At 74.2% G+C, this 53,600-nt stretch carries 57 protein-coding genes and 2 pseudogenes (2 of these 59 running past the window's edge); 31 read left to right on the top strand and 28 right to left on the bottom strand.

All coding sequences use genetic code 11. The features are described from left to right. Positions 1-1,318, top strand: partial view of a glycerol-3-phosphate dehydrogenase/oxidase gene (locus ACIBCA_RS09335; RefSeq protein ID WP_396282232.1) — the 3' portion only. 251 nt of this gene lie to the left of the window's left edge; only the last 1,318 of its 1,569 coding nucleotides appear in the window; its start codon lies beyond the left edge, outside the window; the stop codon is at positions 1,316-1,318. A gap of 76 nt (positions 1,319-1,394) precedes the next feature. Here ACIBCA_RS09335 and ACIBCA_RS09330 read toward each other — a convergent pair whose 3' ends face one another. The 3 genes from ACIBCA_RS09330 to ACIBCA_RS09320 form a co-directional block, all read right to left on the bottom strand. Next, on the bottom strand, positions 1,395-1,739 hold the full coding sequence (locus tag ACIBCA_RS09330) for a VOC family protein (RefSeq protein ID WP_396282231.1): 345 nt from the start codon (positions 1,737-1,739) through the stop codon (positions 1,395-1,397). A 1-nt stretch (position 1,740) separates the two neighbouring features. Continuing rightward, on the bottom strand, positions 1,741-1,920 hold the full coding sequence (locus ACIBCA_RS09325) for a CopG family transcriptional regulator (protein ID WP_396282230.1): 180 nt from the start codon (positions 1,918-1,920) through the stop codon (positions 1,741-1,743). A gap of 73 nt (positions 1,921-1,993) precedes the next feature. Further along, the gene (locus tag ACIBCA_RS09320) at positions 1,994-2,290 is read right to left on the bottom strand and encodes a hypothetical protein (RefSeq protein ID WP_396282229.1); all 297 of its coding nucleotides are present in this window, start codon (positions 2,288-2,290) and stop codon (positions 1,994-1,996) included. Between the two features lie 212 nt (positions 2,291-2,502). On the opposite strand from ACIBCA_RS09320, the gene ACIBCA_RS09315 reads away from it, so the two are divergent. The 3 genes from ACIBCA_RS09315 to ACIBCA_RS09305 all read left to right on the top strand — a co-directional run bounded on the left by ACIBCA_RS09315 (position 2,503) and on the right by ACIBCA_RS09305 (position 6,137). After that, positions 2,503-3,078, top strand: coding sequence for a TerD family protein (locus tag ACIBCA_RS09315; RefSeq protein ID WP_396282228.1), 576 nt, complete (start codon positions 2,503-2,505; stop codon positions 3,076-3,078). Between the two features lie 149 nt (positions 3,079-3,227). After that, on the top strand, positions 3,228-5,264 hold the full coding sequence (locus ACIBCA_RS09310; protein WP_396282227.1) for an FAD-dependent oxidoreductase: 2,037 nt from the start codon (positions 3,228-3,230) through the stop codon (positions 5,262-5,264). 135 nt (positions 5,265-5,399) lie between these two features. After that, a complete protein-coding gene (locus tag ACIBCA_RS09305; protein ID WP_396282226.1) occupies positions 5,400-6,137 on the top strand; it encodes a hypothetical protein in 738 nt (245 codons plus the stop codon). 74 nt (positions 6,138-6,211) lie between these two features. On the opposite strand, the gene ACIBCA_RS09300 is transcribed toward ACIBCA_RS09305, so the two are convergent. Then, positions 6,212-6,892 (bottom strand): DUF6882 domain-containing protein, encoded by a 681-nt coding sequence (locus tag ACIBCA_RS09300; RefSeq protein WP_396282225.1) that lies wholly within the window; start codon positions 6,890-6,892, stop codon positions 6,212-6,214. 39 nt (positions 6,893-6,931) lie between these two features. Between ACIBCA_RS09300 and ACIBCA_RS09295 the strand changes: the two genes are divergently transcribed. Next, positions 6,932-8,467 (top strand): GNAT family N-acetyltransferase, encoded by a 1,536-nt coding sequence (locus tag ACIBCA_RS09295; protein ID WP_396282406.1) that lies wholly within the window; start codon positions 6,932-6,934, stop codon positions 8,465-8,467. Here the strand turns inward: ACIBCA_RS09295 and ACIBCA_RS09290 are convergent. Next, positions 8,410-8,964, bottom strand: a complete 555-nt coding sequence (locus ACIBCA_RS09290) for a hypothetical protein (RefSeq protein ID WP_396282224.1) — start codon at positions 8,962-8,964, stop codon at positions 8,410-8,412. The two genes, ACIBCA_RS09295 and ACIBCA_RS09290, sit on opposite strands and share 58 nt — an antisense overlap. Positions 8,965-9,182: 218 nt before the next feature. On the opposite strand from ACIBCA_RS09290, the gene ACIBCA_RS09285 reads away from it, so the two are divergent. Together ACIBCA_RS09285 and ACIBCA_RS09280 are read left to right on the top strand one after the other, a co-directional pair. Then, positions 9,183-9,755, top strand: a complete 573-nt coding sequence (locus ACIBCA_RS09285) for a hypothetical protein (RefSeq protein WP_396282223.1) — start codon at positions 9,183-9,185, stop codon at positions 9,753-9,755. 4 nt (positions 9,756-9,759) lie between these two features. Next, complete coding sequence (locus ACIBCA_RS09280) at positions 9,760-10,173, top strand: hypothetical protein (RefSeq protein ID WP_396282222.1); 414 nt, start codon at positions 9,760-9,762, stop codon at positions 10,171-10,173. A gap of 79 nt (positions 10,174-10,252) precedes the next feature. Here ACIBCA_RS09280 and ACIBCA_RS09275 read toward each other — a convergent pair whose 3' ends face one another. After that, the gene (locus ACIBCA_RS09275) at positions 10,253-10,984 is read right to left on the bottom strand and encodes a hypothetical protein (protein ID WP_396282221.1); all 732 of its coding nucleotides are present in this window, start codon (positions 10,982-10,984) and stop codon (positions 10,253-10,255) included. Between the two features lie 47 nt (positions 10,985-11,031). Beyond that, positions 11,032-11,427 carry a YybH family protein gene (locus tag ACIBCA_RS09270; protein ID WP_396282220.1) on the bottom strand — a complete coding sequence of 132 codons (396 nt, stop codon included), beginning with the start codon at positions 11,425-11,427 and terminating at the stop codon, positions 11,032-11,034. A 24-nt stretch (positions 11,428-11,451) separates the two neighbouring features. On the opposite strand from ACIBCA_RS09270, the gene ACIBCA_RS09265 reads away from it, so the two are divergent. Continuing rightward, positions 11,452-11,826: a winged helix-turn-helix transcriptional regulator gene (locus ACIBCA_RS09265; RefSeq protein ID WP_396282219.1), complete on the top strand. Its 375-nt coding sequence runs from the start codon at positions 11,452-11,454 to the stop codon at positions 11,824-11,826. On the opposite strand, the gene ACIBCA_RS09260 is transcribed toward ACIBCA_RS09265, so the two are convergent. Then, the gene (locus ACIBCA_RS09260) at positions 11,819-12,811 is read right to left on the bottom strand and encodes an LD-carboxypeptidase (protein WP_396282218.1); all 993 of its coding nucleotides are present in this window, start codon (positions 12,809-12,811) and stop codon (positions 11,819-11,821) included. The two genes, ACIBCA_RS09265 and ACIBCA_RS09260, sit on opposite strands and share 8 nt — an antisense overlap. A 203-nt stretch (positions 12,812-13,014) precedes the next feature. On the opposite strand from ACIBCA_RS09260, the gene ACIBCA_RS09255 reads away from it, so the two are divergent. After that, on the top strand, positions 13,015-13,731 hold the full coding sequence (locus ACIBCA_RS09255) for a hypothetical protein (RefSeq protein WP_396282217.1): 717 nt from the start codon (positions 13,015-13,017) through the stop codon (positions 13,729-13,731). Between the two features lie 72 nt (positions 13,732-13,803). On the opposite strand, the gene ACIBCA_RS09250 is transcribed toward ACIBCA_RS09255, so the two are convergent. Beyond that, entirely contained in the window at positions 13,804-14,682 is an 879-nt protein-coding gene (locus ACIBCA_RS09250; protein WP_396282405.1) for an NAD(P)-dependent oxidoreductase, read from the bottom strand. A 107-nt stretch (positions 14,683-14,789) separates the two neighbouring features. Here ACIBCA_RS09250 and ACIBCA_RS09245 point away from each other — a divergent pair, with 107 nt between their 5' ends. The 3 genes from ACIBCA_RS09245 to ACIBCA_RS09235 all read left to right on the top strand — a co-directional run bounded on the left by ACIBCA_RS09245 (position 14,790) and on the right by ACIBCA_RS09235 (position 16,174). After that, on the top strand, positions 14,790-15,134 hold the full coding sequence (locus tag ACIBCA_RS09245) for a winged helix-turn-helix transcriptional regulator (protein ID WP_396282216.1): 345 nt from the start codon (positions 14,790-14,792) through the stop codon (positions 15,132-15,134). A gap of 210 nt (positions 15,135-15,344) precedes the next feature. Beyond that, a complete protein-coding gene (locus ACIBCA_RS09240) occupies positions 15,345-15,845 on the top strand; it encodes a DUF6232 family protein (RefSeq protein WP_396282215.1) in 501 nt (166 codons plus the stop codon). After that, entirely contained in the window at positions 15,842-16,174 is a 333-nt protein-coding gene (locus ACIBCA_RS09235) for a hypothetical protein (RefSeq protein ID WP_396282214.1), read from the top strand. The genes ACIBCA_RS09240 and ACIBCA_RS09235 overlap by 4 nt, the downstream gene beginning before the upstream one ends. A gap of 95 nt (positions 16,175-16,269) precedes the next feature. Here ACIBCA_RS09235 and ACIBCA_RS09230 read toward each other — a convergent pair whose 3' ends face one another. After that, positions 16,270-19,401, bottom strand: coding sequence for an EAL domain-containing protein (locus ACIBCA_RS09230; RefSeq protein ID WP_396282213.1), 3,132 nt, complete (start codon positions 19,399-19,401; stop codon positions 16,270-16,272). A 190-nt stretch (positions 19,402-19,591) separates the two neighbouring features. Here ACIBCA_RS09230 and ACIBCA_RS09225 point away from each other — a divergent pair, with 190 nt between their 5' ends. The 5 genes from ACIBCA_RS09225 to ACIBCA_RS09205 all read left to right on the top strand — a co-directional run bounded on the left by ACIBCA_RS09225 (position 19,592) and on the right by ACIBCA_RS09205 (position 26,763). Beyond that, positions 19,592-22,915, top strand: coding sequence for an amino acid adenylation domain-containing protein (locus ACIBCA_RS09225; RefSeq protein ID WP_396282212.1), 3,324 nt, complete (start codon positions 19,592-19,594; stop codon positions 22,913-22,915). Further along, positions 22,912-23,664, top strand: coding sequence for a leucyl/phenylalanyl-tRNA--protein transferase (locus tag ACIBCA_RS09220; RefSeq protein WP_396282211.1), 753 nt, complete (start codon positions 22,912-22,914; stop codon positions 23,662-23,664). Before ACIBCA_RS09225 ends, ACIBCA_RS09220 begins: the two co-directional genes overlap by 4 nt. 121 nt (positions 23,665-23,785) lie before the next feature. Continuing rightward, a complete protein-coding gene (locus tag ACIBCA_RS09215) occupies positions 23,786-25,294 on the top strand; it encodes a hypothetical protein (protein WP_396282210.1) in 1,509 nt (502 codons plus the stop codon). 63 nt (positions 25,295-25,357) lie between these two features. Next, positions 25,358-26,134, top strand: a complete 777-nt coding sequence (locus ACIBCA_RS09210; protein ID WP_396282209.1) for a serine hydrolase — start codon at positions 25,358-25,360, stop codon at positions 26,132-26,134. Beyond that, positions 26,131-26,763 (top strand): NAD(P)H-dependent oxidoreductase, encoded by a 633-nt coding sequence (locus tag ACIBCA_RS09205; protein ID WP_396282208.1) that lies wholly within the window; start codon positions 26,131-26,133, stop codon positions 26,761-26,763. Before ACIBCA_RS09210 ends, ACIBCA_RS09205 begins: the two co-directional genes overlap by 4 nt. Here ACIBCA_RS09205 and ACIBCA_RS09200 read toward each other — a convergent pair. The 7 genes from ACIBCA_RS09200 to ACIBCA_RS09170 all read right to left on the bottom strand — a co-directional run bounded on the left by ACIBCA_RS09200 (position 26,721) and on the right by ACIBCA_RS09170 (position 33,576). After that, positions 26,721-26,921, bottom strand: coding sequence for a hypothetical protein (locus ACIBCA_RS09200; RefSeq protein ID WP_396282207.1), 201 nt, complete (start codon positions 26,919-26,921; stop codon positions 26,721-26,723). The genes ACIBCA_RS09205 and ACIBCA_RS09200 overlap by 43 nt on opposite strands. Positions 26,922-26,971: 50 nt before the next feature. Then, positions 26,972-28,105 carry an FAD-dependent monooxygenase gene (locus ACIBCA_RS09195; protein ID WP_396282206.1) on the bottom strand — a complete coding sequence of 378 codons (1,134 nt, stop codon included), beginning with the start codon at positions 28,103-28,105 and terminating at the stop codon, positions 26,972-26,974. A gap of 41 nt (positions 28,106-28,146) precedes the next feature. After that, entirely contained in the window at positions 28,147-28,725 is a 579-nt protein-coding gene (locus tag ACIBCA_RS09190) for a GTP-binding protein (RefSeq protein ID WP_396282205.1), read from the bottom strand. A gap of 4 nt (positions 28,726-28,729) precedes the next feature. Next, positions 28,730-29,296 carry a DUF742 domain-containing protein gene (locus tag ACIBCA_RS09185; protein ID WP_396282204.1) on the bottom strand — a complete coding sequence of 189 codons (567 nt, stop codon included), beginning with the start codon at positions 29,294-29,296 and terminating at the stop codon, positions 28,730-28,732. A 5-nt stretch (positions 29,297-29,301) separates the two neighbouring features. Beyond that, positions 29,302-29,760, bottom strand: a complete 459-nt coding sequence (locus ACIBCA_RS09180; protein ID WP_396282203.1) for a roadblock/LC7 domain-containing protein — start codon at positions 29,758-29,760, stop codon at positions 29,302-29,304. Next, entirely contained in the window at positions 29,757-32,339 is a 2,583-nt protein-coding gene (locus ACIBCA_RS09175; RefSeq protein WP_396282404.1) for a nitrate- and nitrite sensing domain-containing protein, read from the bottom strand. Before ACIBCA_RS09175 ends, ACIBCA_RS09180 begins: the two co-directional genes overlap by 4 nt. A gap of 541 nt (positions 32,340-32,880) precedes the next feature. Next, the gene (locus ACIBCA_RS09170) at positions 32,881-33,576 is read right to left on the bottom strand and encodes a FadR/GntR family transcriptional regulator (RefSeq protein ID WP_396282202.1); all 696 of its coding nucleotides are present in this window, start codon (positions 33,574-33,576) and stop codon (positions 32,881-32,883) included. A 195-nt stretch (positions 33,577-33,771) separates the two neighbouring features. Here ACIBCA_RS09170 and ACIBCA_RS09165 point away from each other — a divergent pair, with 195 nt between their 5' ends. The 4 genes from ACIBCA_RS09165 to ACIBCA_RS09150 all read left to right on the top strand — a co-directional run bounded on the left by ACIBCA_RS09165 (position 33,772) and on the right by ACIBCA_RS09150 (position 37,049). Beyond that, positions 33,772-35,565, top strand: coding sequence for a 2-isopropylmalate synthase (locus ACIBCA_RS09165; RefSeq protein ID WP_396282201.1), 1,794 nt, complete (start codon positions 33,772-33,774; stop codon positions 35,563-35,565). 7 nt (positions 35,566-35,572) lie between these two features. Then, positions 35,573-36,058: a YbaK/EbsC family protein gene (locus tag ACIBCA_RS09160; protein ID WP_396282200.1), complete on the top strand. Its 486-nt coding sequence runs from the start codon at positions 35,573-35,575 to the stop codon at positions 36,056-36,058. A 63-nt stretch (positions 36,059-36,121) separates the two neighbouring features. Beyond that, entirely contained in the window at positions 36,122-36,508 is a 387-nt protein-coding gene (locus ACIBCA_RS09155) for a VOC family protein (RefSeq protein WP_396282199.1), read from the top strand. 43 nt (positions 36,509-36,551) lie between these two features. After that, positions 36,552-37,049 carry a hypothetical protein gene (locus tag ACIBCA_RS09150; RefSeq protein WP_396282198.1) on the top strand — a complete coding sequence of 166 codons (498 nt, stop codon included), beginning with the start codon at positions 36,552-36,554 and terminating at the stop codon, positions 37,047-37,049. A 203-nt stretch (positions 37,050-37,252) separates the two neighbouring features. On the opposite strand, the gene ACIBCA_RS09145 is transcribed toward ACIBCA_RS09150, so the two are convergent. Both ACIBCA_RS09145 and ACIBCA_RS09140 read right to left on the bottom strand, forming a co-directional pair. Next, a complete protein-coding gene (locus ACIBCA_RS09145; protein ID WP_396282197.1) occupies positions 37,253-38,116 on the bottom strand; it encodes a hypothetical protein in 864 nt (287 codons plus the stop codon). 143 nt (positions 38,117-38,259) lie between these two features. Further along, the gene (locus ACIBCA_RS09140) at positions 38,260-38,931 is read right to left on the bottom strand and encodes an NAD(P)-dependent oxidoreductase (RefSeq protein WP_396282196.1); all 672 of its coding nucleotides are present in this window, start codon (positions 38,929-38,931) and stop codon (positions 38,260-38,262) included. Positions 38,932-39,029: 98 nt separating this feature from the next. Here ACIBCA_RS09140 and ACIBCA_RS09135 point away from each other — a divergent pair, with 98 nt between their 5' ends. Together ACIBCA_RS09135 and ACIBCA_RS09130 are read left to right on the top strand one after the other, a co-directional pair. Beyond that, complete coding sequence (locus ACIBCA_RS09135) at positions 39,030-39,797, top strand: SDR family NAD(P)-dependent oxidoreductase (protein ID WP_396282195.1); 768 nt, start codon at positions 39,030-39,032, stop codon at positions 39,795-39,797. 110 nt (positions 39,798-39,907) lie between these two features. After that, positions 39,908-40,588 carry a TetR/AcrR family transcriptional regulator gene (locus ACIBCA_RS09130; RefSeq protein WP_396282194.1) on the top strand — a complete coding sequence of 227 codons (681 nt, stop codon included), beginning with the start codon at positions 39,908-39,910 and terminating at the stop codon, positions 40,586-40,588. 47 nt (positions 40,589-40,635) lie between these two features. Here ACIBCA_RS09130 and ACIBCA_RS09125 read toward each other — a convergent pair whose 3' ends face one another. Both ACIBCA_RS09125 and ACIBCA_RS09120 read right to left on the bottom strand, forming a co-directional pair. After that, complete coding sequence (locus ACIBCA_RS09125; RefSeq protein ID WP_396282193.1) at positions 40,636-41,073, bottom strand: nucleoside deaminase; 438 nt, start codon at positions 41,071-41,073, stop codon at positions 40,636-40,638. Beyond that, positions 41,070-41,882, bottom strand: a complete 813-nt coding sequence (locus ACIBCA_RS09120) for an LLM class flavin-dependent oxidoreductase (protein WP_396282192.1) — start codon at positions 41,880-41,882, stop codon at positions 41,070-41,072. Before ACIBCA_RS09120 ends, ACIBCA_RS09125 begins: the two co-directional genes overlap by 4 nt. A gap of 94 nt (positions 41,883-41,976) precedes the next feature. On the opposite strand from ACIBCA_RS09120, the gene ACIBCA_RS09115 reads away from it, so the two are divergent. Continuing rightward, positions 41,977-42,468 carry an Lrp/AsnC family transcriptional regulator gene (locus ACIBCA_RS09115; RefSeq protein WP_396282191.1) on the top strand — a complete coding sequence of 164 codons (492 nt, stop codon included), beginning with the start codon at positions 41,977-41,979 and terminating at the stop codon, positions 42,466-42,468. On the opposite strand, the gene ACIBCA_RS09110 is transcribed toward ACIBCA_RS09115, so the two are convergent. Next, on the bottom strand, positions 42,449-43,585 hold the full coding sequence (locus ACIBCA_RS09110) for a serine hydrolase domain-containing protein (RefSeq protein WP_396282190.1): 1,137 nt from the start codon (positions 43,583-43,585) through the stop codon (positions 42,449-42,451). The two genes, ACIBCA_RS09115 and ACIBCA_RS09110, sit on opposite strands and share 20 nt — an antisense overlap. A gap of 194 nt (positions 43,586-43,779) precedes the next feature. Continuing rightward, positions 43,780-44,622, bottom strand: coding sequence for a hypothetical protein (locus ACIBCA_RS09105; RefSeq protein WP_396282189.1), 843 nt, complete (start codon positions 44,620-44,622; stop codon positions 43,780-43,782). A 274-nt stretch (positions 44,623-44,896) separates the two neighbouring features. Here ACIBCA_RS09105 and ACIBCA_RS09100 point away from each other — a divergent pair, with 274 nt between their 5' ends. Continuing rightward, positions 44,897-45,538: a flavin reductase family protein gene (locus ACIBCA_RS09100; RefSeq protein ID WP_396282188.1), complete on the top strand. Its 642-nt coding sequence runs from the start codon at positions 44,897-44,899 to the stop codon at positions 45,536-45,538. Between the two features lie 93 nt (positions 45,539-45,631). On the opposite strand, the pseudogene ACIBCA_RS09095 reads toward ACIBCA_RS09100, so the two are convergent. Continuing rightward, a pseudogene (locus ACIBCA_RS09095) lies at positions 45,632-45,832 on the bottom strand (hypothetical protein); the annotation flags it as partial. Then, positions 45,808-46,710, bottom strand: a complete 903-nt coding sequence (locus ACIBCA_RS09090; protein ID WP_396282187.1) for a LysR family transcriptional regulator — start codon at positions 46,708-46,710, stop codon at positions 45,808-45,810. The gene ACIBCA_RS09090 and the pseudogene ACIBCA_RS09095, both read right to left, overlap by 25 nt. A 93-nt stretch (positions 46,711-46,803) precedes the next feature. On the opposite strand from ACIBCA_RS09090, the gene ACIBCA_RS09085 reads away from it, so the two are divergent. The 5 genes and pseudogenes from ACIBCA_RS09085 to ACIBCA_RS09065 all read left to right on the top strand — a co-directional run bounded on the left by ACIBCA_RS09085 (position 46,804) and on the right by ACIBCA_RS09065 (position 50,802). Further along, the gene (locus ACIBCA_RS09085; RefSeq protein ID WP_396282186.1) at positions 46,804-47,634 is read left to right on the top strand and encodes an oxidoreductase; all 831 of its coding nucleotides are present in this window, start codon (positions 46,804-46,806) and stop codon (positions 47,632-47,634) included. An 85-nt stretch (positions 47,635-47,719) separates the two neighbouring features. Next, positions 47,720-48,514, top strand: coding sequence for an alpha/beta fold hydrolase (locus tag ACIBCA_RS09080; RefSeq protein WP_396282185.1), 795 nt, complete (start codon positions 47,720-47,722; stop codon positions 48,512-48,514). 112 nt (positions 48,515-48,626) lie between these two features. After that, positions 48,627-49,031: pseudogene (locus ACIBCA_RS09075) on the top strand (arylamine N-acetyltransferase); the annotation flags it as partial. A 127-nt stretch (positions 49,032-49,158) separates the two neighbouring features. Continuing rightward, positions 49,159-50,367, top strand: coding sequence for a glycosyltransferase (locus ACIBCA_RS09070; protein WP_396282184.1), 1,209 nt, complete (start codon positions 49,159-49,161; stop codon positions 50,365-50,367). 87 nt (positions 50,368-50,454) lie between these two features. After that, positions 50,455-50,802: a hypothetical protein gene (locus tag ACIBCA_RS09065; protein ID WP_396282183.1), complete on the top strand. Its 348-nt coding sequence runs from the start codon at positions 50,455-50,457 to the stop codon at positions 50,800-50,802. Positions 50,803-50,871: 69 nt separating this feature from the next. On the opposite strand, the gene ACIBCA_RS09060 is transcribed toward ACIBCA_RS09065, so the two are convergent. Both ACIBCA_RS09060 and ACIBCA_RS09055 read right to left on the bottom strand, forming a co-directional pair. Then, positions 50,872-51,774, bottom strand: a complete 903-nt coding sequence (locus ACIBCA_RS09060; protein ID WP_396282182.1) for a hypothetical protein — start codon at positions 51,772-51,774, stop codon at positions 50,872-50,874. After that, on the bottom strand, positions 51,771-52,304 hold the full coding sequence (locus ACIBCA_RS09055; protein ID WP_396282181.1) for a SigE family RNA polymerase sigma factor: 534 nt from the start codon (positions 52,302-52,304) through the stop codon (positions 51,771-51,773). Before ACIBCA_RS09055 ends, ACIBCA_RS09060 begins: the two co-directional genes overlap by 4 nt. A 233-nt stretch (positions 52,305-52,537) precedes the next feature. Here ACIBCA_RS09055 and ACIBCA_RS09050 point away from each other — a divergent pair, with 233 nt between their 5' ends. Continuing rightward, positions 52,538-53,269, top strand: a complete 732-nt coding sequence (locus ACIBCA_RS09050) for an alpha/beta hydrolase (protein ID WP_396282180.1) — start codon at positions 52,538-52,540, stop codon at positions 53,267-53,269. Between the two features lie 4 nt (positions 53,270-53,273). Here ACIBCA_RS09050 and ACIBCA_RS09045 read toward each other — a convergent pair whose 3' ends face one another. Continuing rightward, positions 53,274-53,600 carry the end of a trypsin-like peptidase domain-containing protein gene (locus tag ACIBCA_RS09045; protein WP_396282179.1) on the bottom strand. It continues 4,089 nt past the right edge of the window, so only the last 327 of its 4,416 coding nucleotides appear in the window; its start codon lies beyond the right edge, outside the window — the gene reads right to left on this strand; the stop codon is at positions 53,274-53,276.

Below are 53,600 nucleotides of genomic sequence, written 5' to 3'. Positions count from 1 at the left end.
CGCCACCGGACGCATCGGCGTGGCCCGCGAGAGCGCGATCGAACGCGGCGTGCTGATGACCCGCACCGCCCCGCACCTCACCCGCGCCATGCCCCAACTCGTGCCGCTGCTCCCGGACTTGCTGAACGCCGGGCAGGTGGCCCTGATCCGCGCCGGCTTCCACGCCGGCGACGCGCTGCGCCGCACCGCCGGCACCCCGGGCAGCCTGCTGCCGCGCGTGCGCCGCATCGACGCCGCCCGCACCCGCCGGCTCGTACCCGGTGTGCGGACGGACGGGCTGCGCGGGGCCCTGGTCGCCCACGACGGCCAACTCGTCGACGACGCGCGGCTGGTGGTCGCCCTGGCCCGGACCGCCGCGCAGTACGGCGCGACGGTGCTGACCAGGGTGCGGGCCGAGGAGGTCACCGGCACCTCGGCACGACTGGTGGACGCCCTCACCGGGGAGCGCCTGGACATCCGGGCGGCCGCGGTGGTCAACGCCACCGGCGTGTGGGCCGACCAGGTCGACGCCTCGATCAAGCTGCGCCCCAGCCGGGGCACCCACCTGCTGGTCGACGCCGCCGCCCTCGGCCACCCGACCGCCGCGCTCACCGTGCCGGTGCCCGGCTCCATCAGCCGCTTCGTCTTCGCGCTGCCCCAGCAGCTCGGCCGCGTCGCCATCGGGCTCACCGACGAGGACGCGCCCGGCCCCGTCCCGGACGAGCCGCGGCCCAGCGACGGCGAGGTGACCTTCCTCCTCGACACCGTCAACGCCGCCCTCGCCACCACCCTCACCCGCGCCGACCTGCGCGGCGCGTACGCGGGGCTGCGCCCGCTGATCGACACCGGCGGCGGCAGCACCGCCGACATCTCGCGCGAGCACGCGGTGCTGGAGTCCCCGAACGGCGTGATCACCGTCGTCGGCGGCAAGCTCACCACCTACCGGCGGATGGCCCAGGACGCCGTCGACACCGCCGTCCGCCTGCGGGGCCTGCCCGGGCGCGGCTGCTGGACGGCCCGCCTGCCGCTGATCGGGGCGCCGGGCCACCGCGACAGCCGTCCGGTGGAGGCCTCCACCCTGCCCGCCTCGCTGCTCGCCCGGCACGGGGGGCTGGCCCACGAGGTGCTGGGCGCGGGGGAGTCGGAGCCGATCGCGGAGGGCCTGGACGTGACCCGCGCCGAGATCGTCTACGCCGTCACCCACGAGGGCGCCCTGGACGCCTCCGACGTCCTGGACCGCCGCACGCGTCTGGGCCTCGTCCGCGAGGACGCCGAGCGGGCCCGCGCGGCGGTGGAGGAGATCGTCGGCGAGCTGGTGGAGGAGGGCCGCCCGGCCTGAGGCGCGGCCTGAGACGCGGCCTGAGACGTACGGCGGCCCGGCACCACCCACGTGGTGCCGGGCCGCCGTACGTCCGCTACTGCTTGACCGGAGCCTGGAGGGCCCAGAGCCGCCCGTCGGGGTCGCGGACGGTCATCATCCGGGTGCCGAAGTGGGTGTCCTCGAAGGGGGTGACCACCTCGAGGCCCTCGGCGGCCACGAACGCGTCGGCGTCCTCGACCTGGAGGACCAGCTGGACGGAGGTCTCGCGGTCGGCCGGGACCTCGGCGATGAAGACGCTCGGGCTGTCGCCGTTGCGCAGTTGGCCGGAGTTGTGGTCGGTCTCGAACTCCAGCTCGTAGCCCAGGCCTTGGAAGAACTTCGCGGCCTTGCCCCAGTTGTGGGTCTCCATGAACACGGCTTCGATGCCTCGGGTCGACATGTCAGTCCTCCTCGGTGGACGGGTGCTCGTTCTCCGGGCGCGGGTCATCGAGGTAGGCGCGCAGGGCCTCGGCGACGAGCGCCGACAGCGACAGCTCCGACTCGATGGCGCGGTACTTGACCTGCTTGATCAGCTCGACCGGCAGGTAGACGTTGAACTGCTTCACTTCCTCGTTTCCCACGCCATGAAGGCTAGCACGCTAGATTGCTAGCAATCTAGTGACAAGGCGCCGCCGGAGGACGGAGGGGCGGTGCTCAGCGCGCGGTGCGCTCGGGCATCGGGTGGTCGGTGCCGGCGAGTTCGAGGGTGCAGGCGAGCGGGTGCTCCGGTGCGCCCGTGCGTTCCAGGCGGACGGCGAGCGGGGTGGGTGGCTCCTCGGCGAGCTGGCCGGACAGGAGGAGCGGGTAGACGCCGTGGCCGTGCACGCGGTGGAAGGCGCACTCCTTGCCGTCCACCAGCAGTTCGGTCTCCGTGATCACCGTGCCGGAGCGGACGTTGACGGTGACGGAGTGGCCGTGCTCGTCGAGGTGGAAGCTGTACCGCCTGCGCATGGGGGCCTCCCGCCGCTGGGTTCATCGTCAGTCTAGGTCGGCCGCCCGCACCCGGCGCTCCGGAAGCGTGCCCCAACCGACGCCGTCCGGGGGGTGGCGGTTCCCGGGGGCGGCCCGGAAAAATACCAGGGGGGAGCCCGCCCGCAGGCGGATTCTCGCGATCTCTACAGTGTTGTAGATTCGTCCGCAGGGAGAGATCCGAGGAGGGCATTGTGGGAGTTTCGCTGGCCAAGGGCGGCAACGTCTCGCTGAGCAAGGAGGCGCCGGGTCTGAGCGCCGTGATCGTGGGGCTCGGCTGGGACGTTCGCACCACCACCGGGGCCGACTACGACCTGGACGCCAGTGCGCTGCTGTGCAACGCGCTCGGCAAGGTGGTCTCGGACCAGCACTTCGTCTTCTTCAACAACCTGCGCAGCCCCGAGGGTTCCGTCGAGCACAGCGGCGACAACCTGACCGGCGGCGGCGACGGCGACGACGAGCAGATCAAGGTGGACCTCTCCCGGGTGCCGTCCGACGTGGCCAAGGTGGTCTTCCCGGTGTCGATCTACGACGCCGACGCGCGCCTGCAGAACTTCGGCCAGGTCCGCAACGCGTTCATCCGCATCGTGAACCAGGCCAACGGCCAGGAGCTCGCCCGCTACGACCTCTCCGAGGACGCCTCCACCGAGACCGCGATGGTCTTCGGCGAGCTGTACCGCAACGGCGTCGAGTGGAAGTTCCGCGCCATAGGGCAGGGCTACGCCTCCGGTCTGCGCGGCATCGCGACCGACTACGGCGTGAACGTCTGAGGCGAGTGACCCGGCCCCGGCCCGCAGTGACTGCGGACCGGGGCTCTTTGCGCTTTCCGAGCCTATGCAACTAGTTGCATAGGCTCAAGGCCGTCCCCTACCCTTCGGTAACAACCACCCCCGGCAGACGCACGCCCGCAGGAGAGTCGATGACCCCCGAGCCCGGCCCGTACCCCCACCTGCTCAGCCCGCTCGACCTCGGCTTCACCACCCTGCCCAACCGCGTGATCATGGGCTCCATGCACGTCGGCCTGGAGGAGGCCCCCGACGGCTACGAGCGGATGGCCGCCTTCTACGCCGAGCGCGCCGCCGGCGGCGTCGGCCTGATCGTCACCGGCGGCATCGCCCCCAACGAGGCCGGCCGCCCCTGGGACGGCGGCGCCAAGCTCACCACCGAGGAGGAGGCCGCCGAACACCGCGTCGTCACCGACGCCGTGCACGCCGCGGGCGGGAAGATCGCCCTGCAGATCCTTCACTTCGGCCGCTACGCCTACCACCCCGGTCTCGTCGCCCCCAGCGCCCTCCAGGCCCCGATCAGCCCGTTCGTCCCCAACGAGCTCACCGCCGAGCAGGTCGAGCAGACCGTCGAGGACTTCGCCCGCTGCGCCGAACTCGCCCGCCTCGCCGGCTACGACGGCGTCGAGATCATGGGCTCCGAGGGCTACCTGATCAACGAGTTCGTCGTCGCCGCGACCAACCGCCGCGAGGACGAGTGGGGCGGCCCGTACGAGCGGCGCATGCGCTTCCCCGTGGAGATCGTGCGGCGGGTGCGCGAGCGCGTCGGCGAGGACTTCATCATCGTCTACCGCCTCTCCATGCTCGACCTGGTGCCCGGCGGCTCCACCCTGGAGGAGGTCGTCCAGCTCGCCAAGGCCGTCGAGGCGGCCGGGGCGAGCGTCATCAACTCCGGCATCGGCTGGCACGAGGCCCGCATCCCCACCATCGCCACCTCCGTCCCGCGCGGCGCCTTCGCCTGGGTCACCAAGCGGATCATGGGCGAGGTCGGCATCCCGCTGGTCGCCACCAACCGCATCAACACCCCCGAGATCGCCGAGCAGTTGCTCGCGGACGGCTGCGCCGACCTCGTCTCCATGGCCCGCCCGCTGCTCGCCGACGCCGCCTTCGTCGCCAAGGCCCGCGACGGCCGCGCCGACGCCATCAACACCTGCATCGGCTGCAACCAGGCGTGCCTGGACCACACCTTCAGCCTCAAGATCACCTCCTGCCTGGTCAACCCGCGCGCCTGCCACGAGACCGAACTCGTGCTCTCCCCGACCAAGCTCCGCAAGCGCATCGGCGTGGTCGGCGCGGGCCCGGCCGGTCTCGCCTTCTCCGTCTCCGCCGCCGAACGCGGCCACGACGTCACCCTCTTCGACGCCGCCGAGGTGATCGGCGGACAGCTCAACATCGCCCGACTCGTCCCCGGCAAGGAGGAGTTCGACGAGACCCTGCGCTACTTCCGCACCCGGCTCGCCGAGTTGGGCGTCACCCAGCGCCTCGGCGCGCTCGTCGACGCCGAACAGCTCGCGGGCGAGGGCTTCGACGAGATCGTCCTCGCCACCGGCGTCACCCCCCGAACTCCCGCCGACATCCCCGGAATCGACCACCCCAAGGTGCTCGGCTACCTCGACGTGCTGCGCGACGGCGCGCCCGTCGGCGAGAGCGTGGCGATCCTCGGCGCGGGCGGCATAGGCTTCGACGTCGCCGAGTACCTGACCGACTCCGGGGACGAGGCCAGCCTCAACCCGCCCGTGTTCCAGGCGAAGTGGGGCATCGACGCCGAGTACCGCGAGCGCGGAGGCCTGCGCACCCCCTCGCGCCCGACCCCTCCCCGCCGAGTCCACCTGCTGCAGCGCAAGACCGGCAAGGTCGGCGCCGGGCTCGGCAAGACCACCGGCTGGATCCACCGCACCGAACTCAAGCACCGGGGCGTGACGATGCTCGCCGGCGCGACGTACGACCTGATCGACGACGCCGGGCTCCACGTCACCGTGGACGGCGAGCGTCAGCTCCTGCCCGTCGACACCGTGGTGCTGTGCACCGGCCAGGAACCGCGCCGCGACCTGTACGAGGCGCTGCGCGAGCGCGGCGTGAGTGCCCACCTGATCGGCGGCGCGGACGTGGCGGCGGAGCTGGACGCCAAGCGGGCCGTCAAGCAGGGCACGGAGCTGGCCGCGGCGCTCTGACACCCGGCGTTCGCGGGTACGGGGATCACTCCGACCTGGAGCGATCCCCGCCCGACGCGCCCGGCGCGGGCCCCGGTGGGACACTGGTGCTTCCGTCCCTGTCCGAATGCCCGACTCTCTCGACCGGGGGCCCGTATGTCGTCCCTTCCGAGGTCTCTCCACGCCCTCACCGCCGCCGCCCTCTGCGCGGCGGTCGCCCTGGGCCCGGCCCACCTGGCGGCCGCCGCCGCTCCGGCCGACGAACTCCCGACCGCCGACCAGCTGAAGGCGGCGCTGCTCGACGCCAACGACCTGGGCCCGCAGTCCGGCTTCAGCGAGGCACCCCCGCAGAGCCCGAGTCCGGGCGGGAACCCCAGCCCCGTGAGCGGCTGCGACGCGCTGTCCGCGCTCCTCAACTCCCATGCCGGGCAGCCGACTCCGACCGTCCCGCACGCCGAGACCGAACTCGACGGCCCCGGCGGCAGCCCGATGGTGACGGAGTCCCTCACCGCGGAGCCCCTGGACAAGGTGAACACCGACTTCGCCAAGGCCACGGACGCGTTCAAGACCTGCACGACGGTCACCTTCGACGCGGGCACCCCCGACGAGGTGACCTTCAAGGTCAGCCCCATCGCCCTCGGCGACCGCCAGGACGCCCCCGCCGTCCGCCTCGACGGCACCATCGGCGGCGTCCAGCTCAACGCCTACATCGGCATCGAGCGCTTCGGCACGGTCGGCATGGCCTTCGGCTTCTTCCAGCGCGACGAGTCCTCCTCCCAGCTCGCCTCGTTCCAGTACCGGACGGCCGTCGCGAAGGTCGAACGCTCCCTGGGGACGAAGGCGGGCTCCACCACCCCGCCGACGACCGTGGCCACACCGGGCATGGCGGTCTGAGCCGAGCCGGAGGCGGCGGCCCCGGGCCCCGGACCCCGGCCGGGGTCCGGGGCCCGGGGCCGCCGTGGCGCGGGTCAGTTGACGTTGATCGCGGCGATGCGGCCGAGGGCGTCGAAGGCGACCTCGGCGGTGCTGCCGCCCGGCAGGTGGGCGGTGATGCGGTCGGCGGCGGTGGTGGTCGGCACGCGGTGGTGGGCGAAGTAGCCGGTGACCACGGCGTGCGGGGAACGGCCGAACAGGCCCGCGCCGGTGACGAGGTGGCGGGGCATCGTGAGCGGGTTCAACGGGGCGTGGGGGATCTGCGGGTCGTCGGGGGTGAAGTAGACCCGGGTGTCGGGGCCGGCCGGCTGGCCGATGTAGCCCGCCGCGCCGAGCACGCCCATGCCCACGAAGGCGAGCGATTCGGCGGCCCGGTGGGGATCGGCGAAGCCCGACAGGTCCACGCCCTCCTCCCGCAGCTCGGGCACGTCGTGGAGGCGCCCGAACTCGGCGATCCGCGCGCCGGCCGCGACCACCGCGCTGCCCCGCAGCCCCGGATTCGCCCAGCCCCAGAGCCAGGACCGCCCGGCCTGGTCGTAGCTGCCCAGCAGCCCGACCCGCACGACGCGGCCGGAGGACTCGTAGCGGCACTGGTCCAGATCGGCCGTCCAGGGGCCGCCGGGCAGGACCTGTTCGAGGGCTTCGAGCTGCTCGGCGCCCCAGGCGGCGTGGTGCTCGGCGGTACGGAGGAACGCATCGGTGAACGTCGACGTCATGGGGATCACCCTAATGAGATCATCGGGTCCGTGACTTCGATGTGGCAGGGCAGGCAGCTCACCTTCGAACGCGTCGACGAGAGCCGCATCGGCGAGGTGCTGGAGGTGCTCGACGAGGCGGCTGGCCGGCTGGCCGCCCAGGGCATCAGGCAGTGGCCGGCGCGGTTCGAGCGCGGATGGGTCGAGGGATCCGTCGCCCGGGGGGAGACCTGGCTCGTCCGCGTCGACGAGAAGGTGGCCGCGACGGTCACCGTGGACTGGACCGACCCGCACTGGGCCGACCTCGGCGGCACGGCCGCGTACGTGCACAAGCTGGCGGTGCGGCGCTGGGCGCCGGGGCTCGGGGCCGTCGTCCTCGACTGGGCCCTCGCCGCGGCGAACGGCCGGGGCGTGGAGTTCCTGCGGCTGGACTGCGTGAGGTCCAACGCGCGGCTGCGCTCCTACTACGAAGCCCGCGGATTCGTGCACCGCGGCGACGTCCAGTGGATGGATCCCTCGGGGAAGCAGCCCGGCGACGGCCCGGTCCACTGGCAGAGCCGCTACGAGAGGCGCGTGGACGGACAGGGCGAGGAGACCACGCCCACCCGAACCTCCCCGGCCGTCCCGAGCAACGTCCTCGGCCTGGCACCCGAGTTCACCGACCCGCTGTGGCGCACCGCCGTCCGGCTCAACCCCGTGGAAGCCGAACTGCTGCGCACCGAACCGCTGCGCCGCCTGCACTTCGTGGCGCACGGCGGTGCGTCGGCGCTCACCACCCTGCAGTCGTACTCGCGGCTGGAGCACACGCTCGGGGTGCTCGCGCTCGTCGCACACTTCCGCCCGGGGGACGAACCCCTGCGGGTGGCGGCCCTGTTGCACGACATCGGGCACCTGCCGCTGAGCCACACCTTCGAGGGCCTCGGCGGGCTCGACCACCACGCGATCGGCCTGGAGCTGCTGCGCACCGAGCCGATCGGCGGCGTACTGGCGCGGCACGGGACCGGCGTCGAGGAGGTCGTCGGCGCGCTGGACGGGCTCGCCGGACGACCCGGCCTGATGAACCTCGACCACCTGGACTCCTATGCGCGCAGCGGCCGTTCGGCCGGGCGGCTCGACGCCGACCCGGCCGCGCTGCTGGCGGGGCTGCGGCTGGAGGGCGGGGTGGTGTCGGCCGACCGCGAGGGCGCGGCGGTGCTGGTGGGGGCCGTGTGCGCGGAGGCGCGGCTGCACACCTCCTGGGACAACGTGGGCCCGGTGTCGGTGGTACGGCGGCTGGCGGGCCGGCTGCTCGACGCTCCGGACGGCCCGGCGGCGGCCGAGGTGGCGCGGATGACCGACCAGCAGCTGTGGTCGGCCCTCGACGCGTACGAGGCGACGGCGGCGGAGAGCCGCCGGATCCGGTACGAGGCCCACCGGTTGGGGGTCGAGCCGGGCCGGGGCGATGGGCCGGGGTGGGACTTCTCGCTGCGCAGGATCTACAGTTCCGCACCACTGGTGGACGGGCGCCCGGTTGAGGAAGAGGCGCCCGAACTGGCCGCTCAGCTGGAGGAGTTGCGGCTACTGCCGACGAACTTCCGTGTCCGGTGGCGGAGGTAGTAGGAGACGGTGACGGCACCGAGCAGCGGGCCCCAGAGGACGAGCGGCATGTAGGCGACGCCGATGATGTGGAGCCACACCCCCTCGTAGGCGGGGTGGTGCTCGGTGCTCCACCAGTCCAGGCCGTCCCCCCACAGCACGGTGAGCGCCAACGCCCCGAGCCCGGCCGGGACGACGGCGGCGAGCGGGCGGACGCGGCGGCCGCCGATGAACGGGATCCAGTGCGGCACCACCTCGCCCCAGGGCCGCACCAGGCCGATCGTCAGCAGCGCGAGGGCCTCGGACACGACGCTGAGCGCGATCACGGCGACGGATCCCACCCCGGGAATCCGGAAGGTGTGGCGCAGCACCTGCTCGCTGTACCCGACCGGCAGGCCGAATCCCATGGCGATCCGCCACAGCCCGGACGGCACGGTGGAGAGCGCGGCGGCGTGCGCAGCCCACACCGCCCACCGGGGCGCGGGCGGTGCGGCGGGCGGTTCGGTGGCGGTGATCATGCCTCCAGACTCGCCGCCCCGCGCCGGGACCACGTCCTCCCGCAGGGCCGGCTCCCTCCCCCCGGCGGGGGAGGGAGCCGTCGGTTGGTACCACACCCTCCACCGGGGTGCGCAGGAAGGCGAGGCAGACCCCGCCCCCGCTCCCGCCGGCCGAGGCGCCCGGGCGGCTGCCCGGAAACCCGGCTGCCCGGTGATCATGGTGCGTGTACGCTCGCCCGATGGCCGATCACACCACCGCGGACCAGTCCGCCGCCTTCGCCCGCGCGGAGACCGTCTTCGACCTCGGCGCCAGGCTGCCCGGCGAGGTCTTCCGGGAGCTGGCCGACGAAGCCGTGTTCCGTGCGTTCGACCTGCTGCTGACCCCGGACGCCTGGCCGGGGCTCGCCGCACTGGCCAGGCTGCACGGGGACCGGCAGGTCGACCTGCACGTGGTCGAGGCGTACGGCGCCCCCGGGCCGACGCTGTCGCTGCCCGTGGACGCCACCCCGGACGACTACTGGGCGGCGGTCGGGTTCGACTCGGGCCCGGCCGCGCTGGACTCGATCACCATCGGCGCCGAGGCCGTCGCCCTCACCGGCCCCTCCGCCCGCTGGGGCTGCTGGGGCGAACGGGGCCCGGAGCTCGCCGTCCTCCGCGGCTTCCCGGACGGGGCCGCGCGGGCCGACTGGTGCACCCGCTACGGCCCCTGCCTCGACGCGGCCGGCGTGCTGGACTCCTGGCTGCAGCAGGTCTACCGAGGCCCGGTCCCGGACGCCTACGCGGCCGGGCTGACCACCAACTACGGCGAGTAGCGCGATGACGGAGGAGACCGGGCCGGAGCCGCTGGGCGTGTGCCTCGTGGCCAACGTCGCCCAGGAGACCAGGCACGGCGTGGGCGGCCAGGAGATCCGCAGGGGGCTGCGGCACTTCGCGCCGGGGGCGAAGGTGTGGATCGCGCCGCCGGCCTGGGGCGACGGCGGCGAATGCGTTATCGTCGCCGGCCGGCACCGGGGGAACAGCCGTCGCTACGTACGGATGGTCGTCGAGAGCCGGTTCCTGGTGAACTTCCGGGTCCGCGCCGTCTACAGCCCCGCACTGGTGCGCGCCTTGACGGAGGCGGAACCCGGGGAGGAGCAGGAGTTCGCCGCCCGCTTCCTCTGGCCCCGGGAACAGGCGGAGGACTGGGCCCGCTCCGCGAACACGCCGAAACCGGGAGAACTACTCCAGTAGTGCCACTACTTCCGTAGTTCCCGCGAGCCCCGTTGCACAGGAAGTCGGCCCGGCCGACTTCCTGTGCAACGGGCGGTGGTTACGAGCACTCCCAGTAGAAGCGGCCCTCGAGATGGTCGGGGCTGACGAATCCGAAGCCGTACCCGTAGCCGAAGTTGAGGAAGTACGGGTCGTCCTCGGCTTCGCCGGCGTCGCTGATCTTGAAGAGGAACTGCCAGGGGGAGCCGATGCGCGCGTAGGTGTTGGGGAAGCAGGCGGTGCCGCCGAGGTAGTCGTGGAGGTCCTCACCGCCGGGTTGCTCGACGTCGGGACCCTCGCCCCGCAGGCCCCGCTCGAACGCGGCCTGCTCGTGGATCGACCGCTCGACCTCCGGCTCCACCGGCTGGAGGTCGAGGTGCCACTCGACGGGGATCTCCGAGTCGTCGGGCCCCCAGCGCCAGAGCGTCCGCCCCTGCGTGCCGGGCGGGCCGATGACGGCGGAGGCGGGGACGCGGCCGCCGGGCTGTACGAGCAGGACGGCGTCGCCGCGTTCCGGATCGAGGCCGCCCATGATGAGGTCGTCCTCGTCGAGGAAGAGGTAGGCCAGCCGCAGCTCGTCTCCGGGGACGGGGAACTGCCCGACGAACACCAGTGGACGGCCGGTGGACGGGTCCACCGGCCAGGCGGGCTCGCCCAGCCACACGGGCTGCCCGCCCAGCTTGGCCACCGGTTCGCGGATCGGCTGTTCGGCGGCGCGGAGGCTCATCTGCCGGCGCGGCAGGAAGGCCGCGTCGTACGGCCCCTCTGCTCGCCCGGTGGGACGCGTGATCATGACCGGACCTTAGAACACGCCTCCGACGGCGCCCGCCGTGCGGTGGGTCAGGCCGTGCCGAAGGGGTTGTCGACGGCGTAGCGCCAGTGGCCGTCGGGGTCTCGGCGGGCGATGTCGGTGGCGGTGCCGGTGAGGTGGACGTCGGTGCCGTCGGGGGCGGTGCCCTCGATGGTCCAGTCGACGATGAGGAGGGCGAGGTCGCCGGTGACGTAGGTGTGGCGGGGGCGGACGGTGATGGGGACGCCGAGGGACTGGAACTCGGCGCTGGCGCGGGCGAGTGAGGGGCCGGTGGTGGTGCGGCCGGGGGTGGGGACGAAGAGGGCGTCGGGTTCGTAGACCCGGGCGAGGGCGTCCGGGTCGCCGCTGTTGAAGGCGGCGGCGAAGACGGCCGGGTGTTGTGCCGGGTCGGTGGTCAGGGGGAGGGTGGTGGGGTGGTGAGTCATGTGAGCAGTGAAGTCGGGCCCCGCGTGGGTCACCAAACGGAAAGCGGCAGGCCCTGGGACGCGGAACTGGTCCCCGACGAGCGCGGCCGCACGGGCAGCCCGGAGCGGGACTGCCCGGTGGAGGTGGCCCTCGCGGCGATCGCCGGCCGCTGGACCACGCTGGTGCTGCGGGAGCTGATGCACGGCCCGGCGTCGTACGGGGAGCTGCGGGAGCGGCTGCCGCGGATCAGCCCGAAGGTGCTGGCCGAGCGCCTGCGCGCGCTGGAGGAGCGGGAGTTGGTGGTGCGCGAGCGCGTGCGCGGCTTCCCCGTGCGGACCTCGTACGGGCTGACGCCCCGCGGTGAGGCGCTGCGCCCGTTGCTGGTGGAGCTGTACCGGACGGGATCGGCACTCAGCTGACGGCCGGTTCGAGCAGCGCCAACCTCCGCCGCGAGGCGTCGAGTTCGGCGCGGATGCCGACGGGCATCGGGAGGTTCGGCCCGGCGTGCCCGATGTCCACGTTGCCCAGCACCGGGATGTCACGCCCGCCGAGGACGTCGAGGACGATCTCGCGCAGGTCCGGGGACGCGCCGGGCTCCAGCCCGGCGATCTCGCGCGGAACGCCCACGACCATGCCGGCGATCCGGTCGAGGACGCCGCAGTGCCGCAGCACCTGGAGGTAGCTCCACACGTGCGAGGCGTGGCCGCCCATCTCCTCCCAGAACAGCACCGCACCGTCGAACCGTTCGGGGGGCAGGGCGAAGGGCGTCGCCTGCGCGAGCACGATGCGGTTGATCACCGCGCCGATCAGCGGCCCCTCGACGCGCCCGGGGCGCCCGGGGCGCCAGCACTCCCACGCCGGCCCGGTGGGCAGCGCGCCGAGCGGCTCGGTGCCGGTCAGCAACCTGGTGTACAACGCGGAGAGTTCGGCGCGGCGCTCCTCGGGCACGGACTGCCAGGTGTCGCCGAAGCCGGGCACGGCCATGTCCGCGTGGAAGCCGACCAGGCCCGTGCGGGCGTGGAGCACCAAGTGGAGGAGGGAGATGTCGCTGTAGCCGAGGATCGGCTTGGGGTCGGCCCGGACGGCGTCGACGTCGATCAGGTCGAGGTAGCCGAGGGCGGTCTGGCCGCCGTCGGCGGCGACGATCGCGCGCACCTCGGGGTCGCGGAGCAGGCCGTTGAGCTCGGCGGCGATCTCGGCCGGGGTGGCGGCGCTCCACCAGTGCCCGCGCCCGGCCCGGAGCAGCGGTGCCCGGCGGACGCGGAAGCCCATGCCCTGGAGAACGGCCACCGCCCGCTCGACGTTGGGCTCGTACGCGGCGGGCAGCGGCCCGGAGAGCGCGGCGACGACGACGAGGTCGCCGGGCTTCAGGGCGCGGGGGCGCAGTGGCGCGGGGATCGTCATGGGGCCAGTGTCGCCGGTGCCGTCGTCGAGGGCAGGTGGGTTTTCAACCGGCCCGGTCGTGACGATCGATCAACAGCTCGCACACGACTCTGCTACAGATGTCACGAGTTGCTCGTCCACGACCGTCGCCGACCGGCATCATCCCTTCACCGATCGGGAACGTTTCGGGATGCACAGGATGCACGGGATGCACGGGAGGCGTCATGGCTGCGTGGTCTTGGAAGCGGAACGAGGGGCACCGGGCCCTCCGGGCGACCGTACGGGGGGTGCTGCTGCTGATCGGGCTCTCCGCGGTCGCCTTCGGCTTCGCCCGCTTCGTCGACCGCTACGACGAGGCCGGGGCCTACCTCTCCGCACCCCTGTGCACCACCGCGACCCCGGACGGGGACTGCCTGCGCCAGGAGACCGGCCGGGTGACGCTCAAGTGGGTCGACGAGGGCGGTGAGGGCGCGGGCACCAGTTACCGGGTGAAGGTCACGCGCGAGTCCGGCCCCACCACCACCCACGACCTCACCGAAGCCTTCTACAACGACGTGCAGCCCGAGACCCGCGTCGACCTGAAGCTCTGGAAGGGCGAGGTCGTCCGGCTCTCCCACAACGGCCACCAGCACGACGACCCGCACGTCTCCTGGACGTCGATGATCCCGCACTCGCTCCTGATCGGGCTCGGATCGGTCGCGATCACCTACGGCCTGCTCGGGCTGCGCAGGGAGTGGTCCGGGATGCCGGCGCTGTGGGGCGGCACGGTCTTCCTCGGGTCCCTCATCGGCTCGGCCGTGCTGGCCGACCTGCAGTGGTCCTTCCCGGTGACCCTGGCGCTGGCCGTCGCGGCCTGGCTCCTGGTGGCGGGGGTTTCGATGTCGCTCGTCCTCGAGCTGGCACGGGGCAACCGGCCGGGCCCGGCCCCGCGGAGCGCGTGAGCCCCCCAGCCCCCAGGCCCCAGGCCCCAGGCCCCAGGCCCCCAGGCCCACCGCGCCCCGCTCGCCCCGCCGTCAGCGGCGCAGCAGGTCGACGAGCCCGGTGAGGTCCTCCTCCGCGCTGCCCTCCTGGAGCCGCTGCTCCATCAACCGGAAGAAGGGCGCGAGGAGTTCGGCGCTGACGCCCTGCTCCTCGGCGGTGCCGAGCAGGGTGGCGCGGCCCGCGGCCTGCATGCCCAGGTTTGAGACCACGCCCGTCGTGTAGTCGCCGCTCTCCAGGCGCTGCGCGGTGGTGGTGACGGCGCCGGCCATCGCGCCGAGCCAGGTGGTCAGCAGCGGGGCGAGCTCGGTCGGCGCGATGTCCTCGCCGCGCACGAGGGCGTACGCGTGGGTGAGGCCCGCGAACATCCCGTACATGGCGCTGAGCAGCGCCACGTCGTGCACCGCCGCGTGTCCGGCGTCCTCGCCCACGTAGCGGGCGTCGGCCGGGGCGGCCAGGGCGCTCCGGTGCTCGTCGAAGAGGGACCGGGAGCCGCTGTAGAACACGTACGGCCCGGCGGCCGGGACGCCGATCATCGGGGGGACGGCCATGATGCCGCCGTCCAGGTACCGGGCGCCGCGCCGCTCGGCCCAGGCGGCGCGGGCGCGGGCCCGGGCGGGGGTGCTGGTGACCAGGTTGACGACGTCCTTGCCGCGCAGGTCGACCTCGGAGAGGGTCTTCTCCACCGAGGCGTCGTCGAGGAGGCAGACGACGACCAGGCGGTTGGCCGCCACCGCCTCGGCGGCGCTCGCGGCGAGGACCGCGCCTTCGGAGACGAGGGCCTCGGCGCGGGAGGCGGTGCGGTTCCAGACGGTCAGCGGGTGGCCGGCGGCGAGCCAGGCGCGGCCGAGGGCGGCGCCCATCGCGCCGAGGCCGAGGAGGGTCAGGGGGGTCTTGGAGGTGTTCGTCGACATCGTTGGCATGCCGTTCAGCCTCGGCGCGGGCCGGTTGACGATCAAGTACGTACTTGGAAGTGGGTGGTTACCCTGAGGTGAGTGACGAGGTCGGAAGGGGTGGGGCGATGGCGACCGTGCCGAGGCCCGGTGGGCACGTGTGCGGGATCGACGCCGCGATGGAGGTCATCGGCGGCAAGTGGAAGGTGCTGATCATCTGGGCGCTGTCCCATCGGCCGCGGTGCCGCTTCGGCGAGCTGCGGCGGCTGGTGCCGGGGATCACGGAGAAGGTCCTCTCGGCGCACCTGCGGGAGCTGGAGACGGACGGGATCGTGCACCGCACGGCGTACGACGAGGTGCCGCCGCGCGTCGAGTACGCGCTGACCGAGACGGGCCGGCGGCTCAACGAGGCGCTGGTCCCGCTGGGCGCCTGGGGGCAGCGCCACGTCATCGACGGTCTCCAGCCGCGCTGATCGGCGCTCACCGACCCGGCAGGTCCTGGCAAGTCCCGGCAAGTCCTGGCGGACACATGGCGGGGCGTCAGGTGATGATCGGTCATCTTCCTTGCCAGTGCTGGCCATCCGAGGGCAAGGGAAAATTAATGTGACTTCCGTCTCGTTCCCTTGTCGGCTTCGCTATGCTTCACACCTCATCGCTCGGAAATGGGCAGGAGGGTCCCTAAAGTGGCCCAAGTAACCATCAACGAAGGCGTGTTGTGGGTCGGCGGCGAGGCGTATCCGCTGCGCAACATCTCCCATGTCGGTCAGAGGCGGCTCTCCGTGGACACGGGCGCCGCGTGGCGGAGGTTCATCCTCCAGAGCATCGGCTGGATCTTCCTGGGCGGCATCCTCGCGGCCGTCGCCGGCAACGTCGGAACGATCATCCTGCTGGCCGTCGAGGCGCTGCTGGTCTGGCGGCTGGTGACGGTCCTGCGGAAGCCCCCGGTGTACGGCCTGGTGCTCAACACCTCCGGCACCCAGCGCGAGGCCGTCTGGTCCACGCGGCAGGAGGAGATCCAGCGGCTGGTCCTCGAGATCACCAAGGCGATCGGCAACCCCGACGTCGCACAGACCGTCATCAACGTGGAGCACGCGATCCAGGGCGACGTCATCAACCAGTACGGCTCGGGCAACGTCGGCAAGGCCCACAGCAGCGGCAGCGGCAACATCGGGGGGTCGTCATGAGCGGCGACCACATCAACCAGTACGGCGACGGCAACATCGGCAAGGCCGAGAGCACCGGGTCCGGTGACATCAGGGCCGGCGGCAGGGCCGGCGCCTCCGCCGCGGGAGGGCCCGCGGTCGAGGCCCTCCTGCGGGAGATCGAGAAGCTGCGCCCGCACCTGGACGCGAACGACCGGGCGGAGGTGGACGCGGCGGCCGGCTCGATCGCCGCGGAGACGTCCGCGGAGCGCCGGCGCGGCCTGGTGCAGCGCATCTCGGGAATCGCGGCGCTGCTCGGCGAGGTGGGCGTGCCGGTGATCCGGGCCGCGAGGGCGCTGCTGGGCGCCTGAGGCGGGCGGCCGGCGGCCGTGCACGTGTGAAGTGGAGGGCGTCGTCCTCGGGTTCGCCCGCGACGGCGCCCTCCGTCGCGCCCGAGGCGTGCCCGCTACGGGTGGCCGGCCGTCACCAGGGCGCGGGCCTGGGGCGAGGTGAGGGGGTGGGCGAAGAGGTAGCCCTGGCCGAGGGGGCAGCCCATGGCGGCGAGGCGGTCGCGCTGGGCGGGGTGTTCGATGCCCTCGGCGATGACCTGGACGCCGAGGGTCTCGGCGATCCGGGTGATGCCCTCGACGAGGGCGTCCTGCTGGGCGGAGTGGCCGAGGCCGTCGATGAAGGACTTGTCGATCTTGAGCAGGGAGATCGGGAACTCGCGCAGGTAGGACAGGGACGAGTAGCCGGTGCCGAAGTCGTCGATGGCCAGGGCGACGCCCAGCCCGGTCAGGGTCGCCATGTCGGTGTGGACGCGGTCGTCGTGGCGCATCAGGACGGATTCGGTGAGCTCCAGGACGAGCGCGGTCGCCGGGAGTCCGGAGGCGTCGAGGGCGTGGCGGACGACGTCGACGAAGCCGGGGTCGCGGAACTGGCGGGCGGAGACGTTGACGTTGACGCGCAGGGGCGCCGGGCGCGAGGGGGCGGCGGCCTGCCAGGCGGCGGCCTCCTGGACGGCGCGTTCGAGGACCCAGGCGCCGAGGGGGACGATCTGGCCGCTCTCCTCGGCGAGGGAGATGAACTCGTCGGGCAGCACCATGCCGCGCCGGTCGTGCGGCCAGCGGACGAGCGCCTCGAAGGCGACCAGCCCGCCCGAGCGCAGGTCGACGATCGGCTGGTAGTACAGCTGGAAGGCGGATTCGGCGATCGCCTCGTCCAGGTTCTCGTTCAGTTCGTGCCGCTCCACCAGCCCCGCCTGGAGGGCCGGGCGGTAGTGGCGCCACTGGCGGCGGCCGGCGGCCTTCGCGGCGTACAGGGCCAGGTCGGCGTGGGTGAGCAGCTCGGCCGCGTCCACGCTGTCCTCCGTCGTGGCGACCCCGATGCTGGCCCCCACCCGGACGGCGCCCGCGCGCAGCCTGAACGGCTCGGCGAAGACGGCCAGGACCACGTCCGCGATGGCGTCCACGTCGGCGGGCGTGTAGGCGTCCTCGACCAGGACGGCGAACTCGTCGCCGCCGAGGCGGGCGGCCGTGTCCGAGCTGCGCAGCGCCGTGGAGATCCGCAGCGAGACGGCCACCAGCAGCTCGTCGCCGACGGCGTGGCCCTGGGTGTCGTTGACCATCTTGAAGTCGTCGAGGTCGATGAACAGCACCCCGGTGACGGCCCCGCTGCGCTCGCCGCGCGAGAGCGCGTGGCCGACGCGGTCGGCGAACAGGACGCGGTTGGCCAGGCCCGTCAGGGAGTCGTGGAAGGCCCGGTGGGTCAGCTCGCGCTCCATCTGGCGCTGCTCGGTGACGTCACGCAGGGTGAGCACCAGGCCCTCGACGGTCGGGTCGGCCCGCAGGTCGGTGTAGCGGACCTCGGCCTCGATCGGCGTGCGGTCCTCGCGGAGCAGGCGCCAGTGCTCGCGGGGCTGCTCACGGCTCTGTTCACGTCCGGGGGACGGCTCGGCGGGCCCGCGCATCCGGGCCAGCGCCTTGCCCACGGCCCGGCTGTCCTCCGGCGGGACGAGATCGGTGAACGGCCGCCCGTCCAGCGCCGGGTAGCCGAGGACGCGCTCGGCGGAGGAGGAGGCGTAGCGCACGCCGTCGTCCTCGTCGAGGATCAGGATGACGTCCCCCGCGTTCTGCACCAGCGTGCGGAAGTACAGCTCGCTGTTACGGCGCGTGACCTCCTGGCTCAGGACCACCCGCTCGACGGCCAGCGCCGCCTGGGCGGCCAGGATCTCCAGGGAGCTCCAGAGGCCGGTCAGCTCCAGTTCGGTGCCGGTGACGATCAGCGCCCCGATCAGCGGGTCCCCGGAGGGGCGCTCGGCGAGGGTGAGCGGGCAGAGCAGGGCGGCGGGCATGCCGTCGAGGCGGGTGGCGAGGCCGCTGCCGATCTCCTCGACGGGCAGGAGGACGGTCTCCCGGTGGGCGGCGAGGGCGAGGACCTCGTCGTCCGTGGCCGCCGGGGAGTGCCGGGCGGCGCCGCGTTCGGCGTGGCGGAGGTGCAGGACGCCGCCCTCCGAGACGGCCAGCAGGGCGACGTGGCCGGCCTCGGCGGGCATCAGCGTCGACGCGGCCTCCTGCACCGCGTCCGCGACCTCCTCCACCGTGACGGCGGCCGTCAGCCGCGCGCCCGCCTCGCGCAGCGCCCGCTCCCGGGCCACCGCCTGGCGCCGGTCCACGGCCACCACCGCCAGCCGCGCCAGGACGAGCAGGTAGAGCACGGCGGAGAAGGCGCCGATCACGCCCGCGTTGCTGGTGTTCCCGGCCAGGGACTCGATGATCAGGATGGCGGGGGCGATGAGGGAGGCGAGGGTGAGCAGCGCGAAGCGGGCCGGGCCGGGGTCGGGCTGCTGGCTCGGCACCGGTCTGGTCACCTCGACCATCGACGGGTGCAGCGCCGCCGCGCCCCAGGCCGTGTAGTACGCCGCCCAGCCGAGCTCCACCGGCGTGCCGATGCGCCAGGTGCCGTGCAGCTGGATCAGCCCGTACAGGACGTCCGAGACGAGCAGGCCGAGGGAGCCCAGGACGAGCAGGTGCAGCGAGCGGGACTTGCCGCCGTGGGGGGTGATCAGGCGCAGGATGAGGGCGAGGACGACGACGTCGCCCAGCGGGTAGGCGATGGAGACGGCCTTCTGCAGCCAGGACAGGTCGGGGTTCCGCGCGTAGGGGAGGATCAGGTAGATCCACGCGAGCAGGGCCAGCCCGATGGTGGGGATCAGCGCGTCCAGCAGGCCCGCGCGGTCCTGACGGGCCGTGCGCCAGCGCAGGAAGCCGAGCAGGCCGGCCGCGTACAGCACGTACTCGCCCAGGTAGAGGGCGTCGGCGGCGGAGGGGAACGGGTTGGGCCGGTGCAGGATGTCCAGTTGGACGGCCTGGACGACCTCGCCCGCGGTGAAGCTCAGGTTGGCGAGCGCGAGCAGGTACCAGTAGCGGGCGTGCGCGGGCCGGTTGAGCCGGACGCCGACCACGATCGCGGCGACGCCGCCGAGGCCGATGCCCGTCCACCAGATGATGCGCTGAGCCGGGTTGAGGTAGTAGACACCGGTGAACAGCACCATCCAGCACAGGTAGCAGATCATCAGGCGTCGGCGCCGACGGGTCAACGAGGCTACCTCCTCCGCGACTTCACCCGCCGACCGGGCGGGGGAGTTCGGGCGAGGGTGGGTCGGGCACGGGCGTGTGGGAGGGGCGCCCGGAGGTTCTGCGGCCGGGCGGTCCTCCTGTGCCGTGAGTGCGTATAGTCGGAAATGTCGCACTCCCAGCATTCTGCCGCCACAGCACGAGGTCAAGCCGGTGGACGACGCAGCAGACAGCGCACGGGGCACGGGGACGGAGCGGAGCCCCGGGCATCACGCCGTGGTCGCCGACGGCCACGGTCGGTACGCGCTATGGCCGGGCGGGGCGGGGGTGCCCGAGGTGCCGCAGGGGTGGCGGCGGGTGTACGGGCCCGCGGGGGCGGCGGACTGCCGGGCGTACGTGGAGCGGGAGTGGCGGCCGGGGGAGCTGGGGTTCGAGGGCGCGGGGGGAGAGGGCTCCGGTGTCTCCGGTGTCTCCGGTGTCTCCGGCGGTTCCGGCGGTTCCGACGCGGACACGGTGGTCGGGCGGTTCCGGGCCCAGGTGGCGCGGACCCCGGAGGCCGTCGCCGTCGAGGCCGCCGACGTGACGCTCCGCTACCGCGAACTCGACGCGTGGAGCGACCGATTGGCCGCCGCACTGCGCGAGCGCGGCGTCGGGCCCGAGCAGGTGGTGCCGGTGTGCCTGGAGCGCGGGCCCGCGCTGGTGGCGGCCTGGCTGGCGGTGCTCAAGGCGGGCGGGGCGCTGCTGCCGCTGGACCCGGGGAGCCCGGCGCGGCGGCTGGCGGGCCTGGTGGACGACTGCGGGGCACGGGTGGCGATCACGGAAGGTGACGGCTTCGAGGGGGTGACGGGGGTCGCGGTCGACGCCACGGGAGGCGCTCCCGGCGGTGCCGCCGTCGGGCCGGACGGCCTGGCGTACCTGATCTACACCTCGGGCACCACCGGCCACCCGAAGGGCGTCGCCGTCGGCCACCGGGCGCTGCTGTTCACCCTGGAGCGGGTGATCGACGCGTACGGGCTGCGCCCCGGCGACCGGGTGCCGCAGCTCGCCGCGCTCGGCTTCGACACCGCCCTGGAGCAGGTCTTCGCGCCGCTGCTGGCCGGAGCCACCGTGGTGCCGGGCGGAGCGCTCACCTGGGCGCCGACCGAACTCGCCGGACTGCTGGGCCGGTTGGGCCTGACCTCGATGGACCTCACGCCCGCCTACTGGCACCAGCTCCTCGGCCTGCTCCCGGCCGCCGGACCCGCGCCGCACGGCCTGCGGCTGGTGGTCGTCGGCGGGGACGTGGTGCACGCCGACGACTGCCGCGACAGCCTCGCCCGGCTGCCCGGGGTACGGCTGCTCAACGCGTACGGCGTCACGGAGGCGGCCGTCACCTCGACGCTCTGCGAGGTCACGGCGGGCGTGCTGGGCGCCGTCGCGCACGCCGGGCACACCGCCCCGGTGCCCATCGGGCGGCCGCTGCCCGGCGTACGGGTGCACGTGCTGGACGCCGCGCTGAACCCCGTACGCCCCGGCGAGAAGGGCGGGATCCACCTCGCCGGCCCCGGACTCGCCCGGGGGTACTGGCGCGAACCCGGCCTCACCGCGGAATCGTTCCTGCCCGACCCGTACGCCCCCACCCCCGGCGAACGGATGTACCGCACCGGCGACGCCGGGCGCTGGCGCGCCGACGGGCAGCTCGAGATCCTCGGCCGCTTCGACGACCAGGTGAAGGTGCTCGGACACCGCGTCGACCCCGCCGAGATCGAGGCCGTCCTCGCCGCCCACCCCGGCGTCCGGCAGGCCCGGGTGACGGCCGACGGCACCGCGGCGGACGGCTCGCGCACGCTCACCGCCTACTACACCGGCCCGGCCGGCGGCGAGGACCTGCGCGCCTACCTCGGCGAGCGGCTGCCCTCCTACCTCGTCCCCGCCGCCTTCGTGGCGCTGGAGGCGATGCCGCTCACCCCGGCGGGCAAGATCGACCGGCGGCGGCTGCCGCACACGGAGCCGCTCGTCCGACCGGCCGGTGCGCCCGGCCCCGCGAACGCCGGGGAGGCGGCCCTCGCACAGCTGTGGGCGGAGCTGCTCGGAGTCGAACCCGTCGGCCCCGAGGACGACTTCTTCGCACTCGGCGGCACCTCGCTGCTCGCGATGGAGATGCTCGCGCGGGCCCGGATCGTGTTCGGCTTCCCCGTCGGCGAGGTCCGCACCCTCACCCGGGCCCTGCTGCGCGACCCGACACTGCGGGCCTTCGCCGCCGCGCTGGCCGGCACCGCGTCGGCGGCCACCGCGCCGGCCGGCACCGCGTCGGCCGGCGCGGACGCGGACACCGCCGCCGTCGACTGGGCCGTCGTCGACTGGGCCGCAGAGGCCCGACTCGCCGTCCCCGTACGGCAGTCCTGGAGCCCCGCCCCCAGCCGCGCCGACCCCGCCGAGATCCTCCTCACCGGCGCCACCGGCTTCTGCGGCGCGCACCTGCTGCACGCCCTGCTCGCCACCACCCGGGCCCGCGTCCACTGCCTCGTCCGCGCGCCCGACGAGGAGCACGCCCTGGAGCGGCTGCGCGCCGCCCAGCAGCGCTACCTGCGTCACGACCTCGCCGACCCCCGGGTGGTGCCGCTCGTCGGGGACCTCACCGCGCCCCGGCTGGGGCTGGCCGACGGCCTGTACCGGTGGCTGGCGGACCACCTCGACGCCGTCCACCACCTGGGTGGACAGGTCAACTTCCTCTACCCGTACCACCAGTTGCGCGCCGCCAACGTGGAGGGCACCCGGGAGGTCGTGCGCCTCGCCGGGCACAGCCGGGGCGTGCCCGTGCACTACCTGTCCACCCTCGCGGTCCTCGCCGGCTTCGGCGCGGCCGGGGTCGCCGAGGTGAGTGAGCGGACCCCGCTCGCGTACCCGGAACGGCTGGGGGTCGGGTACGTGGAGAGCAAGTGGGTGGCGGAGCAACTGCTGCACGAGGCGGCCGCAGCCGGGCTGCCGGTGACGGTCCTGCGGACCAACGACGTCACGGGGGACCTGGCGAGCGGCGCCATGAACCCCGGCACCGAACTCTGCGCGCTCATCGCCTACTTCGCCGACAGCGGCACCTTCCCGGACGTGCGGCTGCCCCTCGACTTCGTCCCGGCGGACCGCTTCGCCGGCGCCATCGCCCACATCGCCGCCCATGCCCCGGCCGACGGCGAGGTCTACCACCTCACCTCGCCCTCGCCCGCCACCCTCCCGGAACTGGCCGCGCGAATGCGGGCCCACGGGCACCGCATCTCCGAACTCCCGTACGGAGACTGGGTGCGCCACCTGGTGAGATTCGCCGCCGGGCACCCGAGGCACCCGATCGCGCCGTTCGTGCCGCTGTTCGTCGACCGGGCGCCGGGCGGGGAGCTGAGCATCAGCGAGCTGTACTTCCGGCCGACGTTCCCGAGGTTCGACCGGGAGAACGCGGACACGATCCTCGCCGGGAGCGGCACCGAACTGCCCCGCGTGGACGGGCCGTTGCTGGACCACTACCTGCGGCGCATGGCGGCGGACGGGCTGCTCGGGGAGCCGCGATGAGCCTCTTCGCCGGGCTGGACCCCGCCCGGGCGCCGGCGGACGCCCCGGCGGCGTTCGGCGGGGAGCTGGGGGCCGAGTCCGTGCTCGACGCGTACCGGCGGGGGCTGTTCCCGCTCCCGGCGGCGGACGTGTTCGCCGGCGCCTACGCCGAGGCCCGGTACGAACAGGCCGTCGCCGCAGGGGAGATCGCGCTGCTGCCGGGCGAGGACCCGTACGCGCTGGCCTGGTGGTCGCCCGACCCCCGGCCCGTGCTGGCGCCCGGCGGGGTACGGGTGCCCGGCGGGCTCGGGCGGCGGCTGCGGAACCGGCTCGGATGGTGGACGAGCGTGGACCGGGCCTTCGGGCGGGTGGTCGACGCCTGCGCCGAGGGGCGCCAACCCGCGTGGATCACCCCGGAGTTGCGCGAGGCACTGCTGGATCTCAACGCGCGGGGCGCCGCCCACAGCGGGGAGGTGTGGGAGGGGGAGGAGCTGGTCGGCGGCGCGTTCGGGGTGGTGGCCGGACCGGTGCTCAGCCTCGACTCGATGTTCCACCGCCGCCCCGACGCCGCCCGGGTGGCCGTCGCCGACCTCGGCGCCCGGTTCGGCGGGGCGGGCGGGCGACTGCTGGACGTGCAGTGGGACGGCCCGTACGTGCGCAGCCTCGGGGCCCGGCCGGTGCCGCGTGCCCGGTACCTGGAGGAGCTGGCCGCCGGCGCCGTGCCGGGCGTGCTGGAGAGCGGGCCGCTCCCGGCTTCGCGGCTGGGCTGACCTGCGCATATAGTCGTCCGTCGGTCGCCTGCCGGCTGCTCGTCGGTCGTCCGTCGGTCGCCCGTCGCCCGTCTGTCGGTCGCTTCGACAAACTGATTCCCCATCAGTAACATGACGCCGCGTGTTCAAACCCTCCCTCAAGCTTCCGCTCAAGCCTTCGATAGTCAGGGCGGCCGCCGGCCCGGCCCTCCTCACCCTCCTCCTCGCCGGAACCGCCGCCTGCGGCCATCCCTCCACCCCCGGCACCGGCCAGGCCACCCTCGAACCGGCCGCCGCCACCGCCGCCGACGCGACCACCGCCGGGGGCAGTCCGGCGGCCGCCGCACCCGGCCCGGCCACCCCGCGAGCCCGCTCCGGCGCCGGCTCCGGCTCGGCGAGCGGCTCCGCGAACCGCCCGTCCGCCGGACAGCCCGGCACGGTCGCCGTCGCCCCGGCGGGGGAGCGGCGGGCCGCCGTCGGCAGCCCCGCCAAGGACGGCGGCGCCGTCACCCCCACCACGACGAACCTCCAGCTCACCGGATACGACGCGGCAGCGGGCACGGCCGTCCTGACCGGTACGGGCGGCGACACCACCGCCGCGAAGGCCGGCCAGCTGCTCGCCAGCCCGCCCACCGAGGCCGCCCCGCAAGGCGCCCTGCTCGCCGTCACCGGCGTCAAGCCCGGCGCCGCCCACGACAGCCTCGCCCTCACCACCCGGCCCGCGAACCTGAGCGAACTCCTCGGCTCCACCGAAGCCGACGGCCAGGTGCCCATCGACGTACACGGCATCACCGTCACCCCGCTCGTCAAGGACCTCAAGGCCACCGTCGCCGCCGACGGCCCCGGCGGCGTCAAGGCCGACGCCTCCGGCACCCTCCAGGTCGACCTCAACGCCCCCGTCCCCCTCCCCGACGGCCTGAGCCTCGCCGCCACCGGCTCCCTCCAGCTCCACCCCGCCGTCCACTTCGCCTACCACGGCGCCGCCGCGAGCAGCCCCCGCACCGCCTCCGTCGGCTTCGACCTCGGCGCCCACGCCCACTGGAAGGTCACCGGCGACGCCAAACGCGGCACCGGCGCCACCCCCGTCCGCGTCCCCTTCGCCAAGCTCCAGGCCAACCCCGTCCTCACCGTCGCCGGCCTGCCCGTCGTCGTGAACCTCGGCCTCACCTGCTACCTGGAGGTCAGCGCCGACGGCCAGGTGCACCTGGAAGCCGAACAGGACGCCGCCGGCACCTGGGCCGTCCGCGCCGACTACACCGGCGGCAAGGGCTGGACCTCCACCACGGACGCCGACACCAAGGTGACCCCGGTCCAACTGCGCCTCAACGGCAAGGCATCCGTCCGCGCCGCCCTCGGCGCCGACATCAACCTCGGCCTCTACGACACCGTCGGCGTCGAGGCGGGCGTCGCCCCCTACCTCAGCGCCCGCGCCGAGGGCTCCCTGACCGCCGACTCCTCCGGCAAGGCCCCCCAGGCCCAAGGCAGTTGGTCCCTCGTCGGCGGCGTCGACCTCAACGGCGCCCTCCTCGCCCACCTGAAGATCTTCGGCACCCCGATCATCGAGGGCAAACTCCCCCTCCCGCCCTACCACCGCGAATGGCCCCTCCTGACGGGCTCGGCCGCGCTGCCCTCACCCCGGCCCAGTACCTGATCAGGTCGACGGCCGTGGCGAAACCCTCGCCACGGCCGTCGGTTCACGCACTACGCTTCGGCCATGCTGTCTGTCGTGGTGGCCCCCTGGGCGCGGGATGCGGTGCCGGTGTTCGCGTGGCGGGCCGATGAGCTGCACGACGCCGCGAGCACGATGAAGGTCGCCGTGCTGGCGGCGCTCGTGCGGGGCGGGGCGGACCTGGACGTCGAGATCCCGGTGGTGAACCGGTTCGAGTCCGTGGTGGGTGGGGAGTTCGGCAACGATCCGGCGTGGGACAGCGATCCGCTGCCCTGGGAGCTGGTCGGCACCCGGGCTCCGCTGGGGCTGCTCGCGGAGCGGATGATCACCCACTCCTCCAACCTGGCCACCAACCTCTGCCTGGCGCAGACCGACCAGCAGGCCGTCGCCGAGGTCTGGCGGCGGGCCGGGGCCACCCGCAGTGCGACGCCACGCGGGATCGAGGACTACGCGGCGCGGGAGGCCGGTGTCCACAACCGGGTCAGCGCGGGCGACTTGGTGCGGCTGCTGCACTCCCTCGCGGAGGAGCCGGAGCTGCTCGCCCTGCTGGAGCGCAACGACTTCCGGGTGGACCTCGCCGCAGGGCTGCCGCCCGGCACCCGGATCGCGTTCAAAAATGGCTGGGTGCCGGGCGCCCGGCTCTGCGTGGGCGTGGTGCACCCGGCGGACTGCCCGCCGTACGTGCTCGCGGTCTGCTACACCGGCCCGCTCGCGGACGGCAGCGACCGCACCGACCCGGCGGCGCGCCTGCTCGCCCGGGTCTCGGCGGCGGTGTGGGAGCGCCGCCACGACATCAACCAGCCTGAGGGGGAGGGCATATGAGCCGCATCGGGGTCTACCTGGCGCATCCGCGCAAGGGCAGCTTCAACCACGCGCTCTACGAGGCCGTGGTCGACGAACTGCGCGACCGGGGCTGCGACGTACGGGCGCACGACCTGTACGCGGAGGGCTTCGACCCGCTGCTCACCGCCGAGGAGACCGAGACGGTCGACGCGCACGGCGTCAGCGCTGATGCCCAACTCGCCCTGCACCGCGCCGAGGTGGGCGATCTGGACGCCCTGGTGCTGATCCACCCCAACTGGTGGGGCATGCCGCCCGCGATCCTCACCGGCTGGGCGCAGCGGGTGATGGTGCCCGGCGTGGCGTACAAGCTGGGCACGGCCGCCGGTGAGCCCGCCGGGCTGCTGAAGGCCGGGCGGGCCCTGGTGCTCAACACCTCGGACACCCCGGAGGCCCGGGAGCAGGGCGAGTTCGGCGATCCGCTCCAGCGGATCTGGGCGGCCTGCATCCTGCCGTACGCGGGGGTGACGGACGTGCGGCGCACCGTGTTCCGTACGGTCACCGACTCGACCGACGCCGAGCGGGAGCAGTGGCTGCGCGAGGCACGGGAGTCGGCGGCCGCGCTCCTTCAGGAGAGCCGGAAGACGAGCAGCGCCAGGCCCGTGCCGTAGGCGCTCAGGTGGTCGAGCCGCCAGCCCTCCCGCTCGACCGCCTCGATGGTGTCCGCGACCTGGTGGGCGGAGGCGATCACGGAGTGCACGCGGTGGCGTTCGAGCCGGCGCAGGTGGGCGTCCTCGCGCAGGCGCAGCACGTACGGGTCCTCGGGCATGCCCCCACCCTGCCCCGGGACGGGGCAGGGTGGCAAGGCAACTGCCGTGCTCAGTACGGCTGGACGAGCACGTGCGCGGCGCCCGGGACACCGATCTTCAGGAGGGCGTCCTCCTCCTCGGTGGTCGGGGTGCCGGTCTCCTGCTTGAGGACGGCGCGCGAGAGCGCCTGCACCCACATGGCGCGCGGGCGGCGGCGCTCCTCCCAGCCGGCCAGTGCGGCGGGCACGTCGTCCGAGGCGTCGAGGGACTCGGCCAGGACGAGGGCGTCCTCGACGGCCATGGCCGCGCCCTGGGCGAGGTGCGGGGTGGAGGCGTGGGCGGCGTCGCCGGCGAGGACGATGCGGCCGACGTGCCAGGGCTCCTCGACGGTGACCTGGGAGATCCGCGAGTAGACGACCGCGGCCGGGTCCGTCACCTGGGCGAGCGCCTCGGCGATGGGGCCGCCGAAGCCGGCGAGCCGCTCGCGCAGCTGCTCGTGGGCGCGGGCCGGGTCGGGGCGGAAGTCCTCGGCCTCGGCGAACACCGAGCCCAGGTACATGAGTTCGTCGCTGATCGGGGTGAGCAGCGCCTTGGCGGCGAGGTTGCCGGTGGACATCAGCACGCCCTGCAGCTCGGGCGAACGCGGCAGGGTGACGCGCCAGTTGGCGAAGCCGGTGTACTCGGGCCCGTACGCCTCGCCGTACAGCCGCCTGCGCAGCGGGGAGCCGATCCCGTCGAAGCCGACGACGAGGTCGTAGCGGCCGCTGTGCCCGTCGGCGAGGGTGACCTCCACCCCGTCGGCGTCCTCGGCCAGCGTGTCGACGGTGGTGCCGAAGCGCAGCGTCGCGCCCGCCTTGGCGGCGGCTTCGGCGAGGACGCGGGCCAGGGCCGGGCGGGGGATGCCGTTGCAGGCGGGGGCGTCGGCCATGCGGGGCTGCGGGATCCGGGCGAGGATGGCGCCGGCCGGGTCGCAGATGGTCAGCACCTCCCAGGCGAAGCCCTCGGCCAGACAGGCGTCCAGCACGCCGAGTTCACGCATCACGTGCAGGGCGTTGGAGGGCTGGATGATGCCGACGCCGAGCGCCTCGGGCTGCTCGCGCAGCTCGGCGACGTCGACCCGGTGGCCGCGGAGGGAGAGGGCGAGCGCGGCGGTGAGGCCGCCGATGCCGCCGCCGTGGACGAGGACGCGCAGGGGTGGGGTCATGGCGTGTGCTTCTCCAGAGTCGCGGTGAGGAAAAGGGGAGTTCAGAGCGCCGGGGCGGCGGCGGCCAGCGCCAGTAGATGGTCGACGAGGGCGAGCAGCACATCCCGCCCGAAGGCGCGTTCGCGCACGTCGCCGATGAGCATCGGCACCTGCGGGTCGAGGTCGAGGGCGGCCCGGATCTCCTGCGGGGTACGGGTGTTGACCCCGTGGAAGCAGTTGATGGCGACGACGAAGGGGATGCGGCGGCTCTCGAAGAAGTCGATGGACGCGAAGCTGGTCTCCAGGCGCCGGGTGTCGGCGATGACGACGCCGCCGAGGGCGCCGTTGACCAGGTCGTTCCACATGAACCAGAACCGTTCCTGCCCGGGGGTGCCGAACAGGTAGACGACCAGCTCCGGGCCGATGGTGATCCGGCCGAAGTCGAGGGCGACGGTGGTGGTCTCCTTCTGGTCGATGCCCTCGAGGTCGTCCACGCCGATGCCGGCCCGGGTCAGGTACTCCTCGGTGCGCAGCGGGGGGACCTCGCTGACGGCTCCGACGAGCGTGGTCTTGCCCACGCCGAAGCCGCCCGCGACCAGGATCTTGACCGCGGCGGGGGCCGCGGGCTGGGGTGTTGCCATGGTTCTAGAGTCTCCGGAGTCCGTCGCGTACGGCCGAGAGGAGGCCCGTGTCCATGCCGGCGGCGGGGGCCACCGAGATGGGGGCCCGGGCCTTGAGGAGCCCCTGGGCGATGAGGTCGCCCAGCAGGATCTTGGTGACCGAGACCGGCAGGTCGAGCCCGGCCGCGACCTCGGCGACGGCCGCGGGGCGGCGGCAGCGTTCCAGGATCAGCCGGTGCTCGTGCTGGAGGGCGCGGGTGCCGGAGCGGCCGGCGCGGGCGAGGGCGGCGTCGGCGGCCGGCTCGTCGGTGGTGAGCACGGTGATGAGGGTGAGGTCGTCGCGGTCGGGGGCGGTGCGGCCGCGGGTGATGGTGTACGGGCGGACCATGATGCCCGCCTCGTCCTGCCCGTCCTCCTCCTCGGCCAACTCGCTCCAGTGCGGCGCCCGTTCGCGCTGCTGCCGCGCGAGGGCGCCCGCCTCGAAGCCGCCCGCCCCGGAGCCGCCCGCCTCGAAGCCGCCCGCCCCGGAGCCGCCCGGCGCGGCCCTGTCAGGCTCGGCCCGGTCAGGCTCGGCCCCGTACGGGCCGCCCACCCGGTTCAGGCCCGGTTCCGCGTGGCGAAGGCGTCGAAGGAGGCGGCGGCGGGCTCGGAGGGGGAGCCGGCCCGCGCCGGGGTGCCGAGCTTCTGCCCGACCTGCTGGACCAGGGTGTGCATGGCCACCGACATCACCTCGGCGTCCACCTCCTGCGAGGCGATGACGGCCAGGTGGGTGCCCTGGGCGGCGGCGACGACGAACAGCCAGCACTCGGCGAGCTCGACGATCACCTGGTGCACGGGCCCGCCGTCGAAGAGCTGGCCGACGCCCCGGGCGAGGGACTGTTGCCCGGTGGCGACGGCGGCGAGGCGCTCGGCGTCGGCACGCTCGATGCCCGCGGAGTGGCTGACCACCAGGCCGTCGTCGGAGAGCAGGACGGCGTTGCGGGTGCCGGGCACGGTGTCGACGAGTCCGTCCAGCAGCCAGTCCAGGTCCTGATGGGTGGCGGTGGTGCGGTTCATGGCTGCTCATCCGTTCGTGTGGTTCGGGCGGCGTCCGCGGTGGGTGCGGTGGTGTCCACGGACGACGCTGCTGCTGCGGCGGGGGAGACGGGGGAGATGAAGGAGACGGGGGAAGGGGTGACGGCGGGGGAGCCGGCCCGGCCGCGCGCGGCCCGGGACTGCCGCTGGAAGGCGCCGATGGCGGCGCCGGAGCGCCGCACCGGGTGCGGGGCCGGGCAGGCCGGACCGTCGGCCGCTTCCGGCGCCGGGTCGACCCACTGCTGCGAGGACGGCGGCGGCACGCGCAGCTCGGCGGCCAGGCTGGCCTGGCGCACCCGCTGGGGCAGCGGCTTCTGCCCGCCCATGACGGGCACCGGCGGGGGCGGCTCGGCGGGCGCGTACTCGCGCCTGCGCCGTTCGGCGAGCCGGTAGTGGTCGGCGGGGCGGTACTGCTCGTCGGCGTACGGCGCCTCGGCGTCGGTGACCCGGGCGTAGGCGATGTCCGGGTAGATGGGCGAGCTGTGCTGGATGGGCTGCTCGACGACCTCCGCGCCCTGCTCGCCCCCCTTGCCGTCCTCGCACACGCCGGGGCCGCCGGGGCCGCCGAGACCGCCGGAGCCGCCGAACCCACCGGAGTCGGGCCCGGCGGGGGCCTTCGCGGGGGCGGGCTTGGCGAGGCCGTCCGCGATCAGCCGGCGGTACACCTCCACCGGAGCCACGGCGGGCGCGACGGCCTCCTCCGGGGAGTCCGCCTCCGGGCTGCTCGGGCCGGTGGCCGCGGAGAGCACCGTGCGCCGCGACTGCCGCACCAGGGGGATCGGCTCCTCGACGGCGTCCGCGGACACCGGCAGCCCGGTGTCCCCGTCGATGACCAGTTCCTCGGGCACGAGGACGACCGCCCGGGTGCCGCCGAACGCGGAGGGCCGGAACTCGATCCGCAGCCCGTGGTGCGCGGCGAGCCGGGCGATGACGTGGAAGCCGAGGCGGATGTCGTCGGCCCGGGTGAGCACGTCGGTGCGCGGCGGGCTCGCCATGAGCCGGTTGGCGGCGTCGTACTGGTCCGGGTCCATGCCCAGGCCCCGGTCCTCGATCTCGATCGCCAGCCCGCGCCCGACCATGGCGGCGCGGACCTCCACGGGGGTGGGCGGCTTGGAGAAGGTGGTGGCGTTCTCCATCAGTTCGGCGATCACGTGGGCGACGGGCCCGACGGCCCGTTCGGAGAGCCAGGGGTGGCCCTCGACCTCGATCATGATCCGGCGGTAGTCCGGCACCTCACCCTGCGCGGCGCGCAGCACGTCCAGCAGCGGGACGGGCTTGCGCCAGCGCCGCTGCGGCTGGCCGCCGGCCATGATGACGAGGTTCTCCTCGTAGCGGCGCAGCCGGGCGGTGAGGTGGTCGAGGTCGAAGAGGCCCTCCAGGACCTCCGGGTCCTCGTGCTTGCGCTCCAGTTCGTCGAGCTTGCGCAGCTGGCGGCCGATCAGCAGCTGGGTGCGGCGGGCGATGCGCTGGAGGAGCCGCTCGAAGCCGCGGTGCTGCTCGGCCTGGCGGACGGCGGCGGCGAGGGCGGAGGAGCGGGCGAGGTTGAGGGCCTGGCCGAGCCGGGCGAGCTCGTCGCGCCGGCCCTCGTCGGCGACGGCGGGCGTGACGGTCTCGGCGTCGAGGCGCTCGCCGCGCCCGAGCCGGTCGACGGCCTCGGGCAGGGTGCGGCTCATCTCCTCGGCCTGGCCGTGCAGGTCGGCGACGCGACGGCGCAGGGAGCGGCTGATCCGCCAGCTGGCGACGACGACGGCGACGACGGTGACGAGGCCGACGACGGTGGTGAGGACGACCCTGACGAGCAGGCCGGTGATGGTGCCCTTGCCGACCTCGACGATGCCCTCGGTGCGGGTCTCGATGGCGCCGACCAGCTGGGGGTTGAGCTGGTCGACGGCCTGGCGCCACTGGTCCTGGACGGCGGGAAGCCGCACCGCGCCGCCCGGTTCGGCGGCGACGGGCCGGGTGAGCTGCTGCTCGACGGCGGCCTTGGCCTGCCAGGCCGGGCTGTTCATCAGCGCGCGCCAGGTGCCGGCCTCGGCCTCGGGCAGGTAGGGGAGGATCTGGACGGCGAAGAGGTGGTCCCCGGCGCCGATGGCGAGCTGGACCTGCTGGAAGTCGGCGGCGCTGAGCCGCCCGGAGGGCCAGCCGCGGGCGAGGACGGCGTCCTCGCGGGCGAGCATCTCCTTGGCCCAGAAGGCGTTGACCAGGGTCTTGGAGACCCAGGTGACCTCGCCGTTGTCGACGTGGCTGAGCGCGGTGAACAGCCGCAGGTCCACGGCGATGAGGTCGGTGTAGTAGCCGTAGACGGTCTGCTGGTCGACGGAGCCGCGGTCGACGGCGGCCCGCTGTTCGGGCAGCCGGTTCATCGCCTGCCGGGCCTCGGCGACGGCGCCGCGCACCTCGGCGGGGGCGTTGTCGGCGGTCTCCCCGGACAGGGTCCGGAAGCGGTTCACCGCCTCGTCGGTGGCCAGGCGCTGACGGTGCAGCGGGCCGGTGTCGCCACCGGGGCGGGCGAGCGCCTCGGCGGTGAGCCGGCGCTCCTCCTGGAGGTTGTAGTAGACGATGTTGGACGGCTGGCCGGCCTTCTGCGCGAGCAGGCCCTGGTCGGCCTGGCGCTTGAAGTCGGCGACGGTCTCGCCGCTGGTGACGGCCCACAGGAGGGCGAGGGCCAGGCTGGGGACGACGGCCAGGACGAGCAGCGCCGCCCGCAGGGTCAGGCGCGGACGACGCCTGCGGGGGGCCTTCGGCGTCGGGGGCCGCCGATTCGCACGCGCACGCAGAGCTGACTCCTAGGGACTGTCGGCCCGCCCTTGCGGGGGCTGACCGGCCGGGGGCGGTTGGGACGAGCTGACGAGGCGATATTAGTCATACCGTGTGATTCGGGTGAACGGGTGTTCGCCGCCCGAGTCGTACTCGATCACCGTTCGGACACAACGTCACCCGCTCGTTGACCATCCGTATTCGAAGCAGGCTTGCTCCGTACGGCTTGACACAGTTTCATGGCAGGTCACGGCCAACGGATGGCCGGGGTGTGAAAACTGTGTGACACGATTCCGCCGTCCGTCCGGGCCGCTGGCCGGAACTCGCCAGCCGGCCGACGCCGTCTCAGTCCGTGAGCAGCCGCGCCCGGGTGGCCTCCAGCTCCGCCGCCAGCACCCGCCCCGCCCGCTCCGCGTCGCCCTCGCGCACCGCCCGGACGAGCTCCGCGTGCGCGGCGTACCCGTGGTTGCGGTCCATCGCCCGTAGCTCGAACACGCCCACCAGCGCCACCAGGTGCTCCCGCAGCACCGGGGCGAACTGCGCGAACAGGTCGTCCAGTACGGGGTTGTGGGCGGCCGCGACGATCGCCGTGTGCAGGGCGATGTCGGCGTCCACGAACGCCGCGTCGTCCCCCTCGCCCGCCGCCTGCCGGGCCGCCAGCGCCGCCTCCACCGCCACCAGGTCCGCCTCCGTACGGCGCAGCGCCGCCAGCCGGGACGCCTGCACCTCGACCATCGTGCGCACCTCGTAGACGTGCACCAGCTCCGCCCGGCGCAGCCTCGCCGGCCAGTCCTCGACGGGCCGGTCCGCCGTCACGAACACCCCCGAGCCCTGCCGGCTCTGCACCATCCCCGCCGCGGCCAGGGTGCGCAGCGCCTCCCGGACGGTCGAGCGGCCCACGCCCAGCTCCTTGGCCAGCGCCACCTCGCCCGGCAGCCGCCCGCCCACCGGCCAGACCGCGGTGCGGATCTGCTGCTCGATCCGCTCGGCGGCCTGCTGGGCGAGGGGGGAGGGGCGCAGCGGGGGGAGCGGGGTCGTCATGTTCCTTCACCTGTCAGGTTGTCTGAGGAGTCGTCTGCTGGCTACTCTACCGGCATGCAGGCATGGAACCACGCCCTCCGGGGCGTCATGGGCGGACTCCTTCTCGGTGGCCGCAGCGGGGTCTGACCGGACCGGCACCCCGCTGCGGGGCGCCGTCCTGCCGGTCGCCGGTACCCCTATGCGAAGGAACCCGCGATGCGACCCGCCGTACCCTCCCCTGCCACGCCCTTCCCCGCCACACCGTTCCCCGCCACACCGTTCCCCGCCACACCGTTCCCGGTCACGGCCTTCCCGACCCTGCGCACCCCCGCCGGGCCCGTCCCCGCCGCCGCCCCCGCCTGGAACCCCCAGCGCGGCGGCGCCATGCCCTCCCACCGCTACCGGCCCGCCCACGAGCGGGTGCGGGTGCCCGCCCTGCTGCGCCGCTGGCCCGGCCGCCGCATCGAACGGGCGCCGCTGTGGGTGCCCGTCGACCTGCGCGACGGCAACCAGGCGCTCGCCGAGCCGATGGACCCGCAGCGCAAGCAGCGCATGTTCGACCTCTTCCTGGCCATGGGCTTCAAGGAGATCGAGGTCGGCTACCCCTCCGCCAGCCGCACCGACTTCGACTTCGTCCGCCGCCTGGCCACCACCCCCGGCGCGGTGCCCGAGGACGTCACCGTCGTGGTCTTCACCGCCGCCCGCGCCGACCTCATCGACCGCACCTTCGAGTCCGTCCGGGGCCTGCCCCGCGTCGTCGTCCACCTCTACACCGCCACCGCCCCCACCTGGCGCGAGGTCGTCCTCGGCAAGGACCGCGACGGCGTCCGGGCCCTGATCACCGAGGCCGCCCAGCGGATGGACCGGCTCGCGGGCGACCGGGAGGGCCTGCGCTTCCAGTTCTCCCCCGAGGTGTTCAACCTCACCGAGCCCGACTACGTCCTGGAGGTCTGCAACGGCCTCACCCGGCTCTGGGACGCCTCGCCCGAACGGCCCGTCATCCACAACCTGCCCGCCACCGTCGAGATCGCCACGCCCAACGTCTACGCCGACCAGATCGAGTACGTGGACCGCCACCTCGAACGCCGCGAGTCCGTCATCCTCTCCGTCCACCCCCACAACGACCGGGGCACCGGCGTCGCCTGCGCCGAACTCGCCGTCCTGGCGGGCGCCCAGCGCGTCGAGGGCTGCCTGTTCGGCAACGGCGAGCGCACCGGCAACGTCGACCTCGTCACCCTCGCCCTGAACCTCCACACCCAGGGCGTCGACCCGATGCTCGACCTCTCCGACATCGACGAGATCCGCCGCACCGTCGAACACTGCAACCGCCTGCCCGTCCACGAACGCCACCCCTACGCCGGGGACCTCGTCCACACCGCCTTCTCCGGCACCCACCAGGACGCCATCCGCAAGGGCTTCGCCCACCACGCCAGGACCGCCGCCGAAGCCGGACTGCCCGAGCGCGAAGCCCCCTGGGCCGTGCCCTACCTGCCGATCGACCCGGCCGACCTCGGCCGCTCCTACGAGGCCGTCATCCGCGTCAACAGCCAGTCCGGCAAGGGCGGCATCGCCCACCTGCTCCAGACCGGCGAGGGCCTCGACCTGCCGCGCCGCCTCCAGATCGACTTCGCCCGCGTCGTGCAGGAGGCCACCGACGACAGCGGGCGCGAGATGACGGCGGCCGAACTGTACGCGCTGTTCCGCGCCGCCTACCTGGACGCCGTCCCCGCCGACTGGACGTGGAGCGTCGAGGGCGACCGCGCCGAGGTCAACGGACGCACCGGCAGCGGCACCGGGCCGCTCGACGCCGTCGCCGACGCGTTGGGCGCGCAGATCCTCTCCTTCACCGAACACGCCCTCGGCGCGGGGCCGGAGGCCGTCGCCTACGTGGAGGCGCGGGTCGGCGGCGCGGCCGCCTGGGGCGCCGGGCGGGACACCTCCGTGCTGACGGCGGGGGTGCGGGCCGTGCTGGGCGCCGTGGCCCGGGCCTCCTCAACCGGGAAGGCATGATGGGGAGATGACCGACTCCACTCTCCCCGCCCGCAGCCAGGCCGTCGCCCGGGCGCTCGCGGCGGCCGGCGTCACCGGCGAGATCGTCGTCCTGCCCGACTCCGCCCGCACCGCCGCCGAGGCCGCCGCCGCCCTCGGCTGCGAGGTCGGCGCGATCGCCAACAGCCTGGTCTTCCGGTGCGACGGCGCACCCCTGCTGGTGATGACCAGCGGCGCCCACCGCGTCGACACCGACCACCTGGCCACCGCGCTCGGCACCGGCCCGATCACCCGGGCCGGCGCCGACGAAGTCCGCGCCGCCACCGGCCAGGCCATCGGCGGCGTCGCCCCCACCGGGCACCCGGCACCGCTGCGCACCGTCGTCGACACCGCGCTGGAACGGTACGAGGTCCTCTGGGCCGCCGCCGGACACCCGCACACCGTGGTGCCGCTGACGTACGGCGAACTGCTGCGCGTCACCGGCGGCACACCGACGGCCGTCACGGCGGGCTGATCCCGCGGGGCCGTCCGTACGGGACGCATCCTCGTTCCGTACGGGCGGCCTAGACTGCCCGGCATGGCATGCCGCATCAGCGAATTGGTCGTCGACGCCGCCGACGCCGAGGGCCTGGCCGTCTTCTGGGCCGCCGTCCTCGGCTACGTCGAGGTCGGCCGCGAGGAGGACGGGAGCATCGAACTCGGCCCGCCCGGCGTCGGGTTCGGCGGGCCGCTGCCCACCGTCGTCATCAGCCCCAGCGCCGACCCGCGCCGGGCCGGCAAGCTCCGGCTGCACCTGGACGTCAGCCCCACCGACCGGGACCAGGAGGCGGAACTGGCGCGGCTGCTCGCCCTCGGCGCCGTGCCCGTGGACGTCGGGCAGAGCGGCGAGGAGTCGTGGCACGTCCTCGCCGACCCGGAGGGGAACGAGTTCTGCCTGTTGAGGGCACGGGTGCGGCCGGTGTGAAAACCGCTCGTCCGTGGGGTTTGGCGTGCGAAAGGATGACGGGATGGACCCCGTCTACACCCTGGCCTGGCGACACGGAGCCGGCCAGGTGATGCCCGAAGACCTGCCGATGGCCGCCGCCGACCTGCTTGCCGCCGGTGAGGACTCGCCCGCCCTGTGCGACCTCGCCGGGCGGGCCCGCAACGAGGCTCCGGCCGAACTGATCGACCTGCTGAGTACGGCACTGGCCGAACTGGGCCTCCCCGAGCCGGGGTGCGGGCTCTCCTGGCGCTGCCACGTGTGGGAGACGGCCGAGCGCGTGGCGACCGGGGCGCTGGTGCCGGAGGAACTGGTCGGGAACTTCCGGTGCGACGCGGAGGCGGACGCCACCGAGACCGAGTGGGGGTTCGCGGCGCACTACCTGGAGGTGGACTGCACCTCCTGCCTCTCCTACATGTCGGCGGAAGACGTGACGGCCTGGGCGGCGAGCACGCGGGCGGCGGCCGGCGCGGTGGTCTCGGCGGGGGACGATCCCCGGGTGGCGCCTCCCCGCGCGCTGTGACTACGGATGTAGTGCCACTACTTCCGTAGTGCCACCCCGCGCCCGTCCTCGACGCCGACACCGAAGGCCCCCGGCCCTGGGTCGCCACCGGCTGCGCCGCCGGTCCCTCGCTCACCACCGCCGTCCAGGAGTCCGGCACCCTGCCCCTGGTCCTGCACCGGGCGGCCTGAGCCGGGCAGCCTGAGCCGGGGCGGCGGCCGGGGTCAGCGCGAGACCTCGGCCGCCGCCCGGAACTTCCGGAGGTCGTCGGCGACCTTGGAGATGTTCATCCCGGACAGCGCCTCGCTCTCACCGATGCGGATCTCCGTGTTGACGCCCAGCAGCACGCACTGCACGTCGCTGTACACCCGGTTCCCCAGGGCGTCGGGCTGACTGCGGGTCGAGATCGACGTCGCGCACTGGAGGTTGCCACCGGCCGGGCCGGGATCGAGGGTCTGGACCGGCCCCCGGACGGTCTTCACGTCACTCAGCGGGTTCACGCGGAAGGCGTCCGCCAACTGCTGCCCGCGCTCCGCCTCGGTGAACGGGTGATCCTGGGAGGCCGTCAGCGCGGACATGTACAACTCGCCGAACTGGCCGCCGACATAGGCGGTGAACCTCACCTCGGAACCCGGGGAGTCGTCCTGCGCGATCTTCTGCAGGTCGGCGACCCCGGGGTAGTCGTCCTTGCGCGTCAGCCCCTGGAACGCGGACGGGAGCCGTAAGCGCATCAGCGGCTTACCCGCCCCGGCGTTCCCGCCCGCGCCACCGGCGGCGGGTGCGGCACCCCCTCCCGAACTCCCCGCCACCGGCGCCGCGTTAGCGGTCCTGGAGCCGCCGTCCCCGTCGGAGCCGGAGAGCGCGAACGCGCCGGTGCCGACCACCAGTGCCCCGCCCGCCACACCGAGCGTGACCCACAGCCACGTCCGCGAGGGCCTGGGCGGTGGGGGCGGCGGCGCGTAGTACCCGGGGGCCGGTGTGAATCCCGGCGCGTATCCCGGCGCGGTCGGAGGTGCGGGCGGTGCGGGAGGCACGGGCGTGGTGTGTCTGCGGGGGTCCGAGGGCGGCATGCCGGGCTGCTCGTACATCGGCGCACTCCTGGAGGCGGGGTGAGGCAGCGGTGGACGGTTCGCGCTGCCGTTGTGAAGAATGCCGGTGCCGCGAGCCGCCTGACCAGGCCCTGCCCCACCTGTTGCCGTTCTGTAGCAGGACCTGTCAGGGGCACGTTCGATCACCCGTCGGAGAGGTGCACCAGCCTCCCGAACGTCTCCGCGTCGCCCAGGTGGCCGAGGATCCACGCGGCCACCGTGGCGCGGGCGGCGGTGCCGGCGCGGGGGAGCGGGCGGTCGTACGCGACCTGCGGGTGGGCGGACGCGGGCCCGTCCTTGAGCATGGGCACGCGCACGACCGTCCACGGGGTGCCGGACTCGGCGAGCAGGGCCTCCATCCGGGCGAGGTCGTGGTGGATCTCCCGGTACAGCCGGTCGACGACGAGGGTGGTCACCAGCCGCTGGGCGAAGGGCAGTCGGGAGGTGTCCAGTCCGGCCGAGCTCATCGCGACCAGGTGCCGGACGTCGCCCGAGGCGCAGGCGGCGGTCAACTCCCGTGCGCCGTCGGAGAAGACGGTGGTCGCTCCGCGCCCGGCCGTGCCGAGTGCGGCGACGACGGCGTCCTGTCCGGCCAACGCCTCGTGCAGGGAACCGGGTTGGGCGACGTCGGCGCGGGCGGTGAGCGGGGTGCCGTGGGTGAAGGCCGGGACCTTGGAGGGATCCCGGGCGACGGCGGTGACGGTGTGTCCGGCGGCGAGGGCGAGGTCGACGACCAGGCGGCCGGTGCGTCCGGTGGCGCCGACGACGGCGATCTTCATCGTGTCCTCCTGCGGTGGGTCTGCGATGGGCTGCATGGCTTGTGATTCATTCAGACGCACTGTATGAATGAATCAGTTGCACCACAGAGAACCAGTAGCGGACAGCCAGCGCAAGCCCGAAGGAGCGAACGCACATGGGAGTTCAGCACACCGACCTGGCCGGCAAGGTCGTCGTCGTCACCGGGGGAAGCCGGGGTATCGGCGCGGAGACCGCACGCGCCTTCGCCCGCCAGGGAGCCGTCGTCGCCGTCCTCGGCCGCGACGAGGAGGCGCTCGCAGCCGTCGCCGCCGAGCTGCACGGACTCGGGGGCACCAAGGCCCTCGGCCTGGTCGCCGACTGCACCGACGCGGCGGCCCTCGCCGCCGCCGTCGAGCGGATCGAGGACGAACTCGGCCCGGTCGACGTCCTCGCCGCCTTCGCCGGGGGCAACGGCTACCCCGTGCCCACCGTCCGGGAGACGGAGGAGCACTGGCGCTCGGTGGTGGACGGCAACCTCCACGCCACCTTCCTCACCGTCCACGCGTTCCTGCCGGGCCTGCTGGAACGCGGCGCCGGCTCGATCGTCACCATGGCCTCGACGGCCGGACGGCTGCCCGGCGGCTCCTCCGCCGCCTACGCGGCCGCCAAGGCGGGGGTGCTGATGTTCACCCGCCACCTGGCCCTGGAGGTCGCCGGCCGGGGCGTGCGGGTCAACGCGATCGCGCCCGGCGCCGTCCGCACGGAGATCACCGCCGAGCGGATGCCGCCCGAGGTGCAGGCGGCCGTGGCCGCCGCGCACCCGCTCGGGCGGCTCGGCGAGCCCGAGGACATCGCCGAGGCCACGCTCTTCCTGGCCTCCGAGGCGTCCTCCTGGATCACCGGCCAGACCCTGGACGTCAGCGGCGGCCGGGTCATCATGTGATCGCGCACCACCGGCACCACCGGCCGTGACGCGCCCCGAGGGCGCGATCGGGGATACTTCCGACGCAGGACGCACGACGCACACGTGGTGGCAGGGCGGAGGAGGACGGGATGAGCCCCCGGTCGTACCGGATGGGACAGCGGCAGGCCGAGGTCGACGAGACCAGGGCCCGGATCGTCGCGGCCGCGAGGGCCCAGCTCACCGAGAGCGGGGCCCTCTCCCTCGACGCCGTCGCCCGCCGCGCCGACGTCGCCCGCGCGACCGTCTACTACCAGTACAAGTCCAAGACGGGACTCCTGGAGGCCCTCTGCGACGCCCTCGCCGCCGAGGGCGGCATGGCCCGCCTCGCCGAGGCGTTCGGGCACCCCGACCCCTGGACGGCGGTGGACCGCTTCGTCGAGGTCATGGCCGGCTTCTGGTCGGTCGACCCGGCCTGCACCCGACGACTGCGCGCCCTCGGCGCCCTCGACGAGGAGGTGGGCCGGGTCATCGCCGAGCGCGACGCCCGCCGCCGCCAGGGCGCCGCCGTCCTCGCCGGCCGGCTGCCGGGCGCCCCGTCCGACGCCGCCGCACTGCTGCACATCCTGACCTCCTTCGAAACCTTCGACGCCCTCGCGTCCGAATCCCCGTCGGCGGCTCCCGAGAGCCCGTCCCTCGGGTCCATCGAGGCCATCGGGTCCATCGAGGCCGCCGTCCCGGCCGTCACCCGGCTCGCCCGCGCCGCCCTCGGCGCACCCGTCGAACCCGGCGCACCCGGCGCACCCGGAGAGCGCGGCCAACCCGCGAGCTGACGCGCCCCGCCCTTCCCCTCCGGAGGGCGGGACCACGGCAGCGCCCGTCAACCCCCGTGGTAGTACCGCTCGATGGGCACCCGCGCCTCCTCGAACAGCGCGGGCCCGTCCTGCGCCACCACCGGCCAGGCGCCCGACTCCGGGTTCAGGGCGACGAGTTGCTCCGTCGCCAGCGCGTACACCACCCGCCCGATGCCCGAACGCACCAGCGCCCCTTCGCACATGCCGCAGGGCTGGCAGCTGGTGTACATCGTCACGGAGGCGGCCGCCCCCGGGGCGAGGACGCGGGCGGCCCAGCGGGCGAGCTTGAGCTCGGGGTGGGCGGTGATGTCGTCGTCGCGCCGCACGGTGTTGTGGGCCTCGGCGAGGATGGTGCCGTCCGCCGCGGCGAGCAGCGAGCCGTACGGGGCGTCGCCCTCGTCGACGGCGGCGGCCGCGACGGCGACGGCGCGGCGCAGGAGGATCTCGTCGGCGGTGGTGATCACGATGCTGCCTTCCAGTGGGCGGCCACCTCGGCGAGGTCCCGCCAGGGCCGCTCGGGCCGGAGGGTCTCGTCGGGGTCGCCGTGGTACGGGTCGAGGACGACGGTGGCGGCGCCGAGTTCGCGCAGCCGGTGCAGGTCGGCGAGGACCTGATCGAGACTGCCGACGCCGGCCGGCCGCTCCGGGTCGTCCACCGGGGCGTCGGTGAGCCGGAACGCGAGGCGCGGCGCGAATCCCGGCAGCTCGTGCTCGGCCAGGATCCCGCGCATCTGCTCCAGGGACAGCCGCAGCGGGTGCCAGGCGTCGCCGAACCGCACGACCCGCCGCAGGGCCGCCGGGCTGTGCCCGCCCACCCAGAGCGGCACGTGCGGCAGGCCCGTCTCCTCGGACCACGCGTCCTGGACGGCGGTGAGGTGCTCGTCGGTGATCCGCCCGCGCCGGGCGTACGGCACGCCGAGCGCGTCGAACTCCTGCCGCGCCCAGCCGACGCCCACGCCGAGGACGAGCCGGCCCCCGCTGAGGCGCTGCAGGTTGCCCGCCATCCGGGCGATCAGCAGCGGGTGCCGGTAGGGGACGATCAGGACGGTCGTGCCGAGCCGGATCGTGCCGGTGACACCGGCCAGCCAGGACAGCGCGGTGAACGGCTCGTAGAACGGCTCCGGGTAGCGCACCGCCACGTCCGGGGTGATCGCGACGTGGTCGGAGAGCATGAGCAGGTCGTAGCCGAGGCCCTCCACCACCCGCGCCCAGTCGCGCAGCAGTCCGGGGTCGGTGCCGGGCCCGAAGTTCGGGACGTTGACGCCAAGGTGCATGCCGAGGAGGCTATCCCCGTGATCATGGCAGGCGGAACGGATTCCTCCTGGTGATCGCGGGGTCGTGCAGGGGAATCCCCGGTAGATTCCTGCCATGACCGTGAATCCCTCCCAGGCCCCCGTTCCGGCCCTGGACGACACCGACTGGGCGATCCTCGAACAGCTCCAGCAGGAGGCCCGGATCTCCCTCAGCGAACTGGGCCGGCGCGTCAACCTCAGCCCCTCCGCCACCACCGAACGGGTGAGGAACCTGGAGTCCGCCGGCGTCATCACCGGCTACCACGCCACCGTCGACCTCTCGAAGGTCGGCTACCCCGTCCTCGCCGTCGTCCGCCTCAAGTACCCCGGCAACCGCCACGACCCGCTGCGCCGCCTGCTCGCCGAACGCCGCGAGATCCTCGAGTGCCTGCGCACCACCGGCGACGACTGCTACACCCTCAAGATCGCCGCCACCTCGATGGAACACCTGGAGACCCTCGTCGACGAACTCGCGGGTTTCGGCAGCACCACCACCAGCGTCGTCTACCGCCGCACCCTCCCCCTGCGCGGCCCGGCCCGGCCTGCGGTCAGCACAGACCCGCGGTGAGGACGCGGTTGATCGCCGCGTCGGTCTGCGGGGTGGCGGTGAGGTTGCGGTTGAGGGAGAGGGTGACCTGCCGCTTCCCGTCCGCCGTCGTGAAGCTGAAGGTCTCGTAGCCGGGGACGCTGCCGGTGTGGCCCCAGGCGGGGGTGTTCGGGCAGTAGGTGCGGGACTCCAGGCCCAGGCCGTAGGCGCGGCCGTCGGTGCCGATGGTGCGTCCGTCCCGCATCTGGGCGAGTAGGGCGGCGGGCAGGAGGTCGCCGCCGAGGAGGGCGCGGTAGAAGCGGTCGAGGTCGGCGGTGGTGGAGATCATCGCGCCGGAGCCCCAGAGGATGGCGGGGTTGAAGACGGTCAGGTCGGTGGGGGCGGCGTCCGGGCCGTCCAGCCACTCGTAGCCGTTCAGGTGGGGGCCGGTGAGCTGGGCGGTGGTGGCGTAGGAGGTGTTCGTCAGGTGCAGCGGGCGCAGGATGCGGCGGCCGATCTCCTCGCCGAGCGGGCGGCCGGTCAGGCGCTCGACCAGCAGGCCGAGCACGGTGTAGTTGGTGTTGCTGTACGACCAGGACGTGCCGGGCGCGAACAGCGGGCCGTGCGCGGTGGACATCGCGACCAGCTCGAGCGGCGTGTAGGTGGCGGTCCGCGCGCCGCGGATCGGGTCGGGGCGCTTGCGCAGCTCGTCGGTGAAGTCGTACAGGCCACTGGTGTGGCCCAGCAGTTGGCGCACCGTGATGTGCTCGCCGTTCGGGACCAGGCCCGGCAGCTCGCTCTCGATCGGGTCGTCCAGCCCGAGGCGGCCCTCGTCGACCAGCTGCAGGACGACGGTGGAGACGAAGCTCTTGGTGACGCTGCCCGCCCGGAACCGCTCCCCGGGCTTGGCGGGGCGGCCGCTCGCCAGGTCGGCGACGCCGCTGCCCGTACGGAAGACGCCGCGGGCGTCCCGCACCTCGACGACGGCCCCGGGCACGCCGTCCGCGACCACCTCGTCCAGCGCCTTCTGCAGCGCGGCCCGGTCGGTGACGCCGGGGGCGGCAGCCGGGGAGGCGAACGCCGGTGCGGAGAGCGGCAGCAGGGAGGAGGCGGCGGCGAGCAGGACGGTGGCGAGGCGGGCGGTGCGGCGGCGGTTCACGGCGGCTGGTCTCCTTGGCGGGGCGCTGACTTCGGGCTTCGTCGGTGTCGGCGGCTTCGACGGCTTCGACGGCTTCGACCGCCTCGACCGCTTCGACTTCGACAGGGAAGATCCTGCCGAGCGCCCGCCTGGTCGCGGATCGCCGACGCCGGTGATTCACCGCCTCGCCCGTACGGGGGAGCCCCGCCCGCCGCTCAGCCCGCCGGATGGGCCAGCGAGCCCAGCGGCGGGCACGGGATGACCAGCGTGCTCACCCCCGGCCGCTCCACGAACGCCCGCGCCGCGGAAGCCTGTTGGCGGTAGGTGTCGAGCTCGTCGGCGCGCCAGGCGTCGCGGCGGGCACCGGCGTAGTCCCAGTCGTCGCTGACGAGGCTGAGCGAGACGTTCCCGGAGGCCCGGCTGGTCTCCGCCTTGATCGCCGCCCGCTGCAACGCGGTCTGCGCGGCGGAGAGTTCGACCCGGGTGATCAGCACGCCGGCGGTGTCGGGCACCCGGGTCGGCAGCGGCGCCTGGGGGAGGGCCGAGATGCCGGTGTCACGGCGGCCGACGTTGTCGACGGCCGCCCGGCTCGCGTCCCGCGACATGAGCACCAGCTCCCGGTGCGCCCAGGTGATCTCGTCGAGGTCCGCGAGGGTGATGCGGATGCGCTGGTAGCTCGCCCGGAACCGCGGGTCCTGGTGGAAGGCGCGCAGCGGCTGGGCGTGGAGCGCCAGGCAGTCGTTGAACCCGTACGTGACGGCCTGGTCGAGGTGGTACAGCATCGCGTCGGTCTGCCGCGCCTTGAACGCCAGCCCCGAGAGCCCGCTGTGCCCGGCGGCCACCAGCCAGGCCGCGTCCGGCCCGAGGACGGAGGCCCGGGCGATCACGTCCCGCAGCCCGGCCGCCACGTCCACGCCCTGCGGCGCCCCGAGGAAGGCCCGCGCGATGTCGGCGAACGCCCCCTGCCCGGGTATCGCGGCGGCCACCGGGGCGCTGCTCAGTTCGGCCACCAGGATCTCGTGCAGGTGGGAGGCGAGGGACGTGACGGTGTCGGCCATGGGACTCCTCGGACGGGCTGACGCGGTCGATCTCGGGCGAGCACGACAGTAGGGCAACTGCCGGTCCGTGTGCGGACAGTGGCCGGAATTCGCCAAGGCCGACCCTGGCCTCCCCCGGCCTCTCCCGGCCTTCCCCGGCATCGGCGGCCGGGACCGGGAACGCGAGGTCGGATTACCGCCAGCGGCACCCCGGCGGGCGCGGGCAGAGTCGGTGACGGCTCGCGGTCGGTGAACGCGGGCCCGTTCGTCCACGTTCTGCGGAAGGTGTTCCCCCATGCACGTCGTGCCCGGGCTCAAGGTGCTGTACTTCGGTACGCCGGTGGTCCTGATCAGCTCGCTCAACGAGGACGGGAGCCCGAACCTCGCCCCGAACTCCTCCGTCTGGTGGCTGGGGCGGTCCGGGACGATCGGGCTGGGCAACAGCAGCCGGACGGCGGAGAACCTGCTGCGGGCGGGGGAGTGCGTGCTCAACCTGCCGTCCTCGGAGATGGTGGACGCCGTGGACCGGATCGCGCTCACCACGGGGAACCCGGTGCTGTCGCAGACCAGGCTGGAGCGGGGCTACCGCTACGAGCCGGACAAGTTCGGGGCCGCCGGGCTGACGGCCCAGGCGTCGGAGACGGTCGCGGCCCCCAGGGTGGCGGAGTGCCCGATCCAGCTGGAGTGCACGGTGGTCGCGGCGCACGCGTTCGTCAGCGACCAGAAGCTGACCGCCTTCGAGGTGGAGGTGCAGCGCGTCCACGTCGAGGAGGACCTGGTGCTGCCGGGGACGCACCACGTGGACCCGTTCGGCTGGGACCCGCTGATCATGAAGTTCTGCGAGTACTTCGGCGGCGGGCACAACGTCCACCCCTCGGCCCTCGCCGAGGGGTGGAACATGCCCCACCGGCTCAGCCCGTCCGCTCCGGCACGCTGAGCGAGCCGACCTTGGCTGCGGTCCGGTCGGCGGGGACTCGTTGCGCACGATCCGGAACGTCCAGGACGCCGGGGCGCCGGAGGCCCGCAGCCTCCCGATCCTGCGGTACAGGATGATCAGGGCCTCCTGCGCCGCGTCCTCCGCATTCCGCGCCCGGTCTCCACCGGTGCGCTCACGACATGCCCGCTCGCGACATGCCCGCTCATGACATGCCCATAAGAGGCACGGGCCGCCGAAAAGGATTCGCGCAGCGACCCGAAGGACACGCCCTATCCGCCGACCGTCGCCCGGCACGCCCGCGCGTACGCCCGCACCAGCGGCCGCTCCCCGTCCTCCCGGCGCCAGGCCAGGACGTAGCGGCTGCCGCCCACGCCCCGGACCGGGCGGGTGACCACCCCGCCCAGGGCGAGCAGCGCCGCGTTGCCCTCCGCCACCAGGCAGACGCCCAGGCCCGCGATCAGCGCCTCGTACGTCTCCTCCGTGCCCGCGATCTCGGCGCCGACGCGCGGCGGACGCCCGCCCCGGGCGTCCAGGGCCAGCCAGTGGTCGCGCAGCGGGCCCGCGCTCGGCGGCAGGGCGAGGAAGGGCTCGTCGAGCAGGTCGGCGAAGTCGATCTCGGCGCGGGCGGCCAGCGGGTGCGCCGCCGGCAGCGCGATCAGGCGGGGCTCCTCGGCGACCACCGTCCAGTCGTAGCGTTCTTCGTCCGGCAGCGGCAGCCAGACGAAGGCGACGTCCGCCAGGCCCTGCGCCAGACCGGCCGTCGGGTCCTCCCAGCTCACCTGCCGCAGCCGGGTGACGGTCTGCGGGTGCTCGGCGCCGAAGCGGGAGCGGACGGCGGGGAGCAGGCCCCCGCGGGCCGGGCTGGTGCTCATGCCCACCACCAGCGTGCTGCGCTGCTCCGCCTTGGCCGCCTCCACCGCCGCCGCGCCCTCCTCCCAGGCGGCCAGCACCCGGCCCGCGTGCGGCAGCAGGGCCGCGCCGGCGGCCGTCAGCGCCACCGCGTGCCGGTCGCGGCGGAACAGCTCCACGCCCAACCGCCGCTCCAGTGCCCGGATCTGCTTGCTGAGCGCGGGCTGCGACACGTACAGCCGCTCGGCGGCGCGGGTGAAGTGCAGCTCCTCGGCGACGGCGAGGAAGTAGCGCAGGTCGCGCCCGTGGACGTCCATGGTCATGACCGTTGGCTATCACCACGGGTCTTGGACGGGCAAGGCGATTCGGCGGCAGCATGATCGGTGTCAGGAGATCACCGAGCAAAGGGAGTTGCCGTGAACAAGGTGTGGCTGGTCACCGGGGCGAGCAGTGGTTTCGGTCGGGCGATCCTGGAGGCGGCCGTCGCCGCCGGTGACGTGGTGATCGGCGCGGCCCGCAACCCGGCCGCCCTGGACGACCTGCGGGCCGCCCACCCCGACCAGGTGGAGGCGCTGCGCCTGGACGTCACCGACACCGCCGCGATCGAGGGCGCCGTCCAGGACGTCCTGGCCCGGCACGGGCGGATCGACGTGCTGGTCAACAACGCGGGCCGCACGCACGTCGGCGCCGTCGAGGAGACCTCCGACGCGGAGCTGCGCGCCCTCTTCGACGTGCACGTCTTCGGCCCGGCGGCTCTCACCCGGGCCGTGCTGCCGCACATGCGGGAGCGGCGCTCGGGCGCGATCGTGCAGATGAGCAGCGTGGGCGGCCAGCTGTCCTTCGCGGGCTTCGGCGCCTACAGCGGCACGAAGTTCGCCCTGGAGGGCCTCTCCGAGGCGCTCGCCGACGAGGTGCGGGAGTTCGGCGTCAAGGTGCTCATCGTGGAGCCGGGCGCCTTCCGGACCTCGCTGTTCGACACCGGCCGCGCCGGGGTCAGCGGGGACACCGGGCTCTACTCCCGCGTCGCCGAGACCCGCGCGTTCGTCTCCGGCGGGGACGGCGCCCAGCCCGGCGACCCGCGGAAGGCCGCGGCGGTCATCCTGGCCGCACTGGACGCCGAGCACACCCCGCTGCGGCTGCCCCTCGGCGAGGACGGGGTCGACGGCGTCCTCGGCCACCTCGACCAGGTCCGCGAGGACGTCCTCGCCTGGGAGAAGCGCTCCCGGGCCACCGGCTTCGACGCCTGAGGGGCTTCCACATCCGACGGGCTTCGACGCCTGACGCGCCCTGAGCGGCTCCTCGCGGCGCCAAAGCGTCTGCGAGGATGGGCGGATGCCTCACTTCACCTCCCACGACGGAACGAAGCTGCACTACACGGTGACGGGCGGCGGCCCCGTGCTCGTCTGCCTGGCCGGCGGGCCCGGGGCGGACGTCCGGGACCTCGACGGGCTCGGGTGGCTGGCCGGCACCCACACCCTCGTGATGCTGGACGCCCGGGCCGCCGGCCGCTCCGAAACGCCCGCGGAGCAGGCCAGTTGCGCCTTCCCCGAGCAGTCCCGCGACCTCGAGGCGCTGCGGCTGCACCTGGGCGCCGAACGCCTGGACCTGCTCGGCCACTCCGCCGGCTCCCTCACCGTCCAGGCGTACGCCGCCGACCACCCGCAGCGGGTGGGCCGCCTCGTCCTGATCACCCCCGCGGGCCTGGTCGCCCGGGAGATCGACCAGGCCGAGGTGGACGCGATCCGGGCCCGCCGGGCCCAGGAGCCGGGCGCCGCCGAGGCGTCGGCGGCCGGCGCCGAGCCCTGGCTCTACGGCCGCTGGACGGAGGAGGCCCGCCGCCACTTCGAGGCCGACGCCGCCTACCCGCAGCCGCCGTCCTGGCTGCGCGAGGCGTTCTACGTCCGACCCGACCCGGCCCGGGAGACCGCCCGCCGGGCCGCCCTGCCCCACCCCGTCCTGGTGATCGCCGGCGCCGAGGACGGCGTGGGCGGCCTCGGGACGGCCCGCCGCGTCGCCTCGGCCTACCGGGCCGGGCGCCTGGAGGTGCTGCCCGGCTGCGGGCACTGGCCCTGGATCGACGAACCGGCCGCCGTCCGCAAGCTGCTCACCGGCTTCCTGGACGGCTGACGGCTGACGGCTGACGGCTGGCCGCTGACGGGCTGCCTGGAAGGGCGGTCAGACACGCCCTACGACCAAGGACCGATGGCCCGGGCCCGCCGCCACCGGGTGGAATGGCCGCATGGATCAGCAGAAGGCGTACCTGGACCGGATCGGCGTGGCGCGGCCCGGCGAGCCCACCGCCGGGAACCTCGCCCGGCTACAGGAGGCGCACCTGCGGGCCGTGCCCTTCGAGAACCTGAGCATCCACCTCGGCGAGGCGATCGTCCTGGACCCGGCGGCGCTGGTGGCCAAGGTCGTGGAGCGCCGCCGGGGCGGGTTCTGCTACGAACTCAACGGCGCCTTCGCCGAGTTGCTGCGCTCCCTCGGCTACCGGGTGAGCCTGCTCTCCGGCCGCGTCTTCGACGGGGAGCGGCCCGGGCCGCCCTTCGACCACCTCGCCCTGCGCGTCGACCTGGAGGAGCCCTGGCTCGTCGACGTGGGCTTCGGCCGGTTCAGCCTGCACCCGCTGCGCCTGGACGGGCGCAGGAGGTGTGCCCCACTCCTCGCCACTCTCAACGTATAGCGCACGGGGGGCCTTGCCGCAAGGCCCCCCTGAGCAGTGAGAATCTGCAACTCGACGGCGGAACCCGAAGATTGCGGAGACCCACCACATGCAGGTGATCCTTTCCACGTACGGCTCGCGCGGCGACGTCCAGCCCCTGGCCGCGCTCGCGCTGCGGCTGCGGGCCCACGGCGTCCCGGTGACCGTGTGCGCGCCGCCCGACGAGGAGCACGCGCGCTTCCTCGGGGCGCTCGGCGTGGAGACGGTGCCGGTCGGCGAGTCCGTCCGGGCGCTGGTGACCGGGAAGCTGCCGGTGAAGGGCGACATCCCGAGCCGGGCGGCGGTGCTGGCCGGCCGGTTCCAGGAGGCCGTCTCCTCGCTGGCCGGGCCCGGTGACGTGGTGGTCGCCACCGGACTGTTCCCCACCGTGGCCGGCGCGCAGGCGGCGGCCGAGCGGGCGGGCGCCCGCTTCCACCACGCCGCGCTCCAGCCGACCGCGCTGCCCTCCCCGCACCACCGGCCCTTCGAGTACCCGATGCTGCCCTACCCGCCGGAGGTCACCGACGTCCGGGAGTTGTGGGACCTCAACATCGCCACCATGAACACGCTGTTCGGCGAGGCGGTCAACGGCGCACGGGCCGCCGCCGGGCTGCCGGCCGTCGACAACGTCCGCGACCACGTGAACGGCCGGAGCCCCTGGCTCGCCACCGACCCCGTCCTCGACCCCTGGCCGCAGGGCTCGGAGCTCGCCGTCCGGCAGACCGGCGCCTGGCTGCTGCCGGACGAACGCCCGCTGCCCGACGGGCTGTCGGCCTTCCTCGACGCCGGTGAGGCACCCGTGTACGTCGGCTACGGCAGCATGCCGCTGCCCGGCGCCCCGGACGCCGCCGAGGTCGCCCTCGCCGCCGTCCGCGCCCAGGGCCGGCGGATCGTCCTCGCCCGGGGCTGGGCCGGACTCACCGGCGCCGACGAGGCGGCGGACTGCTTCGTCGTCGGCGAGGTCAACCAGCAGGCGCTGTTCCCGCGTTGCGCCGCCCTCGTCCACCACGGCGGCGCCGGCACCACCACCGCCGCCACGATCGCCGGCACACCGCAGGTCGTCGTGCCGCAGATCGTCGACCAGCCGTACTGGGCGCGCCGCGTGGCCGAACTCGGCATCGGCGCGGCCCACGACGGACCGACCGCGACCGTCGACTCCCTCGCCGCCGCCCTCGGCACGGCCCTCGCCGCACCGGCCCGCGACCGGGCCCGCGAGGCGGCGGCCCTGGTCCGCACCGACGGCGCGGAGGCGGCGGCCCGCCTGGTCCTCGAACGCTAGGCCCTCTCCTGGGCCCTGCCCGAGCAGGTCGGCGACGCAGGGCGAATGTGTTTGGTGCCGGACCGCCGCGGCCGGGAGACTGGAGGGATGAAGACCACACTGCCCGCCGCCACCCCCTCGGACGTCGAACTGGCCGAACTCTGGGAGCAACACCTGCCGCTGCCGTTCCCCGAGGGCCTGCGGCGCGTGGAGATCGACGGCGTGGACCTGGTGTACCTGGACTTCGCGGTGGCGGGCCTGGTCCGGACCGAACTCAACCGGGGCCTCGACCACCCCGACCTCGCGGCGCTGCGCACCTGCGGGGCCGAACTCGAGACGGTGGTGCCGCAGATCACCGACCCGGAGGGCCGCTCCTACTTCGAGCGGCTGCGCACGATGGCCCGGCTGCTCGCGGCCCGGCACGCGGCGGAGCCGGACCTCGACCAGGACGAGTAGCCGCAGCGGCGGAAGAAGGCCGGGCGCCGGCCCCCGTGCACGGGGGCCGGCGCCCGGTGGCGCGTACGGTCAGCCGAACAGCTTGATGCCCTCGTTGGGGAGCTTGTTGCCGTCGCGGTCGAAGAACTGCCAGAGCGTCGCCCGCTTGCCCTCGGGCTGGCCCATGGCGATCACGCGGATCGGGGAGTCGCCGACCGTCACGGGCTTCGGCTCGCTCTTCGTACCGTCGGACCAGCTGACGACGACCTTGTCGACGGCCGGCCCGAGGCTGACCGTACCGATCTCGGCCGGGAAGAACGGGCCCGGGTCCTCCTTGCTCCAGTGGCCGAGCATGCCGGCACCGAACGTCGTCTGGGCCGTCATCTGCGGCAGGACGTGCCCGGCCGCGGGGAGGTCGCCCTGGCCGTCGTGGCTCTGGCGCACGCCGTCCACCTCGACGTAGTCGTTCGTCACGTCGCGATCGGGCTGCCAGTACTGCTGGACGTACGCCTCGGTCGGCTTGGTCGCGTTCGGGTTGTACGCGCTGCGCTCCTGCCAGACCGCCAGCGCCTGCTCGTACGCCCGCTCCTTGGGCGCGAGCGGCCACAGCGCCCGCCACACCTTCCACGACTTGCCGTTCGTGGTGCCCTCCGTGAGCAGCACCCGCTGCGGCTTGAGCGGGTCCTTCGCCGTGGGGGCCGTCGCGGCCTTGGTCGGCGCCGAAGCCGGGCCGAGCGCCGCCGCCGTGTCCGGTCCGCCGCTCGCCGCCGAGGCCACCGGGGCCGGGTGCAGCTGCGTCAGCGCGCCGCCGCCCAGCGCCACCGCCGAGGCCAGCGCCAGCGCGCCGACCACCGTACGGCGGCGGTGGCGGATGCGGCGGCCGCCCGCCATGATGTCCGCCATCGGCACCGGGCCGACCTTCGCCTCGGAAGCCGCCTCCGCCAGGCCCAGGCCCAGCCAGATGTCCCTGTCCTGCGCGTCGTTCCCGGTCATACCGCACCTCCGATGTGCGTCGTGTCCTTGAGTTCCACCAGCGTCGTCACCTGGCGGAGCTTGGCGATGCCCTTCGCCGCGTGGCTGCGCACCGCGCCCACCGAGCAGCCCATCGCCGCGGCGGCCTGGCTGTCGCTCAGGTCCTCCCAGTGCCGCAGCACCACCGCCTGCCGCTGGCGCGGCGGCAGCGTCGCCAGCGCGGCGAGCAGCGCCCCGCGCTGGTCCGAGCGCGCGAAGCCGTCCTCCGCCGACGCCGTGTCCGGCACCGCCGGCACCAGCAGCTCCGGCGGGCGGCGCCGGGTGCGGCGCGCGAACTGGTTCACCAGGATGCGCCGCACGTACGCGTGCGGATCGTCCGCCCGTCGCACCCTCGACCAGGCCGCGCAGGCCTTCTCGGCCGTGGACTGGACGAGGTCCTCGGCCGCGTACTGTTCACCGGCCAGCAGGTAGGCCGTCCGCAGCAGCCGTGGCCAGCTTGCGGTGATGAACGCCTGGAACTCCTCGTCCCGGCCGATCTTCGAATCTCCCATGAGCACCTCCTCGCCCCTATAGAGCCCAGGAGCGCGGGAAAGCGCTTACTCCGGATCCGCCGGGCTCTGCCCTGTGCCACGGACGGGGCCGCGCTGCGGGATCACTCGGGCGGGGCAGGCAGGGCACGGCAGGCCGGGCGGGCAGGGGGCCGGGGGCGGAGGCGAGGCGGCAGGGGGTACGGTGCGTGGGCGCTTGTTCGGGTGGTGGAGAACACGTCGGAGGGGGAGTCATCGTGGAGTTCGGTGAGCGGACGGTCTCGGACGGGGTGACGCAGGACCGCTTCACCTGCGGCGACGCGCCCGGAGTGCTGTGGCGGCCCGCCCGCGCGGCACGGGCCGGACGGCCGCTGGTGCTGCTCGGGCACGGCGGCGGGCAGCACAAGCTCGGCGCCGGCGTGGTCGCGCGGGCCCGGCGCTTCGTCGCGGCGGGGTGCGCGGCCGTGGCCCTGGACGCGCCCGGGCACGGGGAGCGCCCGCGCACGGCCGCCGACCAGCGGTTCGCGGGCGAGGTCGGGGAGTTGCTGCTGGCGGGCCGCCCGGTCAGCGCCTGGGTGGTGCGGCACACCGCCGGGCTCGCGGAGCGGGCCGCCTCCGAGTGGGCGGCCGTGCTGGACGCGCTCGCGGGGGAGGACGAGGGCCTCGGCCCCGTCGGCTACTGGGGGCTGTCGCTGGCCTCCAGCCCCGGCATCACGCTCGCGGCGGCCGAACCCCGGCTCACCGCGGCCGTGTTCGGGCTGACGGGCGGCGCCTCCCTGACCGAGGCGGCGGGCCGGGTCACGGTGCCGGTGGAGTTCCTCGTCCAGTGGGACGACACTTTCGTCCCCCGGGCCACTGCCCTCGACCTCTACGGCGCGTTCGCCTCCCCGGTGAAGACCCTGCACGCCAACCCGGGCGGCCACGAGGACGTCCCCGACGCCCAACTCGCCGCCTCCGAAGCCGTCCTGACGGAGCGTCTGTCGGGATGACCCGCTACGGGCAGGGGCGGTGGTACGGGATGCCGGGGGCGTACTGCTGCCACTGCTCCTCGGTGATGCTGCTGCCGGTGTAGCCGCAGAGGCGGTCGGCGAGCCTGGCGGGGTCGGTCTCGTAGAAACGGGCGGAGCCCGCGATCAGGACGAGGAGCCGGTCGCCGGAGTGGGCGAACGCGGCCGCCGGGGAGCCGCCCTCTCCCTCGCTCAGCGGTGCGAGCGTTCCGACGGGCGCGGGAGGGCCGGAGCCGGTCACGTCCCACAGCTGGATCTCCTGGGTGCGGAAGTCCTGCCGCCAGTCGGCGAGCATCGTCTCGGCCCGGTTGAA

It is taken from the genome of Kitasatospora sp. NPDC051170, from assembly GCF_044455705.1.
GTDB lineage: Bacteria > Actinomycetota > Actinomycetes > Streptomycetales > Streptomycetaceae > Kitasatospora.
This window is presented reverse-complemented; position numbering and strand designations above follow the sequence as displayed.

Bases quoted from the DNA above. Each gene is read 5' to 3' on its own strand.
- ACIBCA_RS09330 (WP_396282231.1), bottom strand. From the start codon at position 1,739: ATGTCGACCCGAGGCATCGAAGCCGTGTTCATGGAGACCCACAACTGG.
- ACIBCA_RS09135 (WP_396282195.1), top strand. From the start codon at position 39,030: ATGGGAGTTCAGCACACCGACCTGGCCGGCAAGGTCGTCGTCGTCACC.
- ACIBCA_RS09100 (WP_396282188.1), top strand. From the start codon at position 44,897: ATGCACGTCGTGCCCGGGCTCAAGGTGCTGTACTTCGGTACGCCGGTG.
- ACIBCA_RS09180 (WP_396282203.1), bottom strand. From the start codon at position 29,760: ATGAACCGCACCACCGCCACCCATCAGGACCTGGACTGGCTGCTGGAC.
- ACIBCA_RS09275 (WP_396282221.1), bottom strand. From the start codon at position 10,984: ATGATCACGCGTCCCACCGGGCGAGCAGAGGGGCCGTACGACGCGGCC.
- ACIBCA_RS09145 (WP_396282197.1), bottom strand. From the start codon at position 38,116: ATGTACGAGCAGCCCGGCATGCCGCCCTCGGACCCCCGCAGACACACC.
- ACIBCA_RS09195 (WP_396282206.1), bottom strand. From the start codon at position 28,105: ATGACCCCACCCCTGCGCGTCCTCGTCCACGGCGGCGGCATCGGCGGC.
- ACIBCA_RS09280 (WP_396282222.1), top strand. From the start codon at position 9,760: ATGACGGAGGAGACCGGGCCGGAGCCGCTGGGCGTGTGCCTCGTGGCC.
- ACIBCA_RS09160 (WP_396282200.1), top strand. From the start codon at position 35,573: ATGACCGACTCCACTCTCCCCGCCCGCAGCCAGGCCGTCGCCCGGGCG.
- ACIBCA_RS09285 (WP_396282223.1), top strand. From the start codon at position 9,183: ATGGCCGATCACACCACCGCGGACCAGTCCGCCGCCTTCGCCCGCGCG.
- ACIBCA_RS09130 (WP_396282194.1), top strand. From the start codon at position 39,908: ATGAGCCCCCGGTCGTACCGGATGGGACAGCGGCAGGCCGAGGTCGAC.
- ACIBCA_RS09070 (WP_396282184.1), top strand. From the start codon at position 49,159: ATGCAGGTGATCCTTTCCACGTACGGCTCGCGCGGCGACGTCCAGCCC.
- ACIBCA_RS09290 (WP_396282224.1), bottom strand. From the start codon at position 8,964: ATGATCACCGCCACCGAACCGCCCGCCGCACCGCCCGCGCCCCGGTGG.
- ACIBCA_RS09060 (WP_396282182.1), bottom strand. From the start codon at position 51,774: ATGACCGGGAACGACGCGCAGGACAGGGACATCTGGCTGGGCCTGGGC.
- ACIBCA_RS09150 (WP_396282198.1), top strand. From the start codon at position 36,552: ATGGACCCCGTCTACACCCTGGCCTGGCGACACGGAGCCGGCCAGGTG.
- ACIBCA_RS09300 (WP_396282225.1), bottom strand. From the start codon at position 6,892: ATGACGTCGACGTTCACCGATGCGTTCCTCCGTACCGCCGAGCACCAC.
- ACIBCA_RS09320 (WP_396282229.1), bottom strand. From the start codon at position 2,290: ATGCGCAGGCGGTACAGCTTCCACCTCGACGAGCACGGCCACTCCGTC.
- ACIBCA_RS09065 (WP_396282183.1), top strand. From the start codon at position 50,455: ATGAAGACCACACTGCCCGCCGCCACCCCCTCGGACGTCGAACTGGCC.
- ACIBCA_RS09250 (WP_396282405.1), bottom strand. From the start codon at position 14,682: ATGTCGACGAACACCTCCAAGACCCCCCTGACCCTCCTCGGCCTCGGC.
- ACIBCA_RS09205 (WP_396282208.1), top strand. From the start codon at position 26,131: ATGAGCCGCATCGGGGTCTACCTGGCGCATCCGCGCAAGGGCAGCTTC.
- ACIBCA_RS09200 (WP_396282207.1), bottom strand. From the start codon at position 26,921: ATGCCCGAGGACCCGTACGTGCTGCGCCTGCGCGAGGACGCCCACCTG.
- ACIBCA_RS09155 (WP_396282199.1), top strand. From the start codon at position 36,122: ATGGCATGCCGCATCAGCGAATTGGTCGTCGACGCCGCCGACGCCGAG.
- ACIBCA_RS09165 (WP_396282201.1), top strand. From the start codon at position 33,772: ATGCGACCCGCCGTACCCTCCCCTGCCACGCCCTTCCCCGCCACACCG.
- ACIBCA_RS09120 (WP_396282192.1), bottom strand. From the start codon at position 41,882: ATGCACCTTGGCGTCAACGTCCCGAACTTCGGGCCCGGCACCGACCCC.
- ACIBCA_RS09055 (WP_396282181.1), bottom strand. From the start codon at position 52,304: ATGGGAGATTCGAAGATCGGCCGGGACGAGGAGTTCCAGGCGTTCATC.
- ACIBCA_RS09295 (WP_396282406.1), top strand. From the start codon at position 6,932: ATGTGGCAGGGCAGGCAGCTCACCTTCGAACGCGTCGACGAGAGCCGC.
- ACIBCA_RS09260 (WP_396282218.1), bottom strand. From the start codon at position 12,811: ATGACGATCCCCGCGCCACTGCGCCCCCGCGCCCTGAAGCCCGGCGAC.
- ACIBCA_RS09310 (WP_396282227.1), top strand. From the start codon at position 3,228: ATGACCCCCGAGCCCGGCCCGTACCCCCACCTGCTCAGCCCGCTCGAC.
- ACIBCA_RS09255 (WP_396282217.1), top strand. From the start codon at position 13,015: ATGGCTGCGTGGTCTTGGAAGCGGAACGAGGGGCACCGGGCCCTCCGG.
- ACIBCA_RS09170 (WP_396282202.1), bottom strand. From the start codon at position 33,576: ATGACGACCCCGCTCCCCCCGCTGCGCCCCTCCCCCCTCGCCCAGCAG.
- ACIBCA_RS09190 (WP_396282205.1), bottom strand. From the start codon at position 28,725: ATGGCAACACCCCAGCCCGCGGCCCCCGCCGCGGTCAAGATCCTGGTC.
- ACIBCA_RS09140 (WP_396282196.1), bottom strand. From the start codon at position 38,931: ATGCAGCCCATCGCAGACCCACCGCAGGAGGACACGATGAAGATCGCC.
- ACIBCA_RS09220 (WP_396282211.1), top strand. From the start codon at position 22,912: ATGAGCCTCTTCGCCGGGCTGGACCCCGCCCGGGCGCCGGCGGACGCC.
- ACIBCA_RS09305 (WP_396282226.1), top strand. From the start codon at position 5,400: ATGTCGTCCCTTCCGAGGTCTCTCCACGCCCTCACCGCCGCCGCCCTC.
- ACIBCA_RS09245 (WP_396282216.1), top strand. From the start codon at position 14,790: ATGGCGACCGTGCCGAGGCCCGGTGGGCACGTGTGCGGGATCGACGCC.
- ACIBCA_RS09090 (WP_396282187.1), bottom strand. From the start codon at position 46,710: ATGACCATGGACGTCCACGGGCGCGACCTGCGCTACTTCCTCGCCGTC.
- ACIBCA_RS09270 (WP_396282220.1), bottom strand. From the start codon at position 11,427: ATGACTCACCACCCCACCACCCTCCCCCTGACCACCGACCCGGCACAA.
- ACIBCA_RS09080 (WP_396282185.1), top strand. From the start codon at position 47,720: ATGCCTCACTTCACCTCCCACGACGGAACGAAGCTGCACTACACGGTG.
- ACIBCA_RS09105 (WP_396282189.1), bottom strand. From the start codon at position 44,622: ATGGCCGACACCGTCACGTCCCTCGCCTCCCACCTGCACGAGATCCTG.
- ACIBCA_RS09210 (WP_396282209.1), top strand. From the start codon at position 25,358: ATGCTGTCTGTCGTGGTGGCCCCCTGGGCGCGGGATGCGGTGCCGGTG.
- ACIBCA_RS09235 (WP_396282214.1), top strand. From the start codon at position 15,842: ATGAGCGGCGACCACATCAACCAGTACGGCGACGGCAACATCGGCAAG.
- ACIBCA_RS09115 (WP_396282191.1), top strand. From the start codon at position 41,977: ATGACCGTGAATCCCTCCCAGGCCCCCGTTCCGGCCCTGGACGACACC.